Source organism: Andreprevotia chitinilytica DSM 18519, from assembly GCF_000711875.1.
Lineage (GTDB): Bacteria > Pseudomonadota > Gammaproteobacteria > Burkholderiales > Chitinibacteraceae > Andreprevotia > Andreprevotia chitinilytica.
In genome coordinates this window covers 1-57,337 of sequence record NZ_JONM01000021.1, presented here as the reverse complement: position 1 = coordinate 57,337, position 57,337 = coordinate 1, and the positions used below count along the sequence as shown (strand labels likewise).

Sequence of the window (57,337 nt, the reverse complement as noted above, 5' to 3'; positions counted from 1 at the left end):
CAACCCCTCTCCCCCAAGCCCCTCTCCCATAAATGGGCGAGGGGAGAAAATACCCATCGCCTCAAGCCCCCAGTAACCGCGACACCACCGCCGCCAACCGGCGAATGGCGTGATCCAGCTCCCGCGACCACGGCATGCCGCAACTGACCCGCAGGAAATGATCGAAACGCCGGGAGTTGGAAAACATCACGCCGGGCGCGATGTGAATCCCCTCGACCAAGGCCGCATTGAACAAGGCTTCGGACGATAACTTGCCGGGTAATTCGATCCACAGGCAAACGCCGCCAGCAGGAACGCTCAGGCGCGTCCCGACCGGGAAGTAGGCCGCAACCGCCTCCGCCATCCGTTCCCGTTGTTCGCGCAAATTGCCGCGCAAGCGGCGCACATGGCGATCGAAGGCGGGGGACGCCATGTAGTCGGCCACGGTGATCTGCGCCAGCGCCTCGTTCGGCCGCGATTGGGCGTATTTGAGCATCTCGACCCGGGCATGCCACTTGCCAGCCGCAATCCAGCCCAACCGCATGCCGGGGGCCAGCACCTTGTTGATCGACGCGCAGTGGATCACGTTGTCGCTGTGATCCCACGCCTTGAGTGCGGCCAGCGGGGTATCGGCGTTGCTCAGCGCACCGTAGGTGTCGTCTTCGATCAGCGGAATGCCTTGCGCCTCGCACCAGTGGACCAGATTCTCCTTGTTGGCGTCCGGCATGATGCTGCCGAGCGGATTTTGCAGATTGGGCACCACGACCACGGCCTTGATGTTGTCGTAGGTCTGCACCGCCAGCTCCAACGCTTCGAGCGAGATCCCGGTCTGCGGGCTGGTCGGGATTTCCAGCGCCCGCATGCCCAGGCTTTCCAGAATTTGCAGCAGGCCGAAGAACGTCGGCGACTCCACCGCGATCACGTCGCCCGGTTGCGCCACAGCCCGCAAAGCAAGATTGAGTGCTTCGACGCAGCCATAGGTGACGATGATTTCGTCCTGATGGACATTGATACGCGCCGCCAACGCCCGCTTGGCCAGGATGGATCGAAATGCCGGATGCCCGTTGGGCGGCGCTTGCGCACCGAACAACTCCGGGTCGTTGCGCAGCGCGCGCATTGCGGCGGTTTTCAGTGCCTCGACGGGATAGAGGGATGGGGCACCGCTCGCGCCACATAGATTGATCGCACCCGGGCTCTGCCGCCCCCGCGCGATGATGGCCGAGACGCGCTCGTGAATGCCGACATATTGGGCCGGGTCTGGCACTGTCGGCACGGGCTCCTCGACAGCGGCCAAGGCATGCCGGCCAGGCATCCGCACGAAGTAACCGGAACGCGGGCGGGCTTCGAGCAAACCTTGGTTTTCCAGATGCCGGCAGGTCTGCAACGCAGTTGAAAGGCTAACATCGTGGCGCGCCATCAGCGCCCGCACCGAAGGCATCCGCTCGCCCGGCGCCAGCGTGCCGGCTTCGATGGCGTGCAGATAGTGGCTGGCGAGTTGGCGGTAGAGCGGTTGGGTATCCATACGGCATTATCAGCCGGCCCCCACCACCAGAACACATACAGATTTTTCAAAACAGTATCGATACAGATGGCAAATCGGCCACTTGTTGCGGAGCGAGAACGCCGTCCTTGTGCCTGTTTGCGTCGCCGCTTGGCCGGCACACTGGCGGCATCCTCAGCGACCGGAGCAACGCCATGCAAACCGCCCTCTCCTCCGCTTATCCGGACTTCCAACTGACCGATCTGCCGCAAGGACAATCTTTGTCGCTCTATGGCGAGCGCGGCACCGTGCTCCACGTGCTGGCCGGCCAGATCTGGCTCGCCGAAGCACCACGCCTGCTTGCAACGACAGCCTTCTCCGTCCCGCAGCACCTGCGACGCGGCAGTGTTTATGTGTTGCAAACGTCCGGCTGGTTTACCGTGCAGGCAGAACAGACCACGCAGTTAGGATGGCTGGCGGCGCCAGCGAAGCAGCCGTCCGTCATCGCTCGCGCTGCGACATTGGCCAAGCCGCGTATGGCCGCTTGTGCGCAATGGCTACGTGGCGCGTTGATGCCACAACGCAGGACACGGGTTTAAGGCGCGTATGGTCGCCCCGCTGGAATGGGGGAATCGCCACCAACACTGGCCCCAGATCATTGAAATAGGAGCGTTTTATGCCGAAGGGTTACTGGATCGTCCGTGTCGATATCGCCGATCAGGAACAGTACAAAGCCTATGTGGCCGCCAATGCCGAACCTCTGAAACAGTACGGCGCTCGCTTCCTGGTGCGAGCCGGTCAGTTCGAAATCACCGAGGGCACAAGCCGTGCCCGCCATGCAGTCGTCGAGTTTCCCAGCTATCAGGCGGCCCTCGATTGCTGGCATTCGCCGGCGTATCAAGAGGCCATCAAGCTGCGGGCGCCCGTGTCTACGCTCGATATGGTCATCATCGAGGGGTACGACGGGCCGCAGCCGGAATGACCAGCGGCTTCGCCTTGGCTTGGAACGTAAAAAAGCGACCTTTCGGTCGCTTTTTTTCTACTCAACTTCCATTCCGCCCCGGATTCGCCCCGAGTGCAAGGAGCCTAGCTACGCCGTGTACATCAAGTACACAAGCAGCGTAGCGACGCAGCAATCGGGGATGAAGCCGGGTGCGGAATGATCAGGCGAAGAAGTCTTTTACTTTATCCATAAACGACTTGGCGCGCGGATTATGCTTGCCCGGCTCCCCTGCGCTGATTTCCTCGAACTCCTTGAGCAGCTCCTTCTGCCGGCTGGTCAGGCTGACCGGCGTTTCGACCACCACGTGGCACATCAGGTCGCCAGTGATCGCCGAGCGAACGCCCTTGATGCCCTTGCCGCGCAGGCGGAACACCTGGCCCGTCTGAGTACCGGTTGGAATCGAGATGCGCGCCTTGTTGTCGAGCGTCGGGATTTCGATCTCGCCGCCCAGTGCCGCCACGGTGATGCTGATCGGCATTTCGCAATGCAGATCGTTGCCTTCACGCTGGAACACGCCGTGCGCCTTGAGGTGCACCACCACATACAGATCGCCCGGCGGGCCACCGTTGACGCCAGGCTCACCTTCGCCAGACAGACGAATGCGATCGCCCTCGTCGACACCGGCTGGAATCTTCACCGCCAGTGTCTTGTGTGTCTGCACGCGACCTGCGCCGTGGCAGGTGCGGCATGGATCAGGGATGTATTTGCCGGAACCGTGGCAGGTCGGGCAGGTTTGCTGGATCGAGAAGAAGCCTTGCGAGACACGCACCTGGCCCGCGCCGCCGCAGGTGTGGCAGGTCTTGGATTCCGTACCGGGCTTCGCGCCGCTGCCGTGGCAAGTTTCGCATTCTTCGTGCGAGGGAATCTTGATCTGCTTCTCGACACCGCGAGCGGCTTCTTCGAGCGAGATTTCCATGTTGTAGCGCAAGTCCGCGCCGCGATAGACGTTGGAACGCCCGCCGCGGCCACCACCACCGCCGCCACCGAAGATGTCGCCGAAGATGTCGGAGAACGCGTCAGCAAAACCGCCCGCGCCACCACCGAATCCACCGCCCATCCCCGCCTGTTGATCCACGCCAGCATGGCCGTATTGATCGTAGGCCGCGCGTTTTTGCGGTTCGGAGAGGATTTCATAAGCAGCCTTGACCTCTTTGAAATGCTCTTCGGCATCCTTGCTGTCCGGATTGCGGTCCGGGTGGTACTTCATCGCGAGCTTGCGGTAAGCCTTCTTGATGTCGTCATCAGACGCATCGCGATTGACCCCAAGCACATCGTAATAATCTTTTTTGGACATGGTCGATACCTAAGCAAAAAGGCACAACGGCCTGCATATGCAAGCCGGAGTGCCTTTCCGTGAGCTGGATTACTTGTTTTCTTTGACTTCGGTGAACTCAGCATCAACGACGTTGCCGTCGTCCTTGTGGGCTTCGCCACCCGCCGCACCGGCTGCACCGGCAGCGCCTGCTTCAGCACCGCCTTGCTGCGCGTACATCTGCTCAGCCAGCTTGTGCGATGCCTTCATCAGCACTTCGGTCTTGGCCTCGATGGCTTCCTTGTCGTCGCCCTTCACAACTTCTTCGAGGTCCTTGATGGCAGCTTCGATGGCGGTCTTTTCATCGGCGGCGATCTTGTCGCCGAATTCGACCAGCGACTTCTTCACCGAGTGGATCATCGCGTCGCCTTGGTTACGGGCGGTGACCAGCTCGTGCAGCTTCTTGTCTTCTTCCGCGTTCAACTCAGCATCCTTCACCATGCGGGCGATTTCGTCTTCGTGCAGACCGCTCGATGCCTGGATGGTGATCTTGGCTTCCTTGCCGGTCGCCTTGTCACGGGCAGCCACGTGCAGGATGCCGTTGGCGTCGATGTTGAACTCGACCTCAATCTGCGGCACACCACGCGGTGCGGCCGGGATGTCGGACAGGTTGAACTGGCCCAGGCTCTTGTTGGCGGATGCTTTTTCGCGCTCGCCTTGCAGCACGTGGATCGTCACGGCGTTCTGGTTGTCGTCGGCGGTCGAGAACACTTGCGATGCCTTGGTCGGGATCGTGGTGTTCTTGGTGATCAGCTTGGTCATGATGCCACCCAGCGTTTCGATACCCAGCGACAGCGGGGTCACGTCCAGCAGCAGCACGTCTTTGCGGTCGCCCGACAGCACCGAACCTTGAATCGCAGCACCAACGGCCACGGCTTCATCCGGGTTCACGTCACGGCGCGCTTCCTTGCCGAAGAACTCTTTGACCTTTTCCATGACCAGCGGCATGCGGGTCTGGCCGCCGACGAGGATCACGTCATCGATCTCGGAAACCTTGAGGCCGGCATCCTTCAGCGCCACACGGCACGGCTCGATAGAGCGCTCGATCAGGTCTTCCACCAGCGATTCGAACTTGGCGCGGGTGATCTTCAGCACCAAGTGCTTCGGACCGGTCGCATCCATGGTCACGTACGGCAGGTTGATTTCGGTCTGGTTGGCGCTGGACAGCTCGATCTTGGCTTTTTCAGCAGCTTCCTTCAGGCGTTGCAGGGCCATCACGTCTTGCTTGAGGTTGATGCCTTGCTCTTTCTGGAATTCGCTGATGATGTAATCGATGATGCGTTGGTCGAAGTCTTCACCGCCGAGGAAGGTATCGCCGTTGGTGGCGAGCACTTCGAATTGCTTGTCGCCATCGACATCGGCAATTTCGATGATGGAGATATCGAACGTACCGCCGCCCAAGTCATACACGGCAATCTTGGAATCGCCCTTTTCTTTCTTGTCCATGCCGAAAGCCAGCGCAGCCGCGGTCGGCTCGTTGATGATGCGCTTCACTTCCAGACCGGCGATGCGGCCGGCATCCTTGGTCGCTTGGCGTTGGCTGTCGTTGAAGTAGGCCGGCACGGTGATCACGGCTTCGGTCACTTCTTCGCCGAGGTAATCTTCGGCGGTCTTCTTCATCTTGCGCAGCACTTCGGCGGAGATTTGCGGCGGTGCCATTTTCTTGTCGCGCACCGAGACCCACGCATCACCGTTGTCCGCCTTGGTAATGGTATACGGCATCAGGTCGATGTCTTTCTGCACTTCCTTGTCTTCGAAGCGACGGCCGATCAGGCGCTTCACTGCATAGAGGGTGTTCTTCGGGTTGGTGACTGCCTGGCGCTTGGCCGGTGCGCCAACGAGGATTTCGCCGTCTTCCTGATACGCGATGATGGACGGCGTGGTGCGTGTGCCTTCTGCGTTTTCGATGACTTTCGGCTGGCCGTTTTCAATCACTGCCACACACGAGTTGGTGGTACCCAAGTCAATACCGATGATCTTTGCCATTTTTATCTTCCTTCCAATCTGGATTCGGCTCGCAGCGCGAGCGGATTACGTTTGATTCAAACTCTGAAATGAAGCGGTTACCGCGTTGCAAATAACCTTGGTCACTACATGGGGATAGCGCGAAATGTTTCAAGCGCCTGAATCCCATTGATTATTTCGGGGCGGCGACAATCACCATGGCCGGGCGCAGCACGCGGCCGGCCAGTTGTGCGCCTTTTTGCAGCACGCGCACGACGGTATTCGCTTCTTGCTCGGACGGCTCCACCGAGATCGCCTGATGCAGGTTCGGATCGAGCTTGTCACCCACCGCAGGTGCGATTTCGAGCAGTTCGGATTTCTCGAACGCGGCCATCAACGCCTTGTGCGTCAGATCGACACCCATCTTCAGCGCCTCGAAATTGCCGGAGGTGTCGAGCTGCGCCATATCCAGCGCATCTTTCACGGCCAGCAGCTCGCGGGCAAAGCGCTCGACGGCGAACTTGCGCGCCTTGTCGTTTTCCTCTGCAGCGCGGCGGCGCACGTTTTCCATTTCGGCCTTGGCGTAGAGCACGTCCTGACGTGCCTTATCCAGATCGGCCGCAGCTGCGTTCAGCTGATCTTCCATAGTCAGTTGTTCGCCGACGTTTTCGGTGTTTTCCACGACGTTTTCCTGGTCTTGCATGTTCTCGTTGCTCACTGCGATTTACCTCACTGAAATCCAAGTCATGCCGAAAAGTGGGGTTGCCAGCAGGGTTTTCAAGGGAAGGGTGTGACCGGCGCGCAACAAAGAAATTTTTTCACTACAGAACAATGAGTTATACCAATAATTAAACGTTCGTTTGCGCGCCAACGTAAGGATACGTGCAATCCCCAATTTGTAGTCGCAAAAATAAAACTACACACTAATGGTGCGACGCAATAATTTTTGCATCACAACATCGACCCACCGGGTCTTCTGGCGTAAACAACCGGAAACCCAATATCAAAGCGGAGAACGCCATGAGCACTCGAGAACAACGCATTGCAGCACTGGAACGCGAATGGCGCGAGAACCCGCGCTGGAAAGGCATTAAACGTGCCTATTCGGCTGCGGATGTTGAAAGACTTCGCGGAACACTACACGTCGAGCATACCCTCGCTCGTCGTGGCGCGGACAAACTCTGGAAGCTGATGCACGAAACACCCTACGTGCACGCTCTGGGCGCGCTGACTGGCAACATGGCCATGCAACAGGTGAAAGCCGGTCTCAAAGCCATTTATCTCTCCGGCTGGCAAGTTGCAGCCGATGCCAACGTCGCTGGCGAAATGTACCCGGATCAATCGCTGTACCCGGCCAACTCGGTGCCGACAGTGGTTCGTCGCATTAACAACACCTTCCTGCGCGCTGACCAAATCAGCCACGCCGAAGGCGACGACAGCATTGATTATTTCGCCCCGATCGTTGCAGACGCCGAAGCCGGTTTCGGCGGCGTATTGAATGCACACGAATTGATGAAAGCCATGATCGAAGCCGGCGCAGCTGGCGTGCACTTCGAAGACCAGCTCGCCTCGGTCAAGAAGTGCGGCCACATGGGCGGCAAGGTATTGGTGCCGACGCGTGAAGCCGTCGAAAAGCTGGTCGCCGCGCGCCTCGCCGCCGACGTGATGGGCGTGCCGACCGTGCTGATCGCACGGACCGATGCGGAAGCAGCCGACCTGATCACCAGCGATGTGGACGACAACGACAAGCCGTTCTGCACGGGCGAACGGACGCCGGAAGGCTTCTATCGCACCATGCCGGGCCTGGAACAAGCCATCTCGCGCGGCTTGGCCTATGCCCCGTATGCCGATCTGATCTGGTGTGAAACCGGCAAGCCGGACCTCGCCTACGCCAAGGCATTCGCCGAAGCAATCCATGCCGAGTTCCCGGACAAGATGCTGGCCTACAACTGCTCGCCAAGCTTCAACTGGAAGAAGAACCTGGACGATGCCACCATCGCCAAATTCCAGCGCGAGCTGGGCGCGATGGGCTACAAGTTCCAGTTCATCACGCTGGCCGGTTTCCATGCACTCAACTACGGCATGTTCAACCTGGCGCACGGCTATGCCCGCAACGGCATGACCGCCTTCGTCGAACTGCAACAAGCTGAATTCGCCGCTGCCGAGAAGGGCTTCACCGCCGTCAAGCACCAGCGCGAAGTCGGTACCGGCTACTTCGACGAAGTCACGCAAGTGATTCAGCAAGGTCAATCCTCGACCACCGCGCTGACCGGCTCGACCGAGGAAGAACAGTTCCACTAATACCGGCAAAAGCGACGGCCCTACCCCGAGCCGCCGCCGCAACCGATAAAAAACCGCACGTTATCCACGTGCGGTTTTTTTATTGGCGTTTTTATTGGAACGGGCGAGGCGTGATCGAAATACTGCTCAGCCCTGCATCGCCTCACTCACATAGTCCAGAAAACAGGCAATCCGCGCCGCCAGCTGGGTGTTGCGGTAGTAGACCGCGTTGACCGCTTGGCGCACCTCCACCGTCTCCCGCACCAGAATCGGCACGAGATCGCCACGCTGGCGATCAGCGGCCGTCATGAAATCAGCAAGACAGACAATGCCTTCGCCAGCCAGCGCCAGCTGCCGCAGCGTTTCGCCGCTCGATGCAGTCAGGCTCGGCGTAATGAGCAGCGCGTCGCCTTGCACATTGCGCAACGGCCAGTGGTTGAGCGTTTCGGTCTGGCTAAAACCAAGCAGGCTGTGACTGGCCAAGTCGGCCACATCCTTCGGCTTGCCGTGCGCCTTCAGATAGGCCGGGCTCGCCAGCACACGCAGGCCATGACTGCCCAGCGGCCGGGCATGCAAGCTCGAATCACGCAATGCGCCAATGCGAATGGCGATATCGGTGCGCTGCTCCAGCAGATCGATGATCTGATCGTTGGTATTCAGCTCCAGCTCGATCTGCGGATAGCGCTGCCGAAAACCGCCCACCAACGGCACAATCACATGCAGCATGAATGGCGATGCCGCGTTCACGCGCAGGCGGCCAGCCGGTTGCTGGCGGCGCAATGCCATCTGGTCTTCCGCGTTGTCGATGGCGGCGAGGATATTGCGGGCATGGGCCAGAAACACCGCACCTTCTTCGGTCAATTCCAGCCGACGCGTCGTGCGGCGTAGCAGCGTGGTGGCGAGCTTCTCTTCCAGCCGCCGCAACGCCCGACTGACGCCCGAGACGGTTTGATCCAGTTGCGCGGCGGCGGCAGTGACAGAGCCGGCATCCACAACCGTGACGAAGGCGATCAGTTCTTCCAGCGTGGTTTTCATGGTTGGGGCAGTCCAGCAGCTCCACTAAAACTAGGCCGAAGCGACGACCCTACCTGGATCGCCCCCCCAGCCGATAAAAAATACGTTATCCGCGCAATTTTTAAAGCCTGGGAAATGGCAGATACATTAAAACAGATCAGCCTGCAATCCAGCATTTGCAAGTGGATATTGCATATCGATGGTCTGCTGCAACGCAGCCAATAGTTGAGGTCCCTTGGCTACTTGATCGTTAGCACCCAACGCCCTATAAAGCGCTTCAACCACGGCGACACTTTGACACACCACCAATTCGTCAATGTCCTCAACCTTAATACGAGCTAACTCGCCCGGATATGGACGAGCTCGCTTCGTCAGGACTGACGAAACATGAGTAGCAACATAAAACAGTAAATTGTTTCTGTCCTTTGGTGCCAAATCCTCACGACCGCGAAGAAAAGAATGAGTAGTCTTTATTATCTTGGCCGCTACCAAGTAAATATTAATTGGAAGGCTCTCATCAAAAATTTGCGAATAATCCTCATCTTTTTTTATTAAAGATGATGGACGAGCTCGTGCGTCATCAGGTCGCTGCAAAGCAATTGACATCATTGCCTGCGCCAACAGGCCAATGCTAATTATTTTATCCGTTGGGCGCCCTTGCTGTTTCTGTGAATTTTTCCTGCGATCATAAAAAATCGAAAACGGGGCCAAATATGCTTCAATATCTCGATGGATTTTTTCTGTTGCCCGGAGCGATGCGGCGGGGATTGAAGTTTGGCTGTTGGTTGCCTTAATGATTCGATCACGACTTACGGCATCATTTGCCACAATAATTCGAACCATAACGCAACGCTCATCATTACCGACATTGATAATATTGGCAGCATGAAAATAATTATAAATTTCCGTTGAAGTTTGCTGACCATTCACAATCTGAGGGTCTTCTATCGTGAGGACTTTACCACCTTGAACTGCACGAGTCGCAACAACAGTAACTCCATTATTGAGCCACCAAAAATCTTCAGGGCCTCGCCCAATCAATGTTTGTTGCATATCTTCGTTTACTTGGTTGCTTCCTTGATAATCACGCACGTTTGCCTCAAACAAACTCTTTCGAAGCTGACCGGTTTCCGTGCGAATAAAGTTAATAAAATCTTGCAACCGAACTAATGCAATATTGCCATCTCTCCCTGTCAATATCTCAGTAAATTGTATGTCAAATGATGTGGTTGGTTGCCGCCGTGCAAGTCCAAGCAAGTCACTAGCGCCATAAAATTCGAATTTAAAATCTGCATGAGTAAACAAAGAACCAATTGCTGACCTCAAATCCTCGACTTTGCGCTGCACATTGGGGTGTACTTCACGACTATCACCCCTCGTCGCATAAATGTATTGGAAACGCAACGTCGGAAATCGACCTGCAATGGATTGATACAATTGACGAAAACAACTCACACCATCTCGTACACCTTCATTGTAAACACCAGCATAGTTGTCTACAGCCACGTCTAGAGCAAACAAATCACGAGTTAGTGCAATTATTTTATTCATCGAATCTTCATCAAAACCGTTACTCGTCTTGCATTGGAGCAACACTACATCGATGACGATATTTCTTTTCAATGCTGTCGGATCGAAGTCCTCATGAACAAGTTCGCCATTGGCAAAAGTGTAAAGCCCATCGATCCCACCATCATGGCTACCACCGGTCAGACCATACTCAACTTCGTCATCGGATAGATCATAGTTTTTTAAAACTTGCTCAGCAACGTACTGCTCGAAGAAATCAGGTTTGGTCGCCGTTGGCATTCTTGCCAAGCGCTCATTTTCAATAATTTGGTCCAGTATTACTTGATCATTATTTGCCATAATGCGGTACTCGATAACAAGAAACAGCTGTTAGTCATAAAAAGCTAAATAACACTTCACGAGCAAGTATCTACGACATTTATGTTACTTTCCAGTCAGTACCGCACACAGCTTCCATACCCCCTCCTGACCATCCTCGCAAATAGCCGTTGATTTCGCAGAGCAAAGATGCAAAACAAATCTGGGCTAACGCGGCTTACGAAACGCAGATCGTACAAGTGCAGCAAGTCAGCGCCGCCAAACTGATTGTTGATGGCTCTGCCTAATCCCAATACCCCGGCTCCGCATACACCGCCTTCAAATGATCAATAAACCGCCGCACGCGTTGCGGCAGGTATTTGCGCTGCGCCATCACGGCGTAGACCGGGTAATCGGGCGAGGAAAACGCATCCAATACCGTCACCAGCCGACCCGCAGAGAGATCGCCCTTTACCTCCCACAGCGACCGCCACGCCAGACCGTAGCCCTTGAGCGCCCACTCGTGCAGCACCGCGCCGTCGTTGCATTCGAGCACGCCTTGCACGCGCCAATTGCTGACTTCGCCGTTCACGGCAAACGTCCAGCCCCGGCTTTGGCTGCCACCGAGCGAGAGGCAATCGAATCGCGCCAGATCAGCTGGGGTTTGCGGCGTGCCGTGCGCGGCAAGATAAGCTGGCGCAGCCACCACGACGCGGCGGTTTTCGGCCAGGCGCACCGGGACAAGATTGGAATCGGCCAGTTCGCTAATTCGAATCGCACAATCGATTCGCTCCGCCTGCAAATCCACCAAGCGGTCAGCCAGATCCAGCGTCACTTTCAGATCGGGATGCGCGCGCTGAAATGTCGCGATGTGCGGCGCGACGTGGCGACGACCAAAGCCGGCGGGTGCGGTCACCCGCAAATGACCGCGCACCCGGCTACTGCCGGAAGCCACAGCCGCCTCGGCCTCTTCCAGCTCGGCCAGAATCCGCTGGCCATCCTCGAAGAACACCTCGCCTTCCTGCGTGAGCGTGACCCGGCGTGTGGTGCGCACCAGCAATTTCGCCCCCAGTCGTTCTTCCAAGGCATCGATCCGCCGACCGATGACCGCCGGCACCACGCCCTCGGCGCGAGCAGCAGCGGAAAGGCTGCCGTGATTGACGACCGCAATGAAGGTTTGCAGCTGTTTAAGCGCGTCCATTCTGTACTTAAAAGTAAAAGAAGCTATCGCATTCTAGGTCTTTTTCCGCACTTTCCGGTGAACTAGACTGCAAGAACTGCGCGAGGACCAATCAGCGCCCCCAATCCCCCACTTCCACCCGATTCCGAGGACCCATCCCATGAGCCAACTTCCCCACGGCATCCAGATCCACGGCGAATTCCGCCCCGAATTCGCGGACATCCTCACCGCGGATGCGCTGGCCTTCGTCGCCACGCTGCACCGCAAATTCGAAGGCCGCCGTCAGGAGCTGCTGGCCGCCCGCGTGCTGCGCCAAAAAGAACTCGATGCCGGCAAGCTCCCGGACTTCCTGCCCGAAACCAAAGCCATCCGCGACGGCGACTGGAAGATCGCGCCGATCCCGGCCGACATCGCCCTGCGCCGCGTGGAAATCACCGGCCCGGTCGAGCGCAAGATGATCATCAACGCGCTCAACTCCGGCGCGGATAGCTACATGACCGACTTCGAGGATTCGAACACGCCCAACTGGCTCAATCAGATTCAGGGCCAGATCAATCTGAAGGAAGCCGTCCGCCACACCATCCGGCTCGAAAGCAACGGCAAGACCTATCAGCTAAACGACAAGATCGCCACGTTGGTGGTCCGCCCGCGCGGCTGGCATCTGGATGAAAAGCACATCACCGTCGATGGTCAACGTGTTTCCGGCGGCGTGTTCGATCTGGCACTGTTCCTGTTCCACAACGCCCGCGAACAGCTGGCACGCGGCACCGCCCCATACTTCTATCTGCCGAAGATGGAATCGCACCTCGAGGCGCGGCTGTGGAACGATGTCTTCGTTGAAGCGCAAAAAGCCATCGGCATCCCGCAAGGCACCATCAAGGCCACCGTCTTGATCGAAACCATCCTCGCTGCATTCGAAATGGAAGAAATCCTCTATGAATTGCGCGAGCACTCGGCCGGCCTGAATGCCGGGCGTTGGGATTACATCTTCAGCTGCATCAAGAAGTTCAAGACCAATACCGACTTCTGCCTCGCCAACCGCGCCCAGATCACCATGACCGTGCCGTTCATGCGCGCTTACGCACTGAATCTGGTCAAGGCCTGCCACAAGCGCGGAGCCCCGGCGATTGGCGGCATGAGCGCGCTGATCCCGATCAAGGGTGACCCGGAAGCCAACGACAAAGCCATGGCCGCCGTGCGCGCCGACAAGACCCGCGATGCCAACGATGGTTTCGACGGTGGTTGGGTCGCCCACCCGGGCCTCGTGCCGATCGCGATGGAAGAATGGGTGAAGGTGCTGGGCGACAAGCCGAACCAGATCAGCAAGCAACGCCCGGACGTAGAAACCCGCGCCGCCGACATCCTCAACTTCCAACCGGAGCAACCGATCACCGAAGCCGGCCTGCGCATGAATATCGACGTGGGCATCCAGTACCTCGGCTCGTGGCTGGCTGGCAATGGCTGCGTGCCGATCCACAACCTGATGGAAGACGCCGCCACCGCCGAGATTTCGCGCTCGCAAGTCTGGCAGTGGATTCGTTCACCCAAGGGTGTGCTGGATGACGGCCGCAAAGTCACCGCCGACATGGTGCGCGGCATGATCCCGCAGGTGCTGGATGCGATCCGCGCCGAACATGGCGACGCCGCGTTCGCCAAAACGCCGTTCACGCAAGCCGCGGAGATTTTCGAGCAAATGAGCACCAGCGCGAACTTTGCCGAGTTCCTGACCTTGCCGCTGTACGAAAAGATTTGATTTGTTGATCGGCAGATCGGGCCAAGCTGTTTGGCCCAAGACAAACGGCGCAGCGATGCGCCGTTTTTTCAGGCCTGGCGCCCCAACCGCACGCCCCCTTTCGGCGCTTCGCCACGTGGGCATGCCCCGTTGTGGCTCATAGCCCCTGTAGCCCGGACGGATTTACCGGCCGGGATGGTTTTTTGCACAGGGAACCCCGGCCGGCAAAGCCGTCCGGGCTACGTGGGGCGCCTTGTGTTGGCTTTTCACGTTGGCCTTCACCAACTGCGCATAAGAAAAAACCACTACATCCCAGCAGTTGGGAACAACACTTGCTTAAATAAGAGCCATACGCAAAAGGCATACGCGCAAACCAACGGGGGCAAGACATGGCGTCGTCACACAGCTGGGAATCCATCGACGTGCATTTGCTGCGCGTCCTGCACGTATTGCTGACCGAGTGCAGCGTCTCCAACGCCGCCCGCCGGCTGAATCAATCGCAACCCGCCGTCAGCACCGCGCTGCGCCGCCTTCGCGACATCACTGGCGACCCGTTGCTGGTGCGCAGCCGCAACGGCATGACGCCGACCGAACGCGGTCTGGCGCTGCTGGAACCGGTGAAGATCGCCCTGCGCGAGATCGAAACCATCGCCGTGCAGCAAGTGCGCTTCAGCCCGGCCCAATCGCGTCGCGTGTTCAATATCGCCACGCCGGATTATCTGGATGCCGCCTTGCTTGGTGAGATCGTCGGCCGCTTGCGCAAGCAGGCACCGAACTCGCAAGTCGCCATCCACTCGCTCGGCCCGGATTACGATTACATCCGCGCGCTGGAAGTCGGCGACCTCGACGCCGTGATCGGCAACTGGCCGCAGCCACCCGAGCACCTGCGCATGACGCCGTTGTTTGAGGACGATGTGGTCTGCCTGATGCGTGAAGGCCACCCACTGGCAGGCCGCCCGCTGGGCATCGATGAATACCTCGCCGCCGACCATCTGGTGCCGAATCCCTACGCCGTCGGCCAGCGCGGCGTGATCGATCTGCACCTGGCGCGCGAACGACTCAAGCGCAACGTCGCCGCCTTCGTGCCCTACTTCAACCTCGTGCCCTATCTGCTGTTGCAGAGCGACATGATCTTCTCCGGCCCGCGCTCGTTCACCGAATCCTTCTGTGCCCACATGCCGCTGACGGTGGTCGAAGCGCCGATCGAATTCCCGCGCATGCATTTCTATCTGCTGTGGCATGACCGCACGCATCTGGCAGACGAATGCCGCTGGTTCCGTGAGCAAGTGGTATCGGTGGCCCGTAGCGCAGCGGAACGGCGACCGATGGCGGCGAATGCGTTGAAGGCGGCGGCCGGTACGGCGGCGCGGAAATTGGCGACGGCGTAAAACCTACGTCTTGAACCACAGAGAACACAGAGAACACCAAAACCGGTTGAACGGAAACCTGTAGGAGCGAGCTTGCTCGCGATGGCGCGCATCAATCAACGATGCAATCGCGAGCAAGCTCGCTCCTACAAAACCTCGTATTTGTCTTTCTCTGTGAACCTCTGTGCCCTCTGTGCCCTCTGTGCCCTCTGTGCCCTCTGTGCCCTCTGTGCCCTCTGTGGTTCAAGATTTTAGGTCTTGCCCTTCAAGCCACCGCCATCTCTAACCGCAATGAAGCAATCCGCCCGATCTGCCGCAAACTCTCCGCAAATTCCTCCTCCGCATGCCTTGCCACCCTCAGCCGCATCGCCGCAATGATCTCGCCCCGACTCATGCCCCGCACAGCCACGATGAACGGAAAACCAAACCGTTCGCGATAAGCGGCATTGAGTTGCTGGATTTCGGCGTATTCCTCCGGCGTGCAAGCGTTGAGGCCGGCGCTGGCTTGTTCCTGCGTCGATTCCACCGTCAACTCACCGCGAATCGCCGCTTTGCCGGCCAGCTCGGGGTGGGCGCAGATCAATGCCAGCTGCAACGGCCGCTCCGCGTGCAGCATCGCATCGAGCAGCGACTGCAACAGCGCTTCGCGGCTGGCAAATGGCCGATGCAGCCACGCCCGCTCCGCCACCCAAGGGGAGTGCTCGAAGATGCCGTCCAGCGCGGCGATGAACTCGGTCTGATTCAATTGCGAAAGTTCAGCAGTGGTGCGGCCTGGGATCGGATTTGCAGCGGCGTTCGATGTCATGCTTCGCCCTCATATGGCGTACCGGGATGGTGCAGCGAGGGTACGAAGCGCACCAATCGTCAGCAAGATGCATTGAGTTATACCGGTCTTCTCTACTCTTTTATGAGCGCCCCGATGCCCGTTTGTATATTTGAAAAACGCGATAGTGCTTATTCGGTCCGCATGAGAGGCCGCCCCATATAATCGATTGCACGCCCCTAACAAAGCCCTGCTGGCTGCGTTGTACTCACTTGCCGTACTAATAATCGTACTGTCTGCGTTTCGTACGCCTTGCCAGCACCGCTACGCTGAGCTTTGTTAGCGGCTTTTTGTACACCCAACCGCCTTCCTCAAAAAGGACCCCCCAATGGGACGGCTCAGCATTCACGTACTCGATACCGCGCACGGCGTTCCGGCTGCCAACGTGGTGTTCACGCTGCGGCGCGATGGCAAGGTGCTGCTAAGCGGCAGCACCAACGCCGATGGCCGCGTTGACCGCCCGCTGCTGGAAGGTGAAACGCTGTTGCCCGGCATCTACGAACTCGATTTCGCCACGGCAGATTACTTCCGCGCCCAAGGCGTCACGCTGCCGGAGCCGCCGTTTCTGGATGTGGTGACACTGCGCTTCGGTATCAGCGACACCGCCGCCAATTACCACGTGCCCCTGCTGGTGTCGCCGTGGAGCTACTCGACCTACCGGGGCAGCTGATGGATACCGCCTACCTGATCGAATGCGCATCGCTACTGCTGCGCTGGCTGCACGTGATCGTCGCCATCGCCTGGATTGGTTCATCGTTCTATTTCATCTGGCTCGACAACAGCCTGAAGCCGCCAACCGATCCGGCACTGATCGCCAAGGGCGTCGGCGGCGAGTTGTGGGCGGTACACGGTGGCGGCTTCTACAACCCGCAGAAATACCTCGGCGCGCCACCGCGCCTGCCGGACGAGCTGCACTGGTTCAAGTGGGAGTCCTATTCCACCTGGCTGTCGGGCTTCGTGCTGATCTCGACGCTGTATTACCTGCAGGCCGGCGCTTACATGGTCGACCCATCCAAGCTGATCCAGTCGCCCGGCCTTGCCGTGCTGGCCGGCTTGGGCTCGCTGGTGCTTGGCTGGCTGGTATACGACACCCTCTGCCGTCTGCTGATCGACCGCAGTCAGTTGCTGTTCGGCGTGATCTATTACCTGTTCGTGGTAGGGATGGCTTTTGGGCTCAGCCACCTGATCTCCGGCCGCGCCGCCTTCCTGCATATCGGCGCGATGCTGGCGACCACCATGAGCGCCAACGTGTTCTTCTGGATCATCCCCGGCCAGAAAAAGATCATCGCGGCCATGGAGCGCGGCGAAGCGCCCGATCCGATCCACGGCCGGCGCGGCAAGCAGCGCAGCGTGCACAACAACTACATCACGCTGCCGGTGATCTTCTGCATGATCAGCAACCACTACGCCTTCACGTACAGCGGCTCGCTGGCGTGGCTGGTGCTGGCGCTGATCATGCTGGCCGCCGTGCTGATCCGGCACTTCTTCAACCTGCGCCACAAGGGCAAGCTGGCGTGGCAATACCCGCTTGCCGGGGTGCTGCTGCTGCTGGGCGTGTTCATCTGGCTGGCGCCGTCGCGCCCGGCCGCCGCGACAGCCGAGGCCAAACCGACCTTGCCGGTCCTGGCCTCGATCCGGCCCATCATCAACGACCGTTGCATCGCCTGCCACGCCGAGAAACCAACCATGATGCCGGCTGCGCCAGCCGGAGTGAAACTCGATTCCGAAGCCGGCATCCGCGCCGTCGCGCCGCGTATTTATCAGCAAGTGGTGCAGCTCAAGGCCATGCCATTGGGGAACGTCACCAAGATCACCGATGACGAGCGGGCGCAGATTGCCAAGTGGTTTGAGGCTGGAGCGCATTGAGGTGCGTATTGAAAACTACGCCAACGTCCCCCCCTTTTTTGAAGGGGGGCTAGGGGGGATTTCTGCAGCATCTCAAATTGCAATGACGTCGAAATCCCCCTCAATCCCCCTTCACAAAGGGGGAAGCAAAAGCTGCAACACCCCACAAGCCCAGACTGCAGCCCACGCACCAAGGAGCCCCGCATGACCTACCCGCGTGACCTGATCGGCTACGGCCGCAATCCGCCGCAGGCCAACTGGCCCGGCCGCGCCCGGATCGCCGTCCAGTTCGTGCTCAATTACGAGGAGGGCGGCGAGAACTGCGTGCTGCATGGCGATGCCGGCTCCGAACAATTCCTGTCCGAACTCTTCAACCCGGCCAGCTACCCGGATCGGCATCTGTCGATGGAGTCGGTCTACGAATACGGCTCCCGCGTCGGCGTATGGCGCATCCTGCGTGAATTCGAGCAACGCGGCCTGCCGCTGACGGTGTTCGGCGTGGGCATGGCGCTGGAGCGACACCCGGAGCTGACCCAAGCCTTTGTCGAACTCGGCCACGAAATCGCTTGCCACGGCTGGCGCTGGATTCACTACCAGAACATCGATGAAGCCACCGAACGCGAACACATGCGCCTCGGCCTCGATGCCATCCAGCGCCTCACCGGCGAGCGCCCGCTCGGCTGGTACACCGGCCGCGATAGCCCCAACACGCGCCGGCTGGTCGTGGATGACGGCGGGCTGCTCTATGACTCGGACTATTACGGCGACGACCTGCCGTTCTGGACCGCCGTCACCCGCAGCGACAACCAGATCGTGCCGCACCTGATCGTGCCCTACACGCTCGATACCAACGACATGCGTTTCTCGCTGCCGCAGGGCTTTGCGCAGGGCGAGGACTTCTTCACCTATCTGCGTGACAGCTTCGATGTGTTGTATGCCGAAGGGGACGAATGCCCGAAGATGCTGAGCATCGGCATGCACTGCCGCCTGCTCGGCCGCCCTGGGCGCATGCGGGCGCTGCAACGCTTTCTGGACTACATCGAACAACATGACCGGGTGTGGGTCTGCCGCCGCGTGGATATTGCGCGGCATTGGATTGCCACGCATCCGTACACGCCAAATTGAAAGCGAAAACCGAAAATCTTGAACCACAGAGGGCACAGAGAAAACCAAAACCGATTGCGAGGAAAACCTGTAGGAGCGAGCTTGCTCGCGATAGCGATGTGCCAACCGTCGCTATCGCGAGCAAGCTCGCTCCTACAAAAACCCCATCTCCCGCATTTGCCTTTCTCTGTGAACCTCTGTGTTCTCTGTGGTTCAAGATTTCATGTTTTGCATTTGCTTTGCATCACTGACTACCCGAGACCCCCATGACCCTCATCCAATCCGCCCCCGCCGACCTGCCCCAATGGGCAAAACAATCAGTCAACCTCGCCGACCCGCGTCTGGGTGCGCTCGCCATCTGCGCCAGCGATGAATTCTTCGCGCCGCTGTCACGCATGCTCGACCCGCAACCGGCGGTGTTCGTGCCCGGCAAATACGACGACCACGGCAAATGGATGGATGGCTGGGAGACGCGTCGCAAACGCGGCATGGGCCACGACTGGGCCATCGTGAAGCTGGGCCGCACCGGCACGATTCGCGGTTTCGATGTCGATACCAGCCACTTCACCGGCAACTACGCACCGGCAGTTTCCATCGAAGCCACCCACAGCAACAGCGATGATCCGGCTGCGCTGGACCAAGCCGAGTGGTGCGAAATCCTCACCTCCACCAGCCTTTCCGGCAACAGTCACCACTTGCTCGAAATCACCGACGCCGGCCACTACACGCACCTGCGCGTGCACATCTACCCGGATGGCGGCATCGCCCGCCTGCGCGTCTACGGTCAGCCGGTCGGCGCGTTCGATGACGTGAACAAGGTCTACGATCTGGCCGCGCTGGAAAACGGCGGCCGGGCGGTGGCGTGGAATGACGCCCACTTCGGCGTGGCCTCCAACCTGCTGCTGCCGGGCCGGGGCGTGAACATGGGTGATGGCTGGGAAACCCGCCGCCGCCGCGAGCCGGGCAACGACTGGTGCATCATCGCGCTCGGCACGCCGGGCATCGTCGAACGCGTCGATGTCGACACCGCCCACTTCAAGGGCAACTACCCGGATCGCTGCATGCTGCAGGCGGCCTATATGGACGGCGGCACCGATCAATCCATCATCACGCAAAGCATGTTCTGGCCGGTGCTGCTGCCCGAGCAAAAGCTCTCGATGGATGCGATCCATCAATTCGACACCGTCGCCGCACTCGGCCCGATCACGCATGTGCGGCTCAACATCATTCCGGACGGCGGCGTATCGCGCATTCGCCTATGGGGAAAGCCAGCGGGAAAACCGGTTGCCAAGGTGGTTCGATGAGCGCCCCGCGCATCCTGCAAGCTGAACCGCTCACCCGCGATGCCTTCGCCCCGTTCGGCGACGTGATCGAAGCCAGCGATGCCGTGCGCCACTTTCCCATCAACGGCGGTAACACCGAGCGCTATCACGACCTGATGCGCATTGATCTCGACCCGGGAGGCCACGCCATCGTCAGCATCTTTCGTGGCCAGCCACGGGCGCTGCCGTTCACGATCGGCATGATGGAACGGCATCCGAAAGGGAGCCAAGCCTTCATGCCACTGAGCGGCCGCGCCTATCTAGTGGCCGTCGCACGGCCGGGGGAAACCGTCACAGCGGACGATATCCGGCTGTTTCTGGCGCAAGGCAGTCAGGGCGTGAATTACGCTGCCGGCACGTGGCATCACCCGCTGTTGGCATTGGATGAGGTCAGTGACTTCCTCGTCATCGACCGCGCCGGGCCGGGGGGGAATTGTGATGAGGTGGTGCTGGATGAATTACTCGTGATTGCGGCCAGCAGCCCGCCGCACGCTTAACGTAATTCGTAGGCATCCTGAAGTCACCATTTCAGGCTGCCTACGAATTCCTATCGGGTATCAAATCAGAATCTTATTTCATATAAACATCGACAATTTTAAGCCACGCGCCTTCACAACCTTGCGTTGTAACGATCAGACTTGCACCGGTGGCCTTTGCGGTAAGCAGCATTGCTTTGACCGTATTGCTGGCAGAAATATTGCCTGCCCAAGATCCGTCAGCGGCAGCGCATTGCTTGGCCGCAACAGCATTTGGAAAGCCCCCATCCAGTTGAATCACAATCGCGCCAGTCGTCGCATCCCCATAAAGCATATTCACGTGACCCGTATCCTGAGTAGATCCAGCAAATACAGCATGGGAAAAACCAAACACCAGTAAAACAGAAATCAATTTCCTCAACATGAAGTCACCCACTTGATTGTTATAAGTTTCACTATTCGCCCAATTCGGCAGTGAAAAATATTACATCAGCCCAATATTTAAATGACAAAAACATAAGAAAAACAGCAATCCTCCGAATGGCAGAAACAGCGCGCCGAGGACTCAAGCCGCATGCCGTAATTGGCCCAGCAGGTTTTTCAGATCGCTCAATGACTGCTCAGCAGACAACGCCGGCGCTGTTGCCAGCGAATACTCGCCTTCGGCAATCGCTTCCTGCAGACGTTGGTATTCGTCCAGATATTCAGAAATCACGCGACGAGCAAGCGCATCTGTCGTATCGCCTTGCAGTTTTGCAACCTGTTCAAGCGATGCTTGCAGGTCCAGCGGGAGGTCAAGTTGCACAGTCGCTCCTTTGAAATGACGGATGAAATCACCGTTTTGAATTTTCCCACTTGGCATGCCATCCAGCCAACCGGGTTTTGCGCTCAAGGGTGTTTTACCCGCTCAATACGCCCGCACCCCCATCACATACGTCGCCGTCACACAGCGATCATCGCCAAGCGTCGTCAACGCAAATAACCGCTCTGCCAGCGTGGTAGCGTGGCTGATGCGGAAGGCCAGCTCGTCCGTCGCTTCGAGATCGAGCACGACGAAATCGGCCTCTTTGCCGGGCGTGAAGTTGCCGATGAAATCGTCCAGATACAAAGCATTCGCGCCGCCCAGCGTGGCGAGATACCAGCCACGCAACGGCGAGAGTGGCACGCCATGCACTTGCGAGACCTTGTACGCCTCGGCCAGCGTGCGAATCATGCTGAACGACGTACCGCCGCCGATATCGGTCGCAAGGCCGACGCGCACCCCCGCCGCAACCGCGCCGGCGTAGTCGAAAAAGCCGCTGCCCAGAAACAGGTTGGAGGTCGGGCAGAACGCAGCAGCGGTGCCGGTGGCGACCATCACGTCGCGTTCCGCAGCGGAAAGGTGGATGCAGTGGCCGTAGATGGTGCGCGGGCCGATCAGGCCGTAGCGGGCGTAGACATCGAGATAGTCGCGCTGCTCGGGGAATAGCGTCTTCACCCAGGCGACTTCCTTGGCGTTTTCAGCCAGATGGGATTGCACGTGCAGATCCGGCCAGGCCGCGTAAAGCGCACCAGCGACGGCCAGTTGCTCGGGCGTTGAGGTCGGGGCGAAACGCGGCGTGATGGAGTAACGCAGCCGGCCCTTGCGGTGCCAGCGCTCGATCAGCGCCTGCGATTCGCGCTCCGCGCTGGCGGCGGTATCGCGCACGTTGTCCGGGCAATGGCGATCCATCATCGCCTTGCCGCACAGCACGCGCATATCGTGCGCCTGCGCTGCGGTCATGAAGGCATCGACCGAAGCCGGGTGGACGGTGCCAAACACTGAAGCAGTGGTGGTGCCATGTGCCAGCAGCTGCTGCACGACGAAATCAGCGGTATGGCGGGCAATAGCCGGATCGGCAAACGCGGCCTCGGCCGGGAAGGTGTAGTGATTGAGCCAATCGAGCAGCTGGCGGCCAAACGAGCCGATCACCCCCGCCTGCGCATAGTGCATATGCGTATCGACAAAGCCGGGCAGGATCAGCCGGCCGCGATGATCATGCCGGGCCGCCCGCGCCCGCACCTCCGCCGGCACGACTTGCTCCAGCGCCGACCAATGGCCGCAGCCCTGCACAATGCCGGCTTCGACCCAGAGATAACCGTCATCGAAATACTGGTAGCTGTCTGCCGCGTCGTTCTCGCCGGGGTCGGCCAGAAAATGCAGCACGCTGCCGCGCACCAGCAGCGTTGATTCGGATTGGAATGCGGGCATGTCGGCCTTGAAGAGAGAAATTAAATATTTTCAAAAAAAACCAGCAGCAAACCTGTAGACACAGAGCCCGGTGAGCACACAGAGAACGGCATCGCTTTATGTAGGAGCGAGCTTGCTCGCGATGGCAACGGTGAATGAAGCGGTGCTATCGCGAGCAAGCTCGCTCCTACAAAACCTCGCCTTTACCTTTCTCTGTGAACCTCTGTGTTCTCTTGTGGTTCAAGATTTTCCGCTTCAACCCATCGCCAACTGCCGCGCCAAACGGTTATGCCGCTCAACCAGCTTGGGCAACTGCAGCGGCAGCAGCTCGCCATCGCGAACGATGACGCGGCCGTTGATCACCGATAGCGCGGCCTTGGCGCTGGCGCAGAACACCAGCGATGCCACCGGGTCGTGCACAGCCGCGCCAGCATGGTCGAGGCCGTCAGTGCGGAAGGCCACTATGTCGGCACTCATGCCGGGGGCAAGCGCGCCGATGTCGTCGCGACCGAGCACTTTTGCGCCGCCCAGCGTCGCCAGCTCCAGCGCCTGCCGGGCCGTCATCGCGGCTGGGCCAAAGCCGACCCGCGCCAGCAGCATGGCTTGCCGCGTTTCGCCGAGCATGTGTGCGCCGTCGTTGGAGGCCGAGCCATCCACCCCCAACCCGACCGACACGCCCGCAGCCCGCATGGCCGGGATCGGCGCAATGCCGGACGCGAGCCGCATGTTCGAGCACGGGCAATGCGCCACCCCGGTGCCGCTACGGGCAAATAGCGCGATGCCGTCATGATCCAGTTTGACGCAATGCGCATGCCATACATCCGCACCAACCCAGCCAAGCGATTCGGCGTATTGGGCCGGCGTCATGCCGAATTTTTCCAGGCTGTAGGCGACGTCGTTGTCGTTCTCGGCCAGATGGGTGTGCAGCGACACGCCATGCTCGCGCGCCAGCAGCGCCGATTCGCGCATCAAATCGCGGCTGACCGAGAATGGCGAGCACGGCGCGAGGGCGATCCGCAGCATCGAATGCCGCGCCGGGTCGTGCCAGGTTTCGATCAGGCGCTGGCTATCGGTCAGAATGGCGTGTTCGCGCTCGACCAGATGATCCGGCGGCAAACCACCCGCACTCACGCCGACACTCATGCTGCCGCGACAGGCATGGAACCGCATGCCGATTTCCGCTGCCGCTTCGATCGAATCATCGAGCCGGCTGCCATTCGGGTAGAGGTACAGGTGATCGGAGGTGGTGGTGCAGCCGGACAGAATCAGCTCGCTCATCGCCGTGAGCGTGGAGATGCGGATCATCTCCGGCGTCAGGCCAGACCAAATCGGATACAGCCGCTGCAGCCAGCCGAACAGCTCGGCATCCTGCGCCCCGGGAATCGCCCGCGTCAGGCTCTGGAACATGTGGTGATGCGTGTTCACCATGCCCGGCATCAGCACACTGCCGCGCAGGTCGATGACTTCGTCGGCGGCTTGCGGCAACTCGGCGCTAGGGCCGACTGCTTCGATCACGCCGTTGCGGATGAACACACCACCGTCGGCGATTTCGCGCCGGTGGGCATCCATCGTGACGAGAATATCGGCGTGATGTAGCAGCAGGGTTGTCATCAAAAACTGCCCTCAGAATATTCAGTGCATATCCCCCCTTTTCGAAGGGGGGCTAGGGGGGATTTCTGCGACCTCTCAATTTGCCAGCAGCGTCGAAATCCCCCTCCATCCCCCTTCACAAAGGGGGAAGTAAAAACCTGCCCTACTTAGGTAGTAACGGTTCGCTTATTTTGAAAAAGCCCCCACTCACCCCGGCAAAAATGGCTTCCCCAACGACGCCGGCAAATTCAACTGCAGCAACCGTCGATCCCGAGAAATCAGCACCAGCACCACAATCGTCGCCACATACGGCAAGGCGGCAAGGAGCTGTACCGGCACCTTGATCCCCAGCGTTTGCGCATGGAATTGCAGGATGGTCACGCCGCCGAACAGATACGCGCCCAGCAGCAACCGGCTGGGTTTCCAGGTGGCGAACACCACCAGCGCAATCGCGATCCAGCCGCGCCCGGCCACCATGTTCTGTACCCACAGCGGGGTGTAGACGGTCGAGAGATACGCGCCGCCCAAACCGGCCATTGCCCCGCCGAATAGTGTCGCGCCGTAGCGCACCAGCAGCACCGGGTAGCCGATGGCGTGCGCGGCTTCGGGGGACTCACCCACCGCCTTGAGCAACAAGCCAAGCCGCGTGCGCGCCAGCACCCACCACACCACGCCGAACACGATCACGGACAAATACACCACCGCGCTTTGCTGAAAAAAGATCGGGCCCAGCACCGGGATTTGCGCCAGTAGTGGAATCGGCAGCGGCTGCATGCCCGGCAGGCTGTAGCTCACATAGCTTTGGCCGATGAAGGCTGAGAGACCGACGCCAAAAATGGTCAGCGCCAAACCGCAGGCTGCTTGATTGGCCGCCAGCGACAGCGCCGGAATGGCGAACAGCAGCGCCGATGCTGCGCCGGCCAAGGTGCCCGCAGCCAAGCCAGCCCATGCCCCCAAGCCGGTATCGACCGCGCAGGCAAAGCCAGCAATCGCGCCAATCAGCATCATGCCTTCCACGCCGAGGTTGAGAACGCCGGAGCGCTCGGTCACCAACTCGCCCAAGCCAGCAAAGAGCAGCGGCGTGGCAGCGCCGAGTGTGGCAGCGAGGACGGGGATCAGGAGTTCAATCATGATTAGCTCTCATGCGGCAGCGCAGCCGGGCTCGTTGGCGCAGCGGCGGTGGGTTGGATGGCTGCCTTGGCCGCCTGGGCTTTCTTGCTGCGGCGCAGGCGGTTATCGATGAAGGCATCCGCCCCCAGCAGGAAGAACAGCAACATGCCCTGGAACAAACCGGTGATTGCAGAAGGCAGCTGCAGCGACACTTGCGCCGCCTCACCGCCCAGATAGAGCAGCGCCATCAAGAAGCCCGACCAGACGATGCCGAACGGATTCAGCCGGCCCAGATAAGCCACGATGATCGCGGCGTAGCCATAGCCCGGCGAGATATTCAGATTGAGCTGCCCGACCGGCCCGGCGATCTCGCCCACGCCCGCAATCCCCGCCGTCACGCCGGACAGCAAGAAGCTGATCCAGACCGTCGCCTTGGCGGAAAAGCCGGCGTAACGCGCCGCATCTGGCGCTTGGCCACCGACTTCGAGCTGATAGGCCACGAAGCTGTTGCGGAAGTACAAACCGAAGGCCAGCACCACGGCAGCGGTAATGAACACCGACGCATTCACGCGTGAACCTTCGATCAACACGGTGAACAAGGCCGAATCGCCGAACATGACCGACTGCGGGAAATTGGTGCCGCCCGGATCACGCCAGGGGCCGCTGACCATATAGGACAAGATGTAATTGGCGATGTAGGCCAGCATCAGCGTGGTCAGCGTTTCCACCGCGTTGAAACGTGTTTTCAGCCACGCCGCCAGTCCGCCCCAAATCGCCCCGCCCAGCGCGCCAGCCACCACCATCGCAGGCAAGATCCAGTGGGCGTTCATGCCGTCGGTCAGCACCGCCACGCCGCCGCCGCACAGCGCGCCCATGATCAACTGCCCTTCCGCGCCGATGTTGTAGATGCGTGCCCGATAGCCGATCGCCAGCCCTTCGGCGATCAGGATCAAGGGCGACGCCTTCACCAGCAATTCACTCCAGCCATAGCCGGATGACAAAGGCTGGACGAAGAACACGATAAACGCCTGTAAGGGGTTCTTGCCCAGCGCCAGGAACAGCAGCGTGCCGGTCACCAGCGTCAGGCCGACGGCGATCAGCGGCGCCAGCCAGCGCATGCGCCGGGACGGTTGCGGGCGAGGTTCAAGCAGATGCATGGGCGGTCTCCGTATCCTGATGCGCGCCGGCCATCTTCAAGCCTGCCATCTGTAATCCGATCTGTTCAGCATTGGTTTGCGCCTTGGGCACGGCGGCGGACAATTTCCCTTGGGCCAGTACCGCTATCCGGTCGCAGATTTCAAACAACTCATCGAGCTCTTCCGACACCACCACGATGCCGACGCCCGTGCGGGATAGGTCAATGAGCGTCTGGCGCAGGAAGGCCGATGCGCCCACATCCACGCCCCAGGTCGGCTGCGCGACCACCATCACCTTCGGGGCCTGCATGATCTCGCGCCCGACGATGAATTTCTGCAGATTGCCACCGGACAACGACCGCGCCGCCGCCTCCACCCCACCACAGCGCACGTCGAAACGCTCGATGCAGCGGCGGGCAAAATCCCGCGCCGCGCCAAAACGCAGTAAGCCGTAACGGCGCAAGCCTTGCCGGTGCGCGGTGAGAATGGCGTTGCCCCACAGCGGCATGCCCGGCACCGCACCACGGCCGAGTCGTTCTTCCGGCACCACCGCCAGCCCGTGATCACGGCGTTGGCCGGCATCCAGATGCCCGACCGGCTGACTGGCCATCACGACGCGATCCGGCGCGACCGTGTGTTCGCCGGACAACGCCGCCAGCAGCTCCGCCTGACCATTGCCGGAGATACCCGCGATGCCGACGATCTCACCAGCGCGCACGTCGAACGAAATGTCTTTCAGCGCCGTGCCGAACGGATCGTCCGACGCCAGCGTGAGCTGGTTCACCGTCAGCACCGTGGCCGCGTCGCCGGTATAGGGCTCGGTGTGACACACCGGCAACTCACGGCCGATCATCATGCGGGCGAGGCTGGCATCGGTTTCCTCACGCGGGTCGGCAATGCCCGTCACCCGCCCGCTGCGCATCACCGTGGCGGTATCACACAGGGCGCGAATCTCGTGCAGCTTGTGGCTGATATAGAGGATGGAAACGCCTTCGCTCGCCAGTCGCTTGAGGGTTTCAAAGAGCTTGAGCACCGCCTGCGGCGTAAGCACCGAAGTTGGCTCATCAAGGATCAGCAATTGGGGGTTCTGCAACAGGCAGCGCACGATCTCAACCCGCTGGCGCTCGCCGACCGACAAGCCATGCACCGCCCGATAGGGATCAAGCGGCAAACCATAGCGTTCAGAAACTTCCTTCACCCGCCCTGCCAGCCGCGCCAGATCGAATTTCTCATCCAGCACCAAGGCAATGTTTTCGACCACGCTCAGCGTTTCGAACAAAGAGAAATGCTGGAACACCATGCCGACGCCCAGCCGCCGCGCCTCGGCCGGATTCGCCACCCGCACCTGTCGGCCATTCCATTGCATCTCGCCGGCATCGGCATGCACCGCGCCGTAGATGACCTTCATCAGCGTGCTCTTGCCCGCGCCGTTCTCGCCCAGCACGGCATGGATTTCGCCCGGCTGCACGATGAGGCTGACATCGTCATTGGCGACCACGCTGGGGTAACGCTTGCTGATGTGGCTCAGCTCAAGGCGGGGCACGCCGGGAGGTATGGCGGACGTCATCGTTGTTCCCTGTGGGTCTTTCGGCTTGGCCTGTTGGCCGGTTGCGCAATCAGCGAGCGCGCATCACGCACCTGTAGCAGCTGCGCGGCGACGGCGATCGCGATGCTGGCCGGGTCCTTGGCGACGATGCCGGGCACGCCGATCGGGCAAGTCAGCTCGGCCAGCCGCGCCGGATCAACACCCCGCGCCAGCAGGCGATGCTCGAACGACGCGCGCTTGCTCTTCGAGCCGATCATGCCGAAGTAGGCGAAATCGCGGCGTTGGAAAATGCGCTCACACAAGCGTAGATCAAGCTCGTGGCTTTGCGTCATGACCAGGAAGCAAGTGCCGGCCGGTGCGGCATCGATTTCGTCTTCGGGGGTGTCGGTAATGTGGCAGCGCACGCCGGCCCAGATATCAGACTCAGATGAGGGCCGGACTGCCTGACTTAAGCGCTGTCGTGTTTCATTCCCCCCTTTTTGAAGGGGGGTTAGGGGGGATTTCGACGTCATTGCAATTTGAGATGCCGCAGAAATCCCCCTCAATCCCCCTTCGAGAAGGGGGAGGTGAAAACCCCCATCACCGAGACTTGCAAACGCATCATCCCGATCATCAATCCAGTCGACCTGCGCCCCGAGCGGCAACAACAGCCGCACCAACGCTGCGCCGACATGACCTGCACCGAACAGCACAACCGGAAAGGCTGGCAGGCAGAGCGTCTGCAGCAAGCGCCAGCTTTGCGCATCGCCTTCTAGCTTGGCGTCGCTTTGAACGCGCTGCGAATCGCGCTCGGCCATCGTCCAGGTCGAATACGCGCCCGATCCGACGCCAGCTTTGGCAGCGAGCCGTGTCAGCACCTGGCCTTGGGCGACGCGATTGGCACGTTCACGCCAAATCGCTGCATCCGTCGCCGTCACACGTTCGAACAGCAGCCACACCACACCGCCGCAGCACTGGCCGAGCGTGGCAGCGAGATTGAAACGCACCAGTGCCTGCGCAGTCGCGCCGTTCAGGATGGCGCGGGCGGTGGCGATGGCCTCCCATTCCAGATGGCCGCCGCCGATGGTATCGATGCAATCCTGCGCGCCGATCAGCATGGTCGCGCCAGGTTCACGTGGGGCGGAGCCATCCACGCGGGCGACCGTCACCAGCACTTGGTCGCCGAGGGTTTCGAGGCGGGGAGCGAGGGTGGTTAGCCAGTCGTTCATGATGCGGGGCCTTGCGTTCCCTCTCCTGCTTGCGGGAGAGGGTTAGGGTGAGGGTGCTTGCCGGCTTCAACAGACGAGCCCTCACCCCCAGCCCCTCTCCCACTGGTGGGCGAGGGGAGCACATCGCGTGCAGCGGATTTTGTGCACGCCCGCAAAATCGCCTCCGGCGTCGCCGGCGCTCGCAAATCCGGCCGGCTGCCGGGGCCGATGGCCGCGGCGACCGCATCGCGCACGGCGAAGAACACCGACAGCGCCAGCATCAGCGGCGGCTCCCCCACCGCCTTGGAGCGGTGGATGCTGTCTTCAACGTTCGCGCCGTCATACAGCCGCACGTTGAACACTGGCGGCACATCGGCCACGGCGGGAATCTTGTAGGTGGACGGCGCATGCGTCGCCAACGCGCCTGACTTCGGCCCTTCGGCCTGCCACCACAGTTCTTCACTGGTCAGCCAGCCCATGCCCTGAATGAAACCGCCTTCCACTTGCCCGATATCGATGGCCGGATTCAGCGAGCGGCCGACGTCATGCAGCACATCGACCCGCAGCACCTTGAGCTCGCCGGTCAGCGTATCGATGGCGACTTCGGTCGCCGCCGCGCCATAGGCGAAGTAGAAGAACGGCCGACCGGTGCGGGTCGCCAAGTCCCAATGGATTTTCGGCGTGCGGTAGTAGCCGTCGCTCCAGAGCTGGATGCGCGCCTTGTAGGCGCTAAACGCCAGATCGCCAAAGCTGCTGTCGTAGCCCGGCGCCCGGACATGGCCGTCGGCAAACACAACGTCGGTAGCGGCCACACCAGCGATCTCGGCGACGAACGCGGCCAGCCGCTCGCGCACCGCCAACGCCGCCGCTTGCGCGGCCTTGCCGTTGAGGTCGGCCCCGCTGGATGCCGCCGTGGCGGAGGTATTTGAGACGCGAGAGGTATCGGTGGCGGTGAGGCGGATATCGGCCAGCGGCAGGCCAAACACCTCCGCTACCACCTGCTTCACCTTGGTATAGAGGCCCTGCCCCATCTCTGTCCCGCCGTGCGATACCAGCACCGTGCCATCGGTGTAGACATGCACCAGCGCGCCGGCCTGGTTGTATTGGGTGGCGTTGAACGAGATGCCGAACTTGACCGGCGTGAGCGCCAGCCCGCGTTTGATGACCGGACTGTTGGCGTTGAATGCGGCGATATCGGCGCGGCGCGCGATGTAATCGCAAGTGCTGGCGAGTTCAGCCACCAAGGCTGGCGCGATGTTGTCCTCAACCGGCATGCCGTAGTGAGTGGTATTGCGCCCGCCGTCTTCAAGCGGGCCGCCCTCGCTGGGGTCGTAGAAATTGATCTGGCGTACATCGAGCGGATCGCGGCCGAGATAGCGGGCCACGTCGTCGATGATCGTCTCGATGGCGAACATGCCTTGCGGGCCGCCGAAGCCGCGGAAAGCGGTGTTGGATACCTTGTGCGTCTTGCAACGCAGGCTGCGGATCGCCACCGCGTCGAGGTAATAGGCGTTATCGACGTGGCACAAGGCACGGTCGTTGACCGGGCCGGACAAGTCGGCGGAAAAGCCGCAATCCGATGCCAGTTGCAACTGCAAACCCAGCAGCCGGCCCACGTCATCGAAACCGACCTCCCACTGATAGTGGAACGGGTGGCGCTTGCCGGTGGCGACCATGTCGTCATCGCGATCCAGCCGCAGCTTGACCGGCTGGCCGGTATGCCGCGCCAGCACGGCGGCGATGCAGGCCCATTGCGCCGATTGCGATTCCTTGCCGCCAAAACCACCGCCCATGCGCCGGCATTCCACGCTGACCTGATGCGAGCGCATGTCCAGCGCATGCGCGACCATGTGCTGCATCTCGGTCGGATGCTGGGTGGAGCACCACAGGTGGATCGTGTCGTCTTCACGCGGTTGGGCGTAGGAAATCTGCCCTTCGAGGTAGAAGTGATCCTGCCCGCCGACTTCCGCCTGGCCGGTCAGCCGGTGCGGTGCGGAGCCCAAAGCGGCAGCGGCATCGCCGCGCGCCATGTCGGCTGGCGGCATGACCCACGATTCGGCGGCGATGGCGGATTCGATATCGAGAATCGCCGGTAGCGCGTCGTATTCGATCTTGGCCAGCCGCACCGCCCGCCGTGCCGCATCGTGGCTATCGGCGGCGACGGCAAAGATTGGCTGGCCATGAAACTGCACCAGATCGTCGGCCAGGATTGGTTCGTCGTGCAGGATCGAACCGCAGTTGTTGTGGCCAGGAATATCCGCCGCGACAATCACGGCCCGCACGCCCGGTGCAGCGCGGACGGCAGTGAGATCGATGGCGCGGATATGTCCGTGCGGGCAAGTGGAGAACCCGACCGCCGCGTGCAGCGTGCCGGTCAACTCAGCCACATCGTCCACGTAGGTGGCGCGGCCGGTGACGTGCAGATGCGCGCTTTCGTGCGGGTGGGACTGGCCGACGGTGGTTAGTGTCTCTTGCGTTTGCGAAGGCAGGCGCTGGTTCATGCGGCACCTCCCGCGGCAACCAGATCATCGAGTCGGCACGGCACAGACTGAGCGGAGGTTTCCAGCCAGAACCGTTGCAGTAACGATGCGGCGACCTGCAGACGGTATTCGCGGCTGGCGCGCATATCGGTGAGTGGCGAGAAATCAGTCGGAATCGCCGCCATTGCCGCTGCGATGCCCGCCTCATTCCACGGCTGGCCGCGCAAGGCGGCTTCGCATGCCGTAGCCCGTTTGGGTGTCGCGGCCATGCCGCCGTAGGCGATGCGTGCGTCTACCACCTTGTTGGCGGCGTCCAGCGTGACGGCAAAGGCGGCGCAGACGGCGGAGATATCCTGATCGAAGCGTTTGGAAATCTTGTAGCTGCGGAACAAGCGTCCGTTCACTGCATCCGGCACGCGCAAGGCAGCGACGAACTCGCCCGCTTCCAGCGCGTTCTTTTGATAGCCGAGATAGAAGTCTTCCAGCGGCATGTCCCGCACGCGTTCGCCCCGGCGCAAGACCACGCGGCTGCCTAATGCAATCAACGCGGGCATCGAATCGCCGATGGGCGAGCCGTTGGCGACGTTGCCACCCAAGGTGCCGGCATTGCGGATCGGCAAGGAGGCAAAGCGGCGGACGATTTCTTGCCACGCTGGTTCGGCGGCGATCAGCGCATCGAAGGCATCGGAGAGGCTGACGGCTGCGCCGATTTCCAGATAGCCGTCGGCGTGTTCGACCTGGCGCAGCTCATCCACCGCGCCGAGATAGATCACATCGCCGAGTGTGCGCAGTTGCTTGGTCACCCACAGGCCGATATCGGTCGAGCCGGCGAGGATCGTCGCTTGTGGGTGCGCCAGCCGTAACGCGGCGAGTTCGTCGATGCTGCGCGGGGCAAAGAAACGGGTGTTCTCATGGTGGTATTCCAACGCCGACAAAGCCGCCAATTCACGCAAGGCAGCGATCACCGGCAGGCGATCCAGCGCGATGCGTGGCGCGGTGTAGGCCGCTTTGGCGGCATCGAGAATCGGCCGGTAGCCGGTGCAACGGCACAGGTTGCCGGACAATACGTCCGCCACCTCGTCACGCGCCGGGCAAGTCGGGCGGTCTTCGTACATCGCCCACATCGACATCACGAAACCGGGCGTACAGAAGCCGCATTGCGAGCCGTGGCAGTCGACCATCGCCTGCTGCACCGGATGCAGTGTGTTGCCGTCCGCGAGGTCTTCCACCGTGAACAGCGCCTTGCCGTCCAGCGTGGGCAAGAACTGGATACAGGCGTTGACGGCGCGCAGGGTAAAGCCATCGTCGGTCAGCTCACCGATCACCACCGTGCACGCGCCGCAATCGCCCTCGGCGCAGCCTTCCTTGCTGCCGGTCTGGTGCAGGTCTTCACGCAGGTATTGCAGCACCGTGCGCGTCGGCGCAACGGCGTCGACCTGTTGGACGCGGCCACGGAAATAGAACTGAATGGGTCTGGCGGTCATAAGGTTCGGACTCTGCGGACAAGGTTGCAGCTGATTTCAATCTATCATGCCACCCGGATGCCGATGATCTGTCGGCGTTTATATGGGTTATATGCCGACGGATAGCAGTGACTTGGCTCCCCTCGCCCATTTCATGGGAAAGGGGCTGGGGGAGAGGGTCGTGCCAAGTATCGCGCCCTCTTCAGGCACCCTCTCCCTAACCCTCTCCCACAAGTGGGCGAGGGGACAATATCAGCTGCAATCAGACACCTCACCGCCCCACCCAGAACCCCCGCTGCAACTCAACCGTCTCCGCCGCAATCTCCGGCACCGGCCCGATCAGCTGCACCGGCTTCTGGCAATGATCGAACACGTAGCGCGACGACACGCTCATGGTCGGGTTTTCGTGATGGTCGCCGGTGAGTGCCAGCAGCTGTTCCTCGGTCATGCCGAATACCACACGGCCGATGTTGGCCCAGTAGGCGGTGCCGGCGCACATGCAGCAGGGCTCGACGGCGGTGTAGAGCGTGCAGCTCCACAGGTATTCGGGCGTGTAGTTGCTGGCCGCGACCCGTGCCAGGGTCGATTCGGCATGGTTGACCGTATCGATGTTGCATTGCTCCAACAGCACCGTTTCCTGATCCGGGCCGACCAGCACCGCGCCGAACGGGTGATGCCCCAGACTCATCGCCCGCTGGCCGACTTCGTTGGAGCGGCGCAGGTGCTTGAGAATCTGCTCGGATGTGGGCGCAAGTCCTTGGGCGGGGAAGACAGAATCGGTCATGGTGGCTCCCGAAAATCGATTAGAACACTGGCATAATCGAACACTTGTATTGCCCAAACCAGTGGCAGCGATCAAATTATCCGGCGCCAACGTTGCGCCGTATCTATACGGATTTGAATACCGCTCATAACGCTGTAGCGATGGGAGAGGTTGCGGCCGATTGCTAGAGTAAGCCAGTCATTGAATTGATCTTGATCACACCAACGAAATACCCGGAAACGCACAGGAGAATTGGTCATGCCCGCATTTCGATTCAAACCTTGCTTCAAAACGGCCCTGGCCGGCTGCCTGGCGCTCGGCTTTGCCGCCAGCGTTCATGCCGAAGACCCGCTCAAGGTCGCCTTCGTCTACATCGGCCCGACCGGTGATCACGGCTGGACGTTCTCGCACGATCAGGGCCGCAAGGCGGTCGATGCAAAATACGCCGGCAAGGTCACCACCACCTTCGTTGAGAACGTGGCCGAAACGGCGGATTCGGAGCGCGTATTCCGCGATCTGGCGCAAAAGGGCTACAAGGTCATCTATGGCACCTCGTTCGGTTACATGAACCAAATGAACAAGGTGGCAACGGCCTTCCCGAATACCACCTTCATGCACGCCACCGGCTACAAGACCGGCAAGAATCTGGGCGTGTACGACATCCGCACCTATGAAGGCGCGTACATGCTTGGCGTAGTCGCCGGCAAGATGAGCAAGTCCGGCAAGCTGGGCGTGGTCGGTTCGATTCCAATCCCGGAAGTCATCCGCAATATTGATGCCTTCACCATCGGCGCACGCAGCGTGAACCCGAACGCCACCACCCGCGTGATCTGGGTGAACGGCTGGTTCGATCCGGGCAAGGAGCGCGAAGCCGCGCTGGCGCTGATCTCGCAAGGCAGCGATGTGCTGATGCAAAACACCGACTCCCCTGCCGTGGTGCAAGCCGCGCAGGAAAAAGGCGTCTTCGCCTTCGGCTGGGATTCGGACATGACCAAGTTCGGCGGCAAGGCGCACCTGGCTGCGTCTGAACTGAACTGGGGCGTGATCTACAACAAGACCACCGAAGACGTGCTGGCGGGCAAGTGGAAATCGTCGAACATCTGGTGGGGCGTGAAAGAAGGCGCAATCAACATCGCCGACTTCGGCCCGGCGGTGCCTGCCGACGTGAAGAAGCTGGCCGAAGACCGCCGCGATGCGATCAAGGCCGGCAAGCTGCACCCGTTTACCGGGCCGCTGAAGAACCAGGCCGGCGAGATGTTCGTGGCCGCCGGCAAGACGTACTCCGACGACGATCTGCACAAGATGAATTTCTATGTGGAGGGCGTGGTGGGGGATGTGCCGAAGTAAGCGCTGCTAACCCAAGCATTCCCCGCAATGAAAAAGCGGCACCGGTTCTGCAACCGGTGCCGCTTTTTCATATCCGTCACGAGGTGGAATGGCTTAGAGCCTGTTCAAAGTCTCGCAAACTGCCAACTTGAAGCGCTGCAGGGCTTTACCTCCCCCTTTTCGAAGGGGGATTGAGGGGGATTTCGACGCCGGTAGATATTGAGATGTCGCAGAAATCCCCCCTAGCCCCCCTTCAAAAAAGGGGGATGGCAACGTAACCCGTTGTCGAAAAAAACTTTGAACAGGCTCTTAGGTGGAACTTGGGCTGGGATCAGGGCTGACCAGAGGTGGCAAGCGCTGCACCTTATCCAGCAGCCAATCCGCCGCAATGATCAACTCAGCCAGCAGGCGCTCGTCGATTTCCAGATAACCCTCGTACTCGGCCAGATTGCGTTGCTGATGGCACTTGGCCAGCACGCGCCAGATTTCCGGCCCGGCATCCAGCGTGTGCGGCAAACATTGGAAAACCAGATAGCGGTTATCCGATCGGTAACCGTGATAGCGCAATGCCGCCAAGGCCAGCGCATGCGAGGCGTTGTAGGCGAGATCGAATCGGCTGTCTTGCGACAGACTGCTGTTCTTCGCGTCCTGCAAACGGACGATGGCCGAACGGAGCAAACCGGCAAATTCGCCGGCGCTGGCACGTTCGCTCTTCAGGCTACCGGTCTTCAGCAGGTTGGAGAGATTCTCCAAGGTCATCGGCACCTCCAATCAAGAAGATTTTGGGTTGTTCCAATACGCGCACCACAAAGGTGTTGCCTTCGTACATGCGCTGCTGCCATTCAGTACGACTGTAAACGGTCGGGTTGATCGGGCGGCCGAGCTGCGCTTCGGGTTCGGTCAGCATGGGGAAGAGATCCGCATAAGCCAGGCTATCGCTGATGATCATCAGGTCGATATCGCTATGGGGCTGCGGATTGCCCTTCGCAACTGAGCCGTAGATAAACGCAGCTTCCAGCTGATTCGCAACGGGCAGCAACGCTTGCCGCACAACGTCCGCCAAACCGAATGTCTTGCGTATCAAGCCACTGAGCTCTGCAAAAACCGGAGACGCCTGATTGGCTTGGTAGTGCTTCTGGTTGCCTATTTTGCTGATGCTGAGCAAGCCCGCCTCGCCCATGCGTTTCAGTTCACGCTGCACCGGGCCGTTACCGGCCCCGATCAAGCGGATCAGCTCGTTGGTGTAAAAGGTGCGGTCAGGGTTCCCGAAGCACAGCGCCAGCAGTTTTTGCTGCACGCCGGTAAAGAGAACATCTGCGACACCAGGGACATTCATACTCATAAAGAGTATTAATATACTCAAATTGAGTACAAATCAATCGTCGCCCCCGTGTACGAGCGAATCGGGCCAGCTAAAGGCAATCGGCAATGCCTGCAAAGCGAGCGCCGGTTTTACACTGCGGGCATGCCTACCTCGACGCCCGCCTCCTCCGCTGCAACCCAAACCCTTTCCCGCCGGGAACTGTTCAGCGGGTTTTTCAAGATTGGCTTGTCCGGTTTTGGTGGCGTGCTGCCGTTGGCGCACCGGGTGCTGGTGGAAGATCTGCGCTGGCTGGATGACGCCGAGTTCACCGAAGTCCTCAGTCTGGGGCAGACACTGCCGGGGCCGAACATCTGCAATATGTCGGTGGTGATCGGGGCGCGGTTTCAGGGGGCATGGGGTGCAGTCGTGGCGCTGGCCGGGCTGTTGTTCGCGCCCTTGTGCATCATCGTGATGCTCGGCCTGCTGTATGCCCGTTACGGTCAGATCGGCCCGTTGCCGCATATGTTGAATGGCATTGCGGCTGTCGGCGCCGGGTTGATGGGGGGCACCGGTGTAAAACTCGCCATCAAGCTGGAGCGCACTGCTTGGGTCTGGGCGGTAGCAGCAGCGGCTTTTGCTGGTACGGCATTGTTTGGCTTCCATCTGGTAGGCGTCTTGCTGGTGCTGGCACCGCTCAGCATCGGCATGGCCTGGTATCAGCTGGCCCGGCAAACCAAACATAACAGCGAGCCGGAACAATGAGCACGATCCTGCAACTGCTGGCGACGTTCAGCATGCTGTCGTTCTTTGCCATCGGCGGCGCGAATTCGGTGCTGCCGGAAATGCATCGCCAAGCGGTGGACATCCACCATTGGATGAGCGGCAGCGAATTCGCCGCGCTATTTGCCTTGGCACAGGCCGCGCCGGGGCCGAATGTGTTGATCGTGAGCCTGATCGGTCTGCACGTGGCGGGATTGCCGGGTGTGGTGGCGACGACGGTCGCCATGTGCGGCCCATCGTCATTGCTGGCCTATCACATCGGCAAACTATGGCACCGGTTCCGCGATGCACCATTGCGTGGCGTCATCCTGCGCGGGCTGACACCGATCACCATCGGGTTGGTGCTGGGTAGCGGCTATCTGCTGACGCGTTCGGCCGACCAAAGCTGGCCGGCCTATGTGCTGACGGCCGTTACGGTGCTGCTGATGATCCATACGCGGCTCAATCCCTTGTGGTTGTTGGCCGGTGGCGCGGTGTTGGGTTTGTTGGGCGTGGTTTAGGTATCGCACCGCCTCCGTAGCCCGGACGGCTTTGCCGGCCGGGGCCGCCATCGGAACAGACTCCGGCCGGGGCAACATGGCATCAAGGATCACCCCGTGCGGTACGGGCATACGCCACCACCCCGGCCGGCTAAGCCATCCGGGCTACGGGATGTAGAAGTGTTGGAAATATGATGCTGCGTTGCAACAGTTTTGGCTGCGGCGAGCTCGTCCCCTTAGAATCAGGATTCATTCCTCCCTCTCCTGCCCCCGCCGATGAAACTGTATACCTCGCATACCAGCCCGTTTGGTCGCAAGGTCCGGGTTGTGCTGCTGGAAAAGAAGATCGAATTCCAGTGGATCGAAGAGCAACCGAACACGCCGGGGAGCCTGATCGCCAGCCTGAATCCGCTCGGCAAGGTGCCCGCGCTGCTGCTCGATGACGGCAAGCCGCTCTATGACTCCAGCGTGATTGTCGATTACCTCGACCAGGTGTCACCAGTAGCGCGACTGATTCCCGCCGAGCATCGGCAGGCCATCGGCGTGAAGCGTTGGGAAGCACTGGCCGATGGCATTGTCGATGCGGCAGTGCTCGCCTTTCTGGAGCGACGCCGCCCGGCAGCCAAGCAAAGCGAGGAATGGATCACCCGCCAGCTGGAAAAAGTCGATCGCGGCCTGTTCATGCTGTCCGCCGATCTCAGCGATCGCAAGTGGTGTTTTGGCGGCCATTTCAGCCTCGCGGATATCGCCGTCGGCTGTTGCCTTGGCTATCTCAATCTGCGCATGCCGGCGCTGGGTTGGGCTGACCGCCACCCGAACCTGGCCGTGCTGTTCGAGCAGTTGAATCAGCGGCCGTCGTTTCAGGAAACGCAGCCGCCGGTGGGTTGAGCGGCCAAGGGGAATCGATTGCGCCAGGAGCAACGCTTTTACAAGCACTCTCCCCCTAACTCTCTCCCTCTGTCCCTGAACAAGGCTAAAAGCCATGCACGGGATGTGAGAGGGAATTAGAAACGGCATCACCCCTCACTCAAACCAACGCCCAAACTGCTCCCGCAGTCGTTCGGCATATTGCTTGCGCACCGGCACCCGTGCCGCGCCCAGCGCCAGCTCGTACAGCCCCTTGCCCTTGTAGAGCGCCCGCTCGACCTTCTTCGGATTCACCAGATAGGAGCGGTGCACCTGCAGCATGACGTCATCCGGGAAATAGAGCCGGATCGTGCGCAGCCTTAGCGTCACGTACAGCGGCATCTTGCTGTCCTGGGTGTAGATGCCGCTGTAGCCCTTGTCGGCACGGACATACAGCAGCTTGTCCTTGCGGGAGGCGATCTCGTATAGCTCGGACAGCACATGCGGCTGGCGGGTAAGTTCGGTGAGTTGCTGGCGGATCATGCTCATCTGCGCGACCAGATGGCGCAGCACCGCTTCGTCTTCGTCGCTGGCCGCGCTGTTGAACGCGATGGCGAGCTGGTGATCCGAGCCGTGATCCGGCTTGAGCCAAGCATGGAGGCGATCAGCACTGAACCCCAGCGCTTGCTCGCCCGCCAGCAATGTCTCCCCGCCGGCATCGCCAACCCAGTTACCAATCGATTCCTGCAATTCGCCGTCTTGCAACAAGGCAACCGCGCGGACAGCCTGTTCCATCGCCAGGAAATTCATCACGGCGTCGAGCATTTTTTCGACGCTGCGTTGCTCGCTCAGCGTCTCGGTCAGTTTGCCCAAGGCGGTGAGTCGTTCGACCAATGGACTGACGGCGATCCGCTCGGCGACTGCCGCAACCGCCGTCCCGCCCGAATCTGCCGAGACGAATTCCATATCCGGCTGATGTTGCACCGGAATAGGAGCTGCAGTTGGATTGATCAACGGGGGATCGAGCGCCGGAGGCGCATCGGCCACCAGCGGCATCAGCATCTGCGTGAGTTGATTGGCGTTAGCCAGTGCCAACCCCATGCCAACGCGTTGCTGTTGCGCGGCAGGCCCGGCCAAGGCGATCTGCGTCATCGCGCCTTGTACGTCTTGCTCGAAGCTGAAGAGCAAGGGCAACAATTGCTCGACATTGCTGCGCACTTGCTGCACCACATCAGCTTCAAACTGGTCGCGACGCCATGTCACGTACCGTCGCCGTGCGATCAATAAAAACGGCAGGGCCAGTAGTGCCAAGACGCCGCCCAATACGCCGTCTGCCCATGATGGCCGCGCATGCCACGCTTCAAGCGCATCCAGCCAAGCCCCACGCCAAGGATGGAAATCGCGATAACCGATTCGCAGCAGGCTATCCGCACCACGCGCATCGCTCGCCACCTCCCATAAACCGATGCCGGCATAACCAGCCTGCGCCAGCACGCCGAGCTTTTCCCGCAAGGCACGCGGGCTTTCGAAGGAGACGAACTGGCCGCGCACCGCGCTGTAGAGATAGCTGGCGTGGCCCTTGTCATCCCAGTACTCGGTGAAGGGACCGTGGCGGGCCATGTCCAGCACTTCATTCATGGTGAAGGTGCCGGTGGGGCCGGTGGTGGTGTCGTCCCAGCTGCCATAGGGCACGCCGGTAAACGGTTGATACAAGCCATGATTGGCCGGTTTCACCCCGACCCAGCTGTTCGCCTCGGCATCGATCATCAGCACCAGTTTGTCGGCCGGCACGCCGCGTGATTTGAGTAGTTCCATCACGTGCGTCACGTTGCTTTCGTCAGCGCTATCTCGCCCGTACAGCGCCGCGCTATGGCCGGTGGTTTTCTCCCACGCGCCGTAATAGTCGTAGGCGTCGACGACGGCGAAATCGACCGCTTCGACCTCGCTACGCGTGAGCGGCGGGGTCAGCTGCAAGGGGCTGGCGCCCAAGGTGGTGGAGAGCCAATAGCGCTGGCCGGTCTGGCGCGTGTGTTCATCCAGCGCCTGCCGGATCGTCTGCAGCAGGCTGATCTTGTTGCGCTGGTCATCCGGGCGCGGATGAAGCGTTTCCGGGCCGCCAACCACCGGGTATTGCCAATCGATCTCCACGCCATCGAAACCGTAATGGTCGATGAAGGCAACCAGCGCGGCGGCGAATTTCTGCCGGAGTACCGGGCTGGCGGCCAGTTCGGGGAAGGCATCGGAATACGTCCAGCCACCGATCGAGATCAACGTGTGCAGGCCGGGATGGCGAATCTTCTCTTCTCGCAGCTTGGCGTAGTTGCCGCGCACGGTGTCCGGCCCACGCAGGCCGGATTGGGCGAAGTTGAGGTCCGCGACGAAATTGCCGGGGGAGATCGAGCCATCCGGGTTCGGCTTGGCGTAGACGTAGGTGAGGAAATCCAGCCGATCCAGCGGAATGTTGTCGATCGAAAACTGGTTCTGGAAACTGGTCCAGTACGGGTAATAGCCGATCAGCACCGGCTTGGGCAGTCCTTGCGCAGCGGCCGGCAACATACAGCCAGCGCACAGCCCAAGTCCCATCAGCCAGCGCACGCATGAAGCCCACGCCATCTCTCATCTCCGTCCTTTTTTGATCGATCCGTCGAGATCGGATCAATCCTGGTCGGGCGTTGAAACGCCACTGCTTCGCATACTACTGCGCGCTTGCGGGAAGTGAGCCGGATCAGCCCTTGCCGTCCATCGTTTTATGCGGTTTTGGGGGCGGGAAACGCCATATCACGGTGATTTTCGTGAAATAACCCCGAACAAAGGACGACTACAAATCATTGAAAAATATAACCATTTTTCAAATGAAAGCGCTTTCCGTGAAACAGGCATTTCCAATGCGTTGTTTCGCCATACCACGTCGGGAACTCTACGCAGCAGCGGGAGCAGCACAGACCAACCCGCACCCACCCAAGAGCCACGAACCAAATCCAGCGTAGCGATGCTGGCTAGGCGTGCGACGCGCAGGCAGTACAAAGTCGGACGGCAAGCGAGCACAACAACGCCAGCAGGATTTTGTTAGCGGCTCTCATAGAAGATGACATGGAGATTCACCGAATGAAGCCAATCGCAAAAACCTCGCGCCGCCTCAAAGCGGTTGCCCTCGCGCTCTCCCTTGGCCTGCTCGGCCAAAGCAGCGCCATCGCAACGGAAGCCGCGCCCTACTTCTTCACCTGGGGCTATGGCAATAGCGCCTATAAATTCACCAGCCTGATGGATGCCAAGTCCAAAGCCGGCCTCGACGCCGTCACGCTGGCCTTCATCATCTCCGGCGGTGGCTGCTCGCTCAGCGGCGACGTCGACAACATGCTGAGCGATGTCACTGCCTTCGAATCCGCCGGCGGCCGCGTCATCATCTCCTTCGGCGGCGCATCCGGCACGTATGTGGAAGCCGGCTGTACCGGTGCCCAGATGGCTACCCTGATCGATGGCCTGCTGCAGCGTACCGGCGTGCGTGCGCTCGACTTCGACGTGGAAGGCAGCCAGCTGTCGCAAAGCAATCTGAATAGCGTGCGCAACGCGGCAATCAAGACACTGCAAGCCAAATACCCGGACTTGTACGTCTCGTTCACCTTGCCGGTGAACCCAACCGGCCTCGAACCGGATGGTGTTGCGCTGGTGCAAGGCGCCGCCAATGCCGGCGTACGTATCAACGTGGTCAACATCATGACGATGGACTACGGTTCGTCGATTTCCAGCGGCAAGAAGATGGGCGACCTGGCGGTGCAGGCCGCCAACTCGCTCTACAGCCAGCTCCAGTCGATTTACACCAGCAAGAGCAGCAGCGAGTTGTGGGCGATGGTCGGCATCACACCCATGATCGGCCAGAACGATGTCTCGACCGAGGTGTTCACCACGGCAGATGCGACGACCGTGGCCAATTTCTCCAAGCAATACGGCGTCGGCCTGCTGGCCTTCTGGGCGCTGCAACGTGACCGTAGCGGCTCCGGCAGCGTGGATGATTTCTCCAACACGCCGCAAACCGACTACCAGTTCTACAAGACCTTCAAGGCGGTGAAGACCGGCAGCCCGGCCCCCACGCCGACGCCAAGCCCGACCACCGTACCGACGACAGCGCCGACACCCAAGCCGACCGCCACCCCGGTCCCGACACCGGCCCCGACGCCGAGCGGCTCCTGCTACGCCGCGTGGAGCGCAACGCAAGATCACTACAACCAAGGCGACAAGGTCACCCTGAACGGCGTCAACTACGTCGCCAACTGGTGGACCAACGCCAATCCGTCGACCACCAGCGGCCCGTCCGGCTCCGGCAAGGATTGGACTGTGCTGGGTAACTGCAGCGGTACAACACCGGCCCCGACACCGGTTCCGACCACTGCACCGACACCGAAGCCCACCGCCACACCGGTGCCCACAGCAACCCCTACCGCAACCCCTGCCCCGACACCCAGCCCGACTGCCACGCCGACCCCCGGCACTTGCCCGGCTTGGGCAGAAGGCAATACCTACACGGTTGGCAGCTGCGTGAGCTACGGCGGCGTGAACTACATCGCGCTGGTGACCCACACCGCGTATGTCGGCACCGGCTGGAACCCGCCAGCTACGCCGACGCTGTGGAAGCTGCAATAAACCCCGGCCTGTTTCAAGCCAGCTGAACCCCGAAACCCGCCAGCTCACCCTGGCGGGTTTTCGGCTTTGCGCAGCATGCAACGCACGCATGGCTCGTACACACAAGCGCTTGACTTGAAAGGGAATATTTATAGAATTCCCCTCGATGACAGCAGCATGTTGTCATCACGTAAAAAATCAAACTAAAGGATGGAGTGATGAAAACGACCTTGTTCGCACGCGGACACGGCAAGCTGGCGCTCGCGCTGCTTCCCGCCGCACTGGCAACGCAACTTGCGTTCGCCGCTTATCCGGCCTGGCAGGCGGATACCTACTACACCGCCGGCACCATCGTGGTTTACAACGGCCACGACTACAAAGCCACCGTCAATCAAACCGACTACAGCAGCACCGGCTGGAACCCGACCGTTGCCAGCCTGTGGACGGATCTGGGCGCGGATGCCGGCGGTACGCCGACAGCCACCCCGGCCCCCACGGCAACCCCAGTCCCGACCCCCACGCCGAAGCCAACAGCAACGCCGACCCCATCGATCACCCCGGTGGTCGACCCGACACCGAAACCCACCGCCACACCGACACCGGTCAGCTCCTGCTACGCCGCGTGGGATTCCACCAAGGATCACTACAACGGTGGCGACAAGGTGACCTACCAAGGCGTGAATTACGTCGCCAACTGGTGGACCAATGCCAACCCGGCCACCAACAGCGGCCCGTCCGGCTCTGGCAAGGACTGGACTGTGCTGGGCAACTGCGGCGGCGGCACACCGGTGCCGACCCCAACGGCCACGCCAACCCCGAAGCCGACCGCTACCCCGGTGCCGACGGCGACCCCAGTCCCGACAGCAACACCGACCCCCACCCCGACGCCAATCGGCACTCCGGTCCCGAGCGGCACGTTGCCCAAGCATGTGCTCGTCGGCTACTGGCAAAACTTCGATAACGGCGCGGCAACCGTTTCGCTCGCCAACGTCAACAAGAACTACGACGTGATCGAAGTCGCCTTCGCCAACTCGACCTCGACCCCGGGCGGCATCTCGTTCACGGTCGATTCCGGCCTGGCCGGCAAGCTCGGCGGCTATACCGATGCCCAGTTCACCAGCGACATCAACACGCTGCATAGCCAGAACCGCTTCGTGGTGCTGTCGATCGGCGGCCAGAACGGCAATGTCGACCTGAGCTCGGCCACCAACGTGACCAACTTCGTCAACAGCGCCTACGCGCTGATCCAGCAATTCGGCTTTGACGGCATCGATATCGATCTGGAAAACGGCCTGAGCATCAGCGGGCTGGAAAGCGCACTCACGCAATTGCGCCAAAAGGTCGGCTCGAAGCTCATCGTGACGATGGCCCCGCAAACCATCGACATGCAAGCCGGCAGCCAGACCTACCTCAAGGCCCTGCAAGACCTAAAGGGCACCGGCATCATCACGATGATCAACACCCAGTACTACAACTCCGGCAGCATGCTGGGGCGTGATGGCAATGTGTACTACGAAGGCACCGAGGACTTCATGACCGCCCTGGCGGACATCGTGCTGCAATACGCCACCCCGGATCAGGTCGGCCTTGGCCTGCCTGCCTCCAGCTCTGGCGCGGGCAGCGGCTACGTTGACCCGTCACTGGTCAACAAGGCCGTCGATTGCCTGACCTCCGGCACCAACTGCGGCAAATACATCCCGGTCGCGAAGTACCCGACGTTGCGCGGCGTGATGGATTGGTCGATCAATTGGGACTTGAGCAATAACAACAACTTCGCCAACACGGTGAAACCGCACCTGAACAGCTTGCCGTAACGCTGTTTGCCGATGCCTGGGTGGCTTTGGCTGCCTGGGTATCGGGTGCTTGAAACAAAAAAAAGGACAGGCTTCGGCCTGTCCTTTTTTTATTTCACGTCAATGAGTGCAAGAGGTAATGAAATGAAGAATTAGCTTTCTGTCAGCCGAAGACACATGTGCATTTCATCGTGATGCTCGCCATCAATGATCAAGGCACTTGGCTCTTGGCCAAACGATTTGAAACCAAGCGACTCATAAAGCTGGATCGCATGCGCGTTACGCGCATTGACGCTCAGATTGGCTTGGCTAATGCCACTCACCGATTTCGCCAATGCAAGTGCTTGCAAAAGCAAGCGCCGCCCAAGCCCTTTTCCACGGGCACTTGGCGACACATACAGACCCCAAATAAGCGCCTTGTGCTCCAGCTTCTTCTTGTTGTCTCGACCAAGCGCAACAAGCCCAACGAGTTCGCGCTCGACAAAAGCGCCAAAGACGCCACGGTCTGGATGGAACGCAAGACGTCCCTCGATCATAGCGACGGGGAAATCTTTCTCTTCCTCATAGCTCGATCCGAAAGCGGTCGGCGCGTCTTGGAGTGCGCTAAGGCGTAATGCCTGGAATGCGGCAGCGTCGTCTGGGGTAAGTCGGCGAATAGTCATATGAGGCAAGGACAACAGTAGTTGAATGGGCGATGAGGAACTCATAGGGCAATTGCAAAGAACCTGATCAGTAGTGATCCCTGCATTGCAAGACGGTCACGGTGTCGTCGCGAACCGCGTACACCAGGCGATGTTCATCATTGATACGGCGAGACCAAAAACCGGAAAGCTGATGCTTCAGTGGTTCCGGCTTGCCGATGCCGACGAATGGATCGCGCTGGATTTCGCGAATCAGCAGATTGATCCGTTTCAGAATCACCCGGTCGGTCTGCTGCCAATACAGGTAGTCCTCCCAGGCATTGCGGTCGAAACGGATATCCATTCATTCGGCATCCGGATCGAGCAAATCGTGCTGCTCGACTTCGCCATTTTGGTAGCGCTCCACTGCAGCCATAAGACGCTGTGCGCCCTTGGGATTGCGCAGCAGATAGGCGGTTTCTTCCAAGGCGTTGTAATCGTCCAGCGACATGATGACAACGGGCTTGCCGCGCTGGGTGGTGACGATCACGGGTGCGTGGTCATCGTTAACGCGGCGCATCACGTCGGCGAAATGCTGGCGCGTATAGCTGGCGGTAAGGGCATCCATACTGGGAAACTCCAAAAAAGATTGTACGAAGTTTAGCAGCATTCCTTCGTACCCTTACCCAGTCCAGGTTTGGCATTTTCAACCAACCATGGCGCGCTATTTCGTCGACTCAGCCACCTGCTCCAACGCCAGCAAACTCCGCTTGCGCTCAATCCCCCACCGATACCCGGCCAGTGCGCCGTCATTGCGCACCACCCGGTGGCAGGGAATCGCAACGGCGATCTTGTTGGCCGCACAGGCAGCTGCGACCGCCCGGACAGCCTTGGGCGAGCCGATGCGCTCGGCGAGGTCGGTGTAACTCAGCGTTGTGCCGGCCGGGATGTCGCGCAGCGCTTGCCATACCCGCAACTGGAAGGCGGTGCCGCGCACGTCCAGCGGGAGGTTCAGCGGCTGCATCGGAAGATCAACAAAGCCGATCACTTGCGCCATCCATTGCTCGAAATCTGCCTCACCCCCAGTCAGCTGCGCCTGCGGAAAACGGTCTTGCAGATCGTGTACCAGCGCTTCGGCCTCATCACCGAGCAGGATGCAGCACACGCCTTTGTCGGTTGCGGCAACGAGGATTGCGCCGAGCGAGCATTGACCGACGCCAAAGCGGATCACCTCGCCGCGCCCGCCAGATCGATATTTGGCCGGGGCCATGCCGATGAGGCCGGTGGCATCGGCATAGAAGCGCCCGCTCGAGTTGAAGCCCGCATCGTAAATAGCCGCCGTGACCGACTCGCTGGCGGGCAGTGCATCGGTCACGCGCCGGGCGCGGTTGGCGGCAGCGTAGTCCTTGGGCGTGAGGCCAGTGACGGCTTTGAAGATGCGGTGGAAATAGAAGCGACTCAGCTCGGCGACTTCTGCCAGCTCATCGAGCGTCGGCAGCGTTTCGCTGGCTTCGATCAGACGGCAGGCCCGACCAATTGCTGCGGCTTGGCGCTCAGCGAGCGGCGCTTCGTTGGGTTTGCAACGTTTGCACGGGCGAAAACCGGCAGCCTCGGCATCGGCGCAACTGGCATGAAAGCGAACGTTCTGGCGCTTGGCCGGCCGTGACGGGCAAGAGGGGCGGCAGTAGACGCCCGTGCTGGCGACCGAATACCAGAACACGCCATCCGCCCGCCCATCACGCGCCTGCACGGCGGCCCAGCGTTCGTCGTCGGTGGTGAAAACGGGGAGATCGGTAAGGGTGTTCATGGTGTTCTCCAAGGCGGCTGACCGGTGTGATCGATGGGTTGATCTTGCCGCGGCCGGCGACGGGGCACACTCCGTCGCTTGCTTTTGAATTGGAGCACATGAAAAGGAATATATGTAGCCACGCAGGATGGGTTGAGCTTGCGATACCCATCGCTCACGTTGAACGAAACCGCATGGGTATCGCTTGCGCTCAACCTACGGGATCCACGAATGCGGCTACTTCAGCCAGAGCGTGACGAGCAGCCCAGCCAGTAGCGCCGCAATCGCGCCCAACAGCCAGTTACGTTTCTTCTGTTCCCACATCAAACCACGATAGCCGGTGATCAACAGTTCGGTCGGGTTCTGGTTCACGAGTTCGTTGAGCTTGCGTGGCAGGGTTGGCAGCAGCGCGGCCCATTGCGGGGCTTCGCGCTTGAGGTTGCGCCACATGCCGCGCCAGCCGATCTGCTCGTTCATCCAGCGCTCCAGGAACGGCTTGGCGGTTTGCCACAGGTCGAGATCGGGGTCGAGCTGGCGGCCGAGGCCTTCGATGTTGAGCAGCGTTTTTTGCAGCAGCACCAGCTGCGGCTGGATTTCGACGTTGAAGCGGCGGCTGGTTTCAAACAGGCGCAGCAACACGGTGCCGAAGGAAATCTGCGAGATCGGCTTATCGAAAATCGGCTCGCAGACGGTGCGCACGGCCGCTTCCAGTTCTTCGACGCGCGTCTCCCGCGGCACCCAGCCCGATTCGATATGCGCCACGGCCACGCCGTGATAATCGCGGTTGAAGAAGGCGAGGAAGTTGATGGCGAGGTATTGCTTGTCGCTCTCGCTCAGTGTGCCGACGATGCCGAAATCGAGGGCGATATAGCGGTTGTCGGCGGCGACGAAGATGTTGCCGGGGTGCATGTCGGCGTGGAAAAAACCATCGCGGAACACTTGGGTGAAGAAGATTTCCACGCCGAAGCGGCCGAGTTTTTTCAGGTCGATGCCGGCAGCGCGCAGCTCGTCGATGCGGCTGATCGGCGTACCGTCCATCCATTCCAGCGTCAGTACTTCGCGATGCGTCCAGTCGTAGAACACTTCCGGCACGATCAGCTGGCTGGAGTTCAGGAAGTTGCGGCGCAGTTGCGCGGCATTGCCGGCCTCGATCATCAGATCAAGTTCGTCGTGCAGGTATTTGTCGAATTCAGCAACAACTTCGCGTGGCTTGAGGCGCTTGCCGTCGGCGAACAGTTTTTCCACCAGTGCGGCCATCACGCGCATCAAGGCGAGATCGGAGTCGATCACCGGCAGGATATTCGGCCGCAGCACCTTCACCGCCACATCGCGGCCGTTTGGGAGCTTGGCGCGGTGGACTTGGGCAATGGATGCGCTGGCGACCGGCACGCGGTCGAATTCGGCATACAGCTCGCCGATCGGTTTACGCAGGCCGGCTTCGATCACAGCGACAGCAACATCCGCATCGAATGGTGGTACGTCGTCCTGCAGTTTGGCAAGTTCGTCGGCAATGTCTTCCGGCAGCAGATCGCGGCGTGTAGACAGCACTTGGCCGAATTTGACGAAGATCGGGCCGAGGTTTTCCAGCGCCAGGCGCAGGCGCACGGCGCGCGGTTGGCTCAAATCACGCCAGAAGAAAATGCGAGTCAGAAATTTGCGCAGACCATGTACGCGCTCGTGGCCGAGCAGGAATTCATCCAGCCCGTAGTGAACGATGACGCGGGTGATTTTGAGCAGGCGGAAAAGGCGCATCAGAAGCTTTTATGGTTGAGGCGTTCGATACGTTTTTCCAAGCGCGCCACGTCATCACGCAAGGCGTCCACATCGTGCAGGAAGGCCTGGACGTCCGGCTTGTTGGCGAGCAGTGGTGCTTCATCACGCCAGTATTCGATCAGGTGCACGAACATGCGGGAGCCAATGGCACCGGGGATACCGCCGACCTTGCCGGCCAGCCACACCAGCCGGTTGGCAGCGACGTCGCCGACGAATTGCGATAGTTCTTCCGCCGCATCCCAGCGCACATGGCCGAGTACGCGGCCGATGCCGGCGGCGAGGTCGGCGTCACCGGCCAGCTTCAGCTGTTTTTGCGCGGCGGTGCGGTCGAAGGCGAAGGTGATGAAGAAGGCCAGCGGCAAGGTCAGCGTGGCTTCCGCATCGGCGGTGCTTTTCTGCCAGCGCCAGTGCTCATCGATGGTCAGCGTGGCGGCGATCACCGGGAATTCCAGCCGGATCACCCGGCCGTGATAGCGCGCCAGCTCGCCACGCGCCGTCGCGTCGCGATCGAACAGGCGATTGAGCAGGCTGGCGAGCATCAGATCTTGGTGCCTTTGTGCAAGGCGACCACGCCGGCGCTCATGTTGTGGAAGTCGGCGCGGGCGAAACCGGCGTCGAGCATCATTTGCTTGAGCGTCTCTTGATCCGGGTGCATGCGGATCGATTCGGCAAGGTATTGGTAGGACTCGGCATCGTTCGCCACCAGCTTGCCCATGAACGGCAGCAGCTTGAACGAGTAGAGGTCGTAGGCCGGCTTGAGCGGCGTCCAGACCTTGGAGAACTCCAGCACCAGCAGGCGACCGCCCGGCTTGAGCACGCGGTGCATTTCCTTCAGCGCAGCGTCTTTGTGCGTCATGTTGCGCAGGCCGAAGGCGACCGAGACGATGTCAAAATAGTTGCTCGGGAACGGGAGCTTTTCGGCATCGCATTGCGCCACCGGCAGGGCGTAACCGGCATCCAGCAAGCGATCGCGGCCGACGCCGAGCATGGAGCTGTTGATGTCGGTGAGCCAGACCTGACCGGTCTTGCCGACCTTTTTCGAGAACGCTTTGGAGAGATCGCCCGTGCCGCCGGCGATATCCAGAATCTTGTCGCCGGCCTTGGCGCCGCTGGTTTCGATGGTGAAGAACTTCCAGGCGCGGTGCAGGCCAGCGCTCATCAGGTCATTCATCACATCGTATTTCTGCGCGACCGAGTGGAAGACCTCGGCGACTTTCTGCGCTTTTTCCGATTCGTCGACGGTTTTGAAGCCGAAGTGGGTATCGCTCATGGTGTTTTCTCAGTCTCAGTCTCTTGATGCACCGGCTGCGCTGAGCCGATCCAGATAATCTTGCCACTTGGCCGCCTGATCGCGCCCAAGCTCGTAGAGGTAATCCCAGGAATACAGGCCGGAATTGTGGCCGTCGTCGAACACCAGCTTGGCGGCGTAATGGCCGACCGGCTCGATGGCGACGATGTTGACGTTGCGCTTGCCGGTCTGCAGCACGCCCGGCCCGATACCGTGGCCGCGCACTTCGGCGCTGGGCGACATCACCCGCAGATATTCGCACGGCAGCGAGAAACGCTGGCCGTCGTCGAACGCGATATCGAGCACGCGTGAGGTTTGATGCAGTTTGATCTCAACGGGGAGCGGCGTTGCCGCATTGAGGCCGGCCATGAGCAATCACGTGTAAAAACGGTAAGACCCGAATGATAACGCGCACTGGCGGCTGCGCGCGACGATTCGCCACCCGCTGAATGGTTCCCTGTCTGCGACTTTATATACGGACTTGTCATATTAGATTCACAATGGAGTACTAATCTCGCAACAATTGAAAATTGTGAGGTCACCAATGCCCGCCAACATCCTGCTGGTCGAAGACGAACCGGCAATCCAGGAATTGATTGCCTTCAACCTGACGCAAGCCGGTCATCACGTCATGCGTGCAGACTCGGCCGAATCCGCCCAGCACATCGTGCGCAACGCCCTGCCCGACCTGATCTTGCTGGACTGGATGTTGCCCGGCATGACCGGTATCGAGCTGGCCCGCAAGCTGCGTTCCGAAGAGCGCACCAAGACCATCCCGCTGATCATGCTCACCGCCCGCAGCGACGAGCAGGACAAGATCACCGGCCTGGATACCGGCGCGGATGACTACATCACCAAGCCGTTCAGCCCGCGTGAATTGCAAGCCCGCATCAAGGCCGTGCTGCGCCGCCGCTCACCGCAAGTGACGGACGATGTGGTCGAAGTACAAGGTCTGCGCCTCGACCCGACCACACATCGCGTTACCGGCAACAACGACCACATCGACCTCGGCCCGACCGAATTCCGCCTGCTGCATTACTTCATGACCCACCCGGAACGCGTGCATTCGCGTGCCCAGCTGCTGGATCAGGTCTGGGGTGATCACGTGTTCGTGGAAGAACGCACCGTGGACGTGCATATCCGCCGCCTGCGCTCGGCACTGGAAGCCACCGGGTTCGATCGGCTGATCCAGACGGTGCGCGGCACCGGTTATCGCTTGTCCGCCCAATAAGCCTGTTGCACGTTCTGTGCGATAGGCTGGGTGCAACGACACGGTCATCAAAGTTAAAGCTGGATCACTCTAAAATGCGTGTGGCGCCCCCGATCAGGACAAGCGCTACCGCCCTCTTTCACCTCGGTCGATCCTCATGCTCTGGCTGCGCTCCATCATTTATTACCTGATCGTCACGTTGGTCGCGCTGATGATCAGCGCGGTACACGGCACGGTCTGGGGATTGACCTTCGCACTGGTGGTCGTCGGCGCATCACTGGTCTTCCATCTCTACAATCTGGGCAGCCTGTACAAGTGGGCGCAGAAACCGCGCGTCGAAACCGTGCCGCGCAGTTTCCTGCTGTGGCAGGACGTCTTCGACAAGTTCTATGACCAGGTGCGGCTGCAGAAGAAGCAGCAGGATCGCCTGGCCAACACGCTGGAGCGCTTCACCAGCGCCGGCGAAGCGCTGCCGGACGGCGTGATCATTCTGGACGAGCACGACCGCATCGAGTGGTGTAACCAGGCCGCCAGCACCCATCTCGGCATCGACCGCATTGCCGATATCTGGCAAGTCGTCACCAACATCCTGCGCCAGCCCAGTTTGCGCGAATACCTGCGCACGCAGGATTTCTCGCACCCGCTGTTGTTGCGCACCACACGGCCAGCCGAGCAAGTGCTGTCGGTGCAATTGGTGCCATTCGATTCGACGAGGAAGCTCTTGCTCAGCCGCGACATCACCCAGCTCGACCGCGTGCAAACCGTGCACCGCGACTTTATCGCCAACGTCTCGCACGAACTGAGAACCCCGCTGACGGTGGTTGGCGGCTTCATCGAAACCATGATCGACATCCCCGATCTCGATCCGACCACCCGCCAGCAGCAGCTGCAACTGATGTACGACCAGACGCAACGCATGCAGCGACTGGTCGAGGATTTGTTGACGCTCTCCAAACTGGAAAACGGCCAGCAGCTGCGCGAGGAAGAAGTCGACGTGCCGCAGTTGATGCGGCTATTGAAGAGCGAGGCCGATGGCTTGTCGCAAGGCCGGCATACCATCCGCATCGGCGCCATCGCCTCAGTACGCTTGATCGGCAATCACGACGAGCTGCATTCGGCCCTTAGCAATCTGGTGTCGAACGCGATCCGCTACACCCCGCCCGGCGGCACCATCACCCTGAGCTGGCGTGCTGAAGGCGAAGTGCCATTGTTCTCGGTGCAAGACACCGGTATCGGCATCTCGCCTGAGCACATCCCGCGCCTGACCGAGCGCTTCTACCGGGTGGATCGCGGCCGTTCACGCGCCACGGGCGGCACGGGTTTGGGCTTGGCGATTGTCAAACACATCCTGCAGCGACATCAGGCACAGATGGTGATCCGCTCGCGCTTGGGCGAAGGTAGCGAGTTTGCGGTGAAGTTTCCGGCGCAGCGGTTGTTGGTGGAGTGATCCGCAATCAGCCCATGATCTTGCGGAGATGATCGTTTCAAGCCGCACGGCATTTACCTCCCCCTTTTTGAAGGGGGATGGAGGGGGATTTCGGCCTCATTCCAATTTGAGATACCGCCGAAATCCCCCCTAGCCCCCCTTCACAAAGGGGGGAATACCATGGCGAAGATTTTAGGGCGGGCGCTCAGATCCCCTCCAGACCACCTACCCCCTCCACCCTATTGCCCCAAATTTAATTTCACCAATCGCAAGATAATTTTGCCGAGGCCTTTGCACTTTGCGCCTACGCGGTGTCAAACTCTTACCCTTCCCTGATGCGCTTGCCGCCATCGGGGCTCCCCGACCAATCGCATGAGGTGTACGCCATGAGTAGAATCGCCGCCATCAAACCCTTCGGCCAACGGATCTGGCTGGACAATCTGTCGCGCGGGCTGTTGCAATCCGGTGGGCTCAAGAAACTGCTGGACGACGACGCGATTGCTGGTGTGACCTCCAACCCGGCCATCTTCTACAAAGCCATTTCGAGCGACCCGCTTTACGCGGACGACCTCGCCAAACTCAAGACCAACGCCGCCCTCTCCGCCGAACAACGCTACGAAGCGCTGGTCGTGCCGGATGTGCAGGCCGCTTGCGATCTGAACCACGCCCAATACAAATCCAGCGAAGGCCTCGATGGCTACGTCAGCCTCGAAGTCTCGCCCTTCCTCGCTAACGACGAAGAAGGCACCGTGGCCGCTGCCAAGCGCCTCTGGGCCGAAGTCAGCCGCCCGAACCTGATGGTCAAAGTCCCGGCCACGCAAGCCGGTATCCGCGCCTTCGAGCGCCTGATCACCGCTGGCATCAACGTCAACATCACGCTGATGTTCAGCCTCAAGCAAACCGACGACGTACTCACCGCCTACATTCGCGGCCTCGAAGCCCGTCTGGCCGATGGCAACCCGGTCGATCACGTCCGCGCTGTTGCATCGGTGTTCCTGTCCCGCGTTGATGTACTGCTGGACAAGCGCCTCGAAGCCATCGGCACACCGGAAGCGCTGGCATTGCGCGGCAAGAGCGCCATTGCCTTCGTCAAGGTGGCGTATCAGCACTACAAGCAACTGTTCCACGGCACCCGCTTTGCGCAACTGAACAACGCCGGCGCGCATCCGCAACGCCTGCTGTGGGCGTCCACCGGCACCAAGAACCCGGCCTACCGCGACACCCTGTACGTGGAAGAGCTGATCGGCCCGGAAACCGTCAACACCGTGCCGGATGCCACGCTGGATGCCTTCCGCGATCACGGCGTTGCTGCCGCCGAGCTGGAAACCGGCACTGCGGACGCAATCAAGACGATGGCCGAACTGCGCAAGCTCGGCATCGACTTCAACGCGGTTGGCGAGCAATTGCAGACCGAAGGCCTGAAACTGTTTGATGAAGCGTTCGAGAAGCTGCTGCAACTGACGGCCTAATCGTTCGCGCTCCAATGAAAAAAGCCAGCCGGTTCGGCTGGCTTTTTCGTTTGGAGCGCTTGTAGGAGCGAGCTTGTGCCCTGCAAGCGTGCGATAGTTTTTTATCGCTCAGCGAGGAAATACCCTTGGGGTACTCGCGATGGCAATGGTCAACGAAGCCGCGTCATCGCGAGCAAGCTCGCTCCTACAGGACACCGCTTTGTGTAACTGAACTGGTTCACGCCGGACTGGGTTTTTCCAAGAAGCTGTTCAAAGTCTCGCAAACTGCCAGCTTGAAGCGCTTCAGCGTGTTACTTCCCCCTTCTCGAAGGGGGATGGAGGGGGATTTCGACGCCAGTGGATATTGAGATGTCGCAGAAATCCCCCCTAGCCCCTATACCTGAACGAATCAAAGATTCGCACGGCACAAAAAGGGGGGAACGGCAACGTAACGCACTCAGTAACGAACAGCGATATTGCCCCAGAACATATCTTGATGCATGGCATCGACGGTGGCTTTCGACAGCTTGGCAATATCGCGACGGGCATAGCTCGCACTGAACACGGCACGACCGGGCAACGCATAGCTCAATCCAGCGCCATACCCCCCCAGCGCAAAGATGTTTTCATATTGATTGGATGTCTTCTGGGTCGTGCCACGCCCGTAGTCATAGAACAGCTGCGCCGTCAGGCCATCGACCCACGGCACGGACCAGTTCACCGTTGGCGTGAACAACCAGCCGGTATCCACACTCGCCACATCGCCATTGAAAGCCCGGACTCCGCTCGGGCCGCCAAGGCTCATTTTCTCCGAACCATCCAGATTACGACTGGCCTGCTGCGCGCTGAAGGGCAAATCGAGATACAGGCCCGGCATCAGCCCTTGCGACAGCTTCACGCTTTGCGTGGTTTTAAGGAATTTGCCGTTGGTCCGGCTCCAATCCCCTGGCGTATTCGTAAAATCACCGCCACTGATGGAGAACTGATACTGCAGCACGTTAGGCAGGCCAGCGATCTGGCCTTGCACATCACCAGACAATTGCAGTGTTGCCATCGATGCTGACCGCAGATCATCACTCAGACTGGAATCAAACATCTGCTTGTAGTCGAGATTCGCGCTCAGGCTCAGGTTGCGTGTCGCGGTACGTATCAACGGATAGCTACCGTACAGACTCCACACCTTTGCGAACCCTTCAAACCCGTATCGGCGATAGGTCTCCCCACCGAGCTGATACCCCACCTGCGAATAGGCAAACCCCGCCCGGCCGCCATCCGCGCCCATCGGCAAGTCATACGACAAACGCCCGATCCAGGTATGCCCGCCGCCATCGCTGTCGTGATTGGTCTGGATCACTTCGGGCGCTTCGTACAACACCGCCTGAAAACGATCGCCCATGCCCAGCGGGCTGTTCAACGTGAGCTGCGTGCCCATCCGCAACTTGCCGCTGGTCTTGGAGCCGTTGTTATCCATGACCAGCAAACCTTCAATCCGCTCGCCCGGGGCCACGTCCACCGTTAGCGCGGAGCCGCCCGGTTCCTGCCCGGCCGCCAATACCGGCGTCGTACCGCCAACCCCCGGCAGATCCGCCAGACGCAGTAGCTGGCTTTCCGCCGTCGGCACGTCGCCCGTCGGCGAAACGCCCTTGGCCAGATAACTCTTGAGCACCTTATCCATCACCAGCGAGGTGTTCTTGCCCAGCGATGCCGATTCGATATGGCCGCGCAGCACCTTCAGATGCACCACGCCGTCGACGATGTCCTGATTCGGCACATAGGCATAGCTCAGCCGCTCGCCGCCATCCTGCAAGGCCATCGTCACCTTCACGGCCACGTTGCGCACCATGCCAAGCGACATCTGCTGATCGCGATAAGGCGCGACCGCGGCATCGACTGCCGCCCGCAATGCCTCCGGCACGTCGTCCACCTCAATGCGTGCGACATGGAATGCCTCCCCCGCCGTGGCATCGTCCTCGGCATGCGCGCGCCCGCCACCCAATGACATATCGCTATCCGAGCGGGGCGTCATCGGTGCATTCAGGATCGGGTTGTTCTGCAGCAACGAGCCGCTGGACGGCAAGTCCTTGGGAAGCGGTGAAGTCGGCTCCGGCGCAGCGACGGACACCGCAGCGAATGCACCGCAAACGAGTGCGCTGCAGGTCAGGCGGCCAGACACAGGGCAAAGCGCGAATGATCATCCAGGATGGTCAAGGGATGACAGCGGCCGGCACGCGAATCAGTCAGCGGGAAATGGCCCTTGAAATCCATCTGCCACAGCAGATTCGGCGCGGCGTGCTCGAAGCGCTGGCGGGCTTGCTGCGTCTGCATTGCATCGCCCTGAATGGCCCGGCCGTGCCGACGCAGAATGGCATCGATGGTGCTGGGATGGGGTTTGAGGGATGAGGCGGGCAACAGGGCTTGCAGTTTGCGACTGCCCCAGCAGGGATAGGCGTCATGCAGCGCCAACAGCAGG

General features: G+C 60.5%; 50 protein-coding genes and 1 pseudogene. 19 read left to right on the top strand and 32 right to left on the bottom strand.

Annotation, left to right across the window (positions count from 1 at the left end):
* Positions 1-61: 61 nt before the first annotated feature.
* On the bottom strand, positions 62-1,501 hold the full coding sequence (locus BR41_RS17825) for an aminotransferase-like domain-containing protein (RefSeq protein WP_035059728.1): 1,440 nt from the start codon (positions 1,499-1,501) through the stop codon (positions 62-64).
* A 173-nt stretch (positions 1,502-1,674) separates the two neighbouring features.
* Here BR41_RS17825 and BR41_RS17820 point away from each other — a divergent pair, with 173 nt between their 5' ends.
* Together BR41_RS17820 and BR41_RS17815 are read left to right on the top strand one after the other, a co-directional pair.
* Positions 1,675-2,058, top strand: coding sequence for a hypothetical protein (locus tag BR41_RS17820; protein WP_035059726.1), 384 nt, complete (start codon positions 1,675-1,677; stop codon positions 2,056-2,058).
* Positions 2,059-2,135: 77 nt separating this feature from the next.
* The gene (locus tag BR41_RS17815; RefSeq protein ID WP_035059724.1) at positions 2,136-2,441 is read left to right on the top strand and encodes a DUF1330 domain-containing protein; all 306 of its coding nucleotides are present in this window, start codon (positions 2,136-2,138) and stop codon (positions 2,439-2,441) included.
* 181 nt (positions 2,442-2,622) lie between these two features.
* Here BR41_RS17815 and dnaJ read toward each other — a convergent pair whose 3' ends face one another.
* The 3 genes from dnaJ to grpE all read right to left on the bottom strand — a co-directional run bounded on the left by dnaJ (position 2,623) and on the right by grpE (position 6,436).
* Entirely contained in the window at positions 2,623-3,756 is a 1,134-nt protein-coding gene (dnaJ, locus tag BR41_RS17810; protein ID WP_035059722.1) for a molecular chaperone DnaJ, read from the bottom strand.
* Between the two features lie 69 nt (positions 3,757-3,825).
* Positions 3,826-5,760, bottom strand: coding sequence for a molecular chaperone DnaK (dnaK, locus tag BR41_RS17805; RefSeq protein WP_035059721.1), 1,935 nt, complete (start codon positions 5,758-5,760; stop codon positions 3,826-3,828).
* A gap of 151 nt (positions 5,761-5,911) precedes the next feature.
* Positions 5,912-6,436 (bottom strand): nucleotide exchange factor GrpE, encoded by a 525-nt coding sequence (gene grpE, locus BR41_RS17800; protein ID WP_245615972.1) that lies wholly within the window; start codon positions 6,434-6,436, stop codon positions 5,912-5,914.
* 302 nt (positions 6,437-6,738) lie between these two features.
* Here grpE and aceA point away from each other — a divergent pair, with 302 nt between their 5' ends.
* On the top strand, positions 6,739-8,019 hold the full coding sequence (gene aceA / locus BR41_RS17795) for an isocitrate lyase (RefSeq protein WP_035059720.1): 1,281 nt from the start codon (positions 6,739-6,741) through the stop codon (positions 8,017-8,019).
* A gap of 126 nt (positions 8,020-8,145) precedes the next feature.
* Here the strand turns inward: aceA and BR41_RS17790 are convergent, their stop codons facing one another.
* The 3 genes from BR41_RS17790 to BR41_RS17780 form a co-directional block, all read right to left on the bottom strand.
* Positions 8,146-9,033 (bottom strand): LysR substrate-binding domain-containing protein, encoded by an 888-nt coding sequence (locus BR41_RS17790; protein WP_035059718.1) that lies wholly within the window; start codon positions 9,031-9,033, stop codon positions 8,146-8,148.
* Positions 9,034-9,159: 126 nt separating this feature from the next.
* A complete protein-coding gene (locus BR41_RS17785) occupies positions 9,160-10,881 on the bottom strand; it encodes an AIPR family protein (RefSeq protein WP_051711290.1) in 1,722 nt (573 codons plus the stop codon).
* Positions 10,882-11,143: 262 nt separating this feature from the next.
* Positions 11,144-12,040, bottom strand: a complete 897-nt coding sequence (locus BR41_RS17780) for a LysR family transcriptional regulator (protein ID WP_035059716.1) — start codon at positions 12,038-12,040, stop codon at positions 11,144-11,146.
* Between the two features lie 139 nt (positions 12,041-12,179).
* On the opposite strand from BR41_RS17780, the gene aceB reads away from it, so the two are divergent.
* Entirely contained in the window at positions 12,180-13,772 is a 1,593-nt protein-coding gene (aceB, locus tag BR41_RS17775) for a malate synthase A (protein WP_035059714.1), read from the top strand.
* Positions 13,773-14,140: 368 nt separating this feature from the next.
* Positions 14,141-15,139: a LysR substrate-binding domain-containing protein gene (locus BR41_RS17770; RefSeq protein WP_084187373.1), complete on the top strand. Its 999-nt coding sequence runs from the start codon at positions 14,141-14,143 to the stop codon at positions 15,137-15,139.
* Between the two features lie 244 nt (positions 15,140-15,383).
* Here BR41_RS17770 and uraD read toward each other — a convergent pair whose 3' ends face one another.
* Positions 15,384-15,923, bottom strand: coding sequence for a 2-oxo-4-hydroxy-4-carboxy-5-ureidoimidazoline decarboxylase (uraD, locus tag BR41_RS17765; RefSeq protein ID WP_051711289.1), 540 nt, complete (start codon positions 15,921-15,923; stop codon positions 15,384-15,386).
* 346 nt (positions 15,924-16,269) lie between these two features.
* Here uraD and uraH point away from each other — a divergent pair, with 346 nt between their 5' ends.
* The 5 genes from uraH (at position 16,270) to BR41_RS17740 (ending at position 20,709) form a co-directional block, all read left to right on the top strand.
* Positions 16,270-16,611 (top strand): hydroxyisourate hydrolase, encoded by a 342-nt coding sequence (uraH, locus tag BR41_RS17760; protein WP_035059712.1) that lies wholly within the window; start codon positions 16,270-16,272, stop codon positions 16,609-16,611.
* Positions 16,611-17,807, top strand: coding sequence for a urate hydroxylase PuuD (locus BR41_RS17755; protein WP_035059710.1), 1,197 nt, complete (start codon positions 16,611-16,613; stop codon positions 17,805-17,807). Before uraH ends, BR41_RS17755 begins: the two co-directional genes overlap by 1 nt.
* 183 nt (positions 17,808-17,990) lie before the next feature.
* The gene (puuE, locus tag BR41_RS17750) at positions 17,991-18,911 is read left to right on the top strand and encodes an allantoinase PuuE (RefSeq protein WP_035059701.1); all 921 of its coding nucleotides are present in this window, start codon (positions 17,991-17,993) and stop codon (positions 18,909-18,911) included.
* Positions 18,912-19,156: 245 nt separating this feature from the next.
* Positions 19,157-20,194 (top strand): allantoicase, encoded by a 1,038-nt coding sequence (alc, locus tag BR41_RS17745; RefSeq protein ID WP_035059699.1) that lies wholly within the window; start codon positions 19,157-19,159, stop codon positions 20,192-20,194.
* Positions 20,191-20,709 (top strand): ureidoglycolate lyase, encoded by a 519-nt coding sequence (locus BR41_RS17740; protein WP_035059698.1) that lies wholly within the window; start codon positions 20,191-20,193, stop codon positions 20,707-20,709. Before alc ends, BR41_RS17740 begins: the two co-directional genes overlap by 4 nt.
* Positions 20,710-20,782: 73 nt before the next feature.
* Here BR41_RS17740 and BR41_RS17735 read toward each other — a convergent pair whose 3' ends face one another.
* The 11 genes from BR41_RS17735 to BR41_RS17680 all read right to left on the bottom strand — a co-directional run bounded on the left by BR41_RS17735 (position 20,783) and on the right by BR41_RS17680 (position 34,193).
* Complete coding sequence (locus tag BR41_RS17735) at positions 20,783-21,112, bottom strand: hypothetical protein (RefSeq protein ID WP_035059697.1); 330 nt, start codon at positions 21,110-21,112, stop codon at positions 20,783-20,785.
* 141 nt (positions 21,113-21,253) lie between these two features.
* Positions 21,254-21,580: a hypothetical protein gene (locus BR41_RS17730; protein WP_035059695.1), complete on the bottom strand. Its 327-nt coding sequence runs from the start codon at positions 21,578-21,580 to the stop codon at positions 21,254-21,256.
* Positions 21,581-21,595: 15 nt separating this feature from the next.
* On the bottom strand, positions 21,596-22,918 hold the full coding sequence (gene guaD / locus BR41_RS17725; protein WP_035059693.1) for a guanine deaminase: 1,323 nt from the start codon (positions 22,916-22,918) through the stop codon (positions 21,596-21,598).
* Between the two features lie 234 nt (positions 22,919-23,152).
* On the bottom strand, positions 23,153-24,508 hold the full coding sequence (locus tag BR41_RS17720) for an 8-oxoguanine deaminase (RefSeq protein ID WP_035059691.1): 1,356 nt from the start codon (positions 24,506-24,508) through the stop codon (positions 23,153-23,155).
* 186 nt (positions 24,509-24,694) lie between these two features.
* A complete protein-coding gene (locus BR41_RS17715) occupies positions 24,695-25,618 on the bottom strand; it encodes an ABC transporter permease (protein ID WP_035059689.1) in 924 nt (307 codons plus the stop codon).
* Between the two features lie 2 nt (positions 25,619-25,620).
* Positions 25,621-26,754: an ABC transporter permease gene (locus tag BR41_RS17710; protein ID WP_051711288.1), complete on the bottom strand. Its 1,134-nt coding sequence runs from the start codon at positions 26,752-26,754 to the stop codon at positions 25,621-25,623.
* Complete coding sequence (locus BR41_RS17705; protein WP_051711287.1) at positions 26,741-28,300, bottom strand: ABC transporter ATP-binding protein; 1,560 nt, start codon at positions 28,298-28,300, stop codon at positions 26,741-26,743. Before BR41_RS17705 ends, BR41_RS17710 begins: the two co-directional genes overlap by 14 nt.
* Positions 28,297-29,487: a xanthine dehydrogenase accessory protein XdhC gene (xdhC, locus tag BR41_RS23165; protein ID WP_051711286.1), complete on the bottom strand. Its 1,191-nt coding sequence runs from the start codon at positions 29,485-29,487 to the stop codon at positions 28,297-28,299. Before xdhC ends, BR41_RS17705 begins: the two co-directional genes overlap by 4 nt.
* Entirely contained in the window at positions 29,484-31,967 is a 2,484-nt protein-coding gene (gene xdhB, locus BR41_RS17690; RefSeq protein WP_084187371.1) for a xanthine dehydrogenase molybdopterin binding subunit, read from the bottom strand. Before xdhB ends, xdhC begins: the two co-directional genes overlap by 4 nt.
* Positions 31,964-33,430 (bottom strand): xanthine dehydrogenase small subunit, encoded by a 1,467-nt coding sequence (gene xdhA / locus BR41_RS17685; protein WP_035059687.1) that lies wholly within the window; start codon positions 33,428-33,430, stop codon positions 31,964-31,966. Before xdhA ends, xdhB begins: the two co-directional genes overlap by 4 nt.
* A gap of 250 nt (positions 33,431-33,680) precedes the next feature.
* On the bottom strand, positions 33,681-34,193 hold the full coding sequence (locus BR41_RS17680; RefSeq protein WP_035059685.1) for a nucleoside deaminase: 513 nt from the start codon (positions 34,191-34,193) through the stop codon (positions 33,681-33,683).
* Between the two features lie 237 nt (positions 34,194-34,430).
* Here BR41_RS17680 and BR41_RS17675 point away from each other — a divergent pair, with 237 nt between their 5' ends.
* Positions 34,431-35,519 carry a BMP family ABC transporter substrate-binding protein gene (locus tag BR41_RS17675; RefSeq protein WP_035059683.1) on the top strand — a complete coding sequence of 363 codons (1,089 nt, stop codon included), beginning with the start codon at positions 34,431-34,433 and terminating at the stop codon, positions 35,517-35,519.
* A 288-nt stretch (positions 35,520-35,807) separates the two neighbouring features.
* Here BR41_RS17675 and BR41_RS17670 read toward each other — a convergent pair whose 3' ends face one another.
* The gene (locus BR41_RS17670; protein ID WP_035059681.1) at positions 35,808-36,257 is read right to left on the bottom strand and encodes a hypothetical protein; all 450 of its coding nucleotides are present in this window, start codon (positions 36,255-36,257) and stop codon (positions 35,808-35,810) included.
* Complete coding sequence (locus BR41_RS17665; RefSeq protein ID WP_211251801.1) at positions 36,217-36,840, bottom strand: nucleotidyltransferase domain-containing protein; 624 nt, start codon at positions 36,838-36,840, stop codon at positions 36,217-36,219. Before BR41_RS17665 ends, BR41_RS17670 begins: the two co-directional genes overlap by 41 nt.
* A 123-nt stretch (positions 36,841-36,963) precedes the next feature.
* Here BR41_RS17665 and BR41_RS17660 point away from each other — a divergent pair, with 123 nt between their 5' ends.
* From BR41_RS17660 to BR41_RS17650, 3 genes are all read left to right on the top strand, one after another.
* Positions 36,964-37,563 (top strand): chromate transporter, encoded by a 600-nt coding sequence (locus BR41_RS17660; RefSeq protein ID WP_035059677.1) that lies wholly within the window; start codon positions 36,964-36,966, stop codon positions 37,561-37,563.
* Positions 37,560-38,081 (top strand): chromate transporter, encoded by a 522-nt coding sequence (locus tag BR41_RS17655; protein WP_035059675.1) that lies wholly within the window; start codon positions 37,560-37,562, stop codon positions 38,079-38,081. Before BR41_RS17660 ends, BR41_RS17655 begins: the two co-directional genes overlap by 4 nt.
* Before the next feature lie 255 nt (positions 38,082-38,336).
* Complete coding sequence (locus BR41_RS17650) at positions 38,337-38,948, top strand: glutathione S-transferase (protein WP_035059673.1); 612 nt, start codon at positions 38,337-38,339, stop codon at positions 38,946-38,948.
* Between the two features lie 135 nt (positions 38,949-39,083).
* Here the strand turns inward: BR41_RS17650 and BR41_RS23160 are convergent, their stop codons facing one another.
* Positions 39,084-41,519 (bottom strand): glycosyl hydrolase family 18 protein, encoded by a 2,436-nt coding sequence (locus tag BR41_RS23160; protein WP_084187369.1) that lies wholly within the window; start codon positions 41,517-41,519, stop codon positions 39,084-39,086.
* A gap of 492 nt (positions 41,520-42,011) precedes the next feature.
* Here BR41_RS23160 and BR41_RS23155 point away from each other — a divergent pair, with 492 nt between their 5' ends.
* Together BR41_RS23155 and BR41_RS17635 are read left to right on the top strand one after the other, a co-directional pair.
* Positions 42,012-43,544: a carbohydrate-binding protein gene (locus tag BR41_RS23155; protein WP_051711281.1), complete on the top strand. Its 1,533-nt coding sequence runs from the start codon at positions 42,012-42,014 to the stop codon at positions 43,542-43,544.
* 197 nt (positions 43,545-43,741) lie between these two features.
* Positions 43,742-45,337, top strand: coding sequence for a chitinase (locus BR41_RS17635; RefSeq protein ID WP_051711278.1), 1,596 nt, complete (start codon positions 43,742-43,744; stop codon positions 45,335-45,337).
* Between the two features lie 131 nt (positions 45,338-45,468).
* On the opposite strand, the gene BR41_RS23750 is transcribed toward BR41_RS17635, so the two are convergent.
* From BR41_RS23750 to BR41_RS17595, 8 genes are all read right to left on the bottom strand, one after another.
* Positions 45,469-46,023: a GNAT family N-acetyltransferase gene (locus BR41_RS23750; RefSeq protein WP_211251800.1), complete on the bottom strand. Its 555-nt coding sequence runs from the start codon at positions 46,021-46,023 to the stop codon at positions 45,469-45,471.
* Between the two features lie 22 nt (positions 46,024-46,045).
* On the bottom strand, positions 46,046-46,300 hold the full coding sequence (locus BR41_RS17625; RefSeq protein WP_035059671.1) for a Txe/YoeB family addiction module toxin: 255 nt from the start codon (positions 46,298-46,300) through the stop codon (positions 46,046-46,048).
* Positions 46,301-46,564: a type II toxin-antitoxin system Phd/YefM family antitoxin gene (locus BR41_RS17620; protein ID WP_035059670.1), complete on the bottom strand. Its 264-nt coding sequence runs from the start codon at positions 46,562-46,564 to the stop codon at positions 46,301-46,303.
* 96 nt (positions 46,565-46,660) lie between these two features.
* The gene (ada, locus tag BR41_RS17615; RefSeq protein ID WP_035059668.1) at positions 46,661-47,743 is read right to left on the bottom strand and encodes a bifunctional DNA-binding transcriptional regulator/O6-methylguanine-DNA methyltransferase Ada; all 1,083 of its coding nucleotides are present in this window, start codon (positions 47,741-47,743) and stop codon (positions 46,661-46,663) included.
* Positions 47,744-47,959: 216 nt separating this feature from the next.
* Entirely contained in the window at positions 47,960-49,474 is a 1,515-nt protein-coding gene (gene ubiB, locus BR41_RS17610) for a ubiquinone biosynthesis regulatory protein kinase UbiB (RefSeq protein WP_035059665.1), read from the bottom strand.
* Entirely contained in the window at positions 49,474-50,034 is a 561-nt protein-coding gene (locus BR41_RS17605) for a ubiquinone biosynthesis accessory factor UbiJ (RefSeq protein WP_035059663.1), read from the bottom strand. Before BR41_RS17605 ends, ubiB begins: the two co-directional genes overlap by 1 nt.
* The gene (gene ubiE, locus BR41_RS17600; protein ID WP_035059662.1) at positions 50,034-50,765 is read right to left on the bottom strand and encodes a bifunctional demethylmenaquinone methyltransferase/2-methoxy-6-polyprenyl-1,4-benzoquinol methylase UbiE; all 732 of its coding nucleotides are present in this window, start codon (positions 50,763-50,765) and stop codon (positions 50,034-50,036) included. Before ubiE ends, BR41_RS17605 begins: the two co-directional genes overlap by 1 nt.
* Before the next feature lie 15 nt (positions 50,766-50,780).
* Positions 50,781-51,152 (bottom strand): gamma-butyrobetaine hydroxylase family protein, encoded by a 372-nt coding sequence (locus tag BR41_RS17595; protein WP_035059660.1) that lies wholly within the window; start codon positions 51,150-51,152, stop codon positions 50,781-50,783.
* 175 nt (positions 51,153-51,327) lie between these two features.
* Between BR41_RS17595 and phoB the strand changes: the two genes are divergently transcribed.
* The 3 genes from phoB (at position 51,328) to tal (ending at position 54,888) form a co-directional block, all read left to right on the top strand.
* Positions 51,328-52,014, top strand: coding sequence for a phosphate regulon transcriptional regulator PhoB (phoB, locus tag BR41_RS17590; protein ID WP_035059658.1), 687 nt, complete (start codon positions 51,328-51,330; stop codon positions 52,012-52,014).
* 136 nt (positions 52,015-52,150) lie between these two features.
* Positions 52,151-53,440, top strand: a complete 1,290-nt coding sequence (gene phoR, locus BR41_RS17585) for a phosphate regulon sensor histidine kinase PhoR (protein WP_035059656.1) — start codon at positions 52,151-52,153, stop codon at positions 53,438-53,440.
* Between the two features lie 365 nt (positions 53,441-53,805).
* The gene (tal, locus tag BR41_RS17580; protein ID WP_035059654.1) at positions 53,806-54,888 is read left to right on the top strand and encodes a transaldolase; all 1,083 of its coding nucleotides are present in this window, start codon (positions 53,806-53,808) and stop codon (positions 54,886-54,888) included.
* A 436-nt stretch (positions 54,889-55,324) separates the two neighbouring features.
* On the opposite strand, the gene BR41_RS17575 is transcribed toward tal, so the two are convergent.
* Together BR41_RS17575 and BR41_RS25610 are read right to left on the bottom strand one after the other, a co-directional pair.
* Entirely contained in the window at positions 55,325-57,040 is a 1,716-nt protein-coding gene (locus BR41_RS17575) for a ShlB/FhaC/HecB family hemolysin secretion/activation protein (RefSeq protein ID WP_035059652.1), read from the bottom strand.
* Positions 57,025-57,337, bottom strand: a pseudogene (locus BR41_RS25610) (hypothetical protein); the annotation flags it as partial. The pseudogene BR41_RS25610 and the gene BR41_RS17575, both read right to left, overlap by 16 nt.

Excerpts from the sequence above, each read along its gene's own strand:
- BR41_RS17735 (WP_035059697.1), bottom strand. The coding sequence starts at position 21,112 with ATGTTGAGGAAATTGATTTCTGTTTTACTGGTGTTTGGTTTTTCCCAT.
- BR41_RS17785 (WP_051711290.1), bottom strand. The coding sequence starts at position 10,881 with ATGGCAAATAATGATCAAGTAATACTGGACCAAATTATTGAAAATGAG.
- BR41_RS17715 (WP_035059689.1), bottom strand. The coding sequence starts at position 25,618 with ATGATTGAACTCCTGATCCCCGTCCTCGCTGCCACACTCGGCGCTGCC.
- BR41_RS17595 (WP_035059660.1), bottom strand. The coding sequence starts at position 51,152 with ATGGCCGGCCTCAATGCGGCAACGCCGCTCCCCGTTGAGATCAAACTG.
- BR41_RS17665 (WP_211251801.1), bottom strand. The coding sequence starts at position 36,840 with ATGAGTATGAATGTCCCTGGTGTCGCAGATGTTCTCTTTACCGGCGTG.
- uraD (WP_051711289.1), bottom strand. The coding sequence starts at position 15,923 with ATGACATCGAACGCCGCTGCAAATCCGATCCCAGGCCGCACCACTGCT.
- ubiB (WP_035059665.1), bottom strand. The coding sequence starts at position 49,474 with ATGCGCCTTTTCCGCCTGCTCAAAATCACCCGCGTCATCGTTCACTAC.
- BR41_RS17740 (WP_035059698.1), top strand. The coding sequence starts at position 20,191 with ATGAGCGCCCCGCGCATCCTGCAAGCTGAACCGCTCACCCGCGATGCC.
- ada (WP_035059668.1), bottom strand. The coding sequence starts at position 47,743 with ATGAACACCCTTACCGATCTCCCCGTTTTCACCACCGACGACGAACGC.
- BR41_RS23160 (WP_084187369.1), bottom strand. The coding sequence starts at position 41,519 with ATGGCGTGGGCTTCATGCGTGCGCTGGCTGATGGGACTTGGGCTGTGC.
- BR41_RS17680 (WP_035059685.1), bottom strand. The coding sequence starts at position 34,193 with ATGACCGATTCTGTCTTCCCCGCCCAAGGACTTGCGCCCACATCCGAG.
- alc (WP_035059699.1), top strand. The coding sequence starts at position 19,157 with ATGACCCTCATCCAATCCGCCCCCGCCGACCTGCCCCAATGGGCAAAA.
- BR41_RS23155 (WP_051711281.1), top strand. The coding sequence starts at position 42,012 with ATGAAGCCAATCGCAAAAACCTCGCGCCGCCTCAAAGCGGTTGCCCTC.
- uraH (WP_035059712.1), top strand. The coding sequence starts at position 16,270 with ATGGGACGGCTCAGCATTCACGTACTCGATACCGCGCACGGCGTTCCG.
- BR41_RS17815 (WP_035059724.1), top strand. The coding sequence starts at position 2,136 with ATGCCGAAGGGTTACTGGATCGTCCGTGTCGATATCGCCGATCAGGAA.
- BR41_RS23750 (WP_211251800.1), bottom strand. The coding sequence starts at position 46,023 with ATGAGTTCCTCATCGCCCATTCAACTACTGTTGTCCTTGCCTCATATG.
- BR41_RS17655 (WP_035059675.1), top strand. The coding sequence starts at position 37,560 with ATGAGCACGATCCTGCAACTGCTGGCGACGTTCAGCATGCTGTCGTTC.
- BR41_RS17705 (WP_051711287.1), bottom strand. The coding sequence starts at position 28,300 with ATGACGTCCGCCATACCTCCCGGCGTGCCCCGCCTTGAGCTGAGCCAC.
- aceA (WP_035059720.1), top strand. The coding sequence starts at position 6,739 with ATGAGCACTCGAGAACAACGCATTGCAGCACTGGAACGCGAATGGCGC.
- dnaK (WP_035059721.1), bottom strand. The coding sequence starts at position 5,760 with ATGGCAAAGATCATCGGTATTGACTTGGGTACCACCAACTCGTGTGTG.
- BR41_RS17605 (WP_035059663.1), bottom strand. The coding sequence starts at position 50,034 with ATGCTCGCCAGCCTGCTCAATCGCCTGTTCGATCGCGACGCGACGGCG.
- dnaJ (WP_035059722.1), bottom strand. The coding sequence starts at position 3,756 with ATGTCCAAAAAAGATTATTACGATGTGCTTGGGGTCAATCGCGATGCG.
- BR41_RS17790 (WP_035059718.1), bottom strand. The coding sequence starts at position 9,033 with ATGAAAACCACGCTGGAAGAACTGATCGCCTTCGTCACGGTTGTGGAT.
- BR41_RS17780 (WP_035059716.1), bottom strand. The coding sequence starts at position 12,040 with ATGGACGCGCTTAAACAGCTGCAAACCTTCATTGCGGTCGTCAATCAC.
- BR41_RS17755 (WP_035059710.1), top strand. The coding sequence starts at position 16,611 with ATGGATACCGCCTACCTGATCGAATGCGCATCGCTACTGCTGCGCTGG.
- xdhC (WP_051711286.1), bottom strand. The coding sequence starts at position 29,487 with ATGAACGACTGGCTAACCACCCTCGCTCCCCGCCTCGAAACCCTCGGC.
- puuE (WP_035059701.1), top strand. The coding sequence starts at position 17,991 with ATGACCTACCCGCGTGACCTGATCGGCTACGGCCGCAATCCGCCGCAG.
- BR41_RS17675 (WP_035059683.1), top strand. The coding sequence starts at position 34,431 with ATGCCCGCATTTCGATTCAAACCTTGCTTCAAAACGGCCCTGGCCGGC.
- xdhB (WP_084187371.1), bottom strand. The coding sequence starts at position 31,967 with ATGAACCAGCGCCTGCCTTCGCAAACGCAAGAGACACTAACCACCGTC.
- BR41_RS17620 (WP_035059670.1), bottom strand. The coding sequence starts at position 46,564 with ATGGATGCCCTTACCGCCAGCTATACGCGCCAGCATTTCGCCGACGTG.
- BR41_RS17820 (WP_035059726.1), top strand. The coding sequence starts at position 1,675 with ATGCAAACCGCCCTCTCCTCCGCTTATCCGGACTTCCAACTGACCGAT.
- phoR (WP_035059656.1), top strand. The coding sequence starts at position 52,151 with ATGCTCTGGCTGCGCTCCATCATTTATTACCTGATCGTCACGTTGGTC.
- BR41_RS17825 (WP_035059728.1), bottom strand. The coding sequence starts at position 1,501 with ATGGATACCCAACCGCTCTACCGCCAACTCGCCAGCCACTATCTGCAC.
- BR41_RS17710 (WP_051711288.1), bottom strand. The coding sequence starts at position 26,754 with ATGCATCTGCTTGAACCTCGCCCGCAACCGTCCCGGCGCATGCGCTGG.
- xdhA (WP_035059687.1), bottom strand. The coding sequence starts at position 33,430 with ATGACCGCCAGACCCATTCAGTTCTATTTCCGTGGCCGCGTCCAACAG.
- BR41_RS17720 (WP_035059691.1), bottom strand. The coding sequence starts at position 24,508 with ATGACAACCCTGCTGCTACATCACGCCGATATTCTCGTCACGATGGAT.
- tal (WP_035059654.1), top strand. The coding sequence starts at position 53,806 with ATGAGTAGAATCGCCGCCATCAAACCCTTCGGCCAACGGATCTGGCTG.
- BR41_RS17625 (WP_035059671.1), bottom strand. The coding sequence starts at position 46,300 with ATGGATATCCGTTTCGACCGCAATGCCTGGGAGGACTACCTGTATTGG.
- BR41_RS17670 (WP_035059681.1), bottom strand. The coding sequence starts at position 36,257 with ATGACCTTGGAGAATCTCTCCAACCTGCTGAAGACCGGTAGCCTGAAG.
- BR41_RS17770 (WP_084187373.1), top strand. The coding sequence starts at position 14,141 with ATGGCGTCGTCACACAGCTGGGAATCCATCGACGTGCATTTGCTGCGC.
- guaD (WP_035059693.1), bottom strand. The coding sequence starts at position 22,918 with ATGCCCGCATTCCAATCCGAATCAACGCTGCTGGTGCGCGGCAGCGTG.
- aceB (WP_035059714.1), top strand. The coding sequence starts at position 12,180 with ATGAGCCAACTTCCCCACGGCATCCAGATCCACGGCGAATTCCGCCCC.
- phoB (WP_035059658.1), top strand. The coding sequence starts at position 51,328 with ATGCCCGCCAACATCCTGCTGGTCGAAGACGAACCGGCAATCCAGGAA.
- BR41_RS17650 (WP_035059673.1), top strand. The coding sequence starts at position 38,337 with ATGAAACTGTATACCTCGCATACCAGCCCGTTTGGTCGCAAGGTCCGG.
- ubiE (WP_035059662.1), bottom strand. The coding sequence starts at position 50,765 with ATGAGCGATACCCACTTCGGCTTCAAAACCGTCGACGAATCGGAAAAA.
- BR41_RS17635 (WP_051711278.1), top strand. The coding sequence starts at position 43,742 with ATGAAAACGACCTTGTTCGCACGCGGACACGGCAAGCTGGCGCTCGCG.
- BR41_RS17660 (WP_035059677.1), top strand. The coding sequence starts at position 36,964 with ATGCCTACCTCGACGCCCGCCTCCTCCGCTGCAACCCAAACCCTTTCC.